The following is a 55,902-nucleotide window of genomic DNA, read 5'->3' as shown; positions in this document are numbered from 1 at the left end:
GGCGATCGGGCGCTTGGCCACGCCACTTTCCATCGCAGCTTTGGCAACGGCCGAAGAGACCACACCAACAAGGCGGGGGTCAAAGGGCTTCGGGATCAGGTAATCCGGCCCGAATGTCAGTTGCTCACCCTTGTAAGCTGCGGCGGCTTCGGCGCTGGTGGTAGCGCGGGCCATTTCCGCGATACCCTCTACACAGGCAATTTGCATCTCGTCATTGATCTCGGTCGCGCCTACATCCAAGGCACCGCGGAAGATGAATGGGAAACACAGAACATTGTTGACCTGATTGGGAAAGTCACTGCGCCCGGTGGCGATGATGGCATCCGGGGCCACCTCGCGCGCGGCTTGTGGCAAGATTTCCGGTGTCGGGTTCGCCAATGCGAAAATGATCGGGCGCTTGGCCATTTTTTCGACCATTTCAGGCTTAAGGACGTTAGGGCCGCTAAGGCCAAGGAACAGGTCGGCGTCACCAATTACATCATCCAGAGTGCGCAGGTCGGATTTCTGGGCGAATTGATCCTTATGCGGGTTCATATCTTCGGCGCGGCCCTCATAGACCAGCCCATGAATGTCACACAGCCAGATGTTCTCGCGCTTTACGCCCAGTTTGACCAGCATGCTAAGGCACGCGATCCCTGCCGCTCCGCCGCCGGTCGAGACAACCTTGATGTCCTCGAATTTCTTCCCTGAAACGTGCAGTGCGTTTCTGGCAGCGGCGCCTACCACGATGGCGGTGCCGTGCTGATCGTCGTGAAAGACCGGAATGTTCATCCGCTCACGGCACAGCTTCTCGACGGTAAAGCAATCGGGTGCCTTGATGTCTTCCAGATTGATGGCGCCAAAGGTCGGTTCCAGTGCGCAAACGATATCGGCCAGCTTTTCAGGGTCGGGCTGATCGACCTCAATATCAAAACAGTCGATCCCGGCGAATTTCTTGAACAGAACGGCCTTGCCTTCCATCACCGGCTTGGATGCCAGCGCGCCGATATTGCCCAACCCCAGAACCGCTGTCCCGTTCGAGACGACCGCCACCAGATTGCCGCGTGCCGTATAGTGTTCGGCCTCAGCCGCGTCAGCCTTAATCTCAAGGCAGGCCTCGGCCACGCCAGGGGAATACGCGCGGGCCAGATCACGGCCGTTTGCCATGGGTTTTGTCGCCTTGATCTCCAACTTTCCGGGCTTTGGATAGGCATGGTAATCAAGCGCGGCCTGCCGCAGGCTGGGTGTGTCGGACATGGCGTCTCAGCTCCGTTTTCAAATTTGATTTAGCCTTAAACTATTTTTTTCTGCTTGGCTACGTTGTGCGACTTAATTCGGCAAACAAGGCCGTTTTGTCGCTGTGGTTGCTTTCCGTGGCAAAAGACTTAAACTCCCGCGACTTTCGAACACACCCCCTTCTGGACCGAGAATAACAGCATGCGCTCTAAAGAAAACGGCGAGGTTGATAAGACTCTATCGCTGAATACCGGCAAGTTTGGAACTGAACATTTTGCGTTTCGCGCAGCCCTTGTTCTGGCCATGTTGGTATTGTGTGCGATTTCAGTGTGGCCGATGCAGGCCGAGGCATTCAACCAGGAAGGCGGTCTGATCGAAACGGGTTCGGCCGCGGCATTGCTGGTGGCTGGTATCGCCGCATTGGTACGGTATCGCGGGATCAGCCGGTTATACATCGGCGTGGTTCTGCTGCTGTTGGCGGAACGAGAGCTTGAGGCTGATATTTATGCCGTAGACAGTGTTCCGTACTTCATTCTGCACGGGATGGATGTTCTTCTGGATATGACGATTGTGCGTGTAACCCTGGCGGTGATCGTGCTGGGCGGGGTCGTCTGGCATGGGGTTCCAAATGGGTGGCGGGCACTAAAAGAACGGGCGCCATTTCTGCTGGTGTTCTTTCTGGCGGGTATGTGTGCCGTCGTGGCGCAGGGTCTGGAAGAGGTCAGCAGCGCCTTGGGTGACCAGATGACGACCATCATGGCAACTCGCCTATTCGTGCTGGAAGAAACGCTGGAGATGTTCTTTTCGATTGGCATTTTGGCCGCCGTTCTGATCGGATGGCCAAAATCCAAACCCGATGGAACATCAGATGAGCAAATCCCAAACTCGGACATGCGCTGAAATCCGCCTGCCCACGCAGGAACTGCGCAACGACATCCCGTTTTATACAAAGGTTCTGGGGATGCGGATGGACATGATCTATCCCGCCGACGATCCGCGCACCGCCGTGTTTTCCGGCCACGGCCTGCGTGTGCGGATCGAAAAAGACGCGCCCGAGTCCCCCGGCACGTTGCGCATCCTGACAGACAACCCGGATGAATTTGCAGGTGGCCAGCGCAATCTGGTGGCCCCCAACGGCACACGGATCGAGATTGATGAGTTGAACCCGCCAATGGTCATGCCGGAAACGGTGCATTCTTTCGTGGTGCGCCGGCTGAAGGATCAGGCCCCGTGGATCATCGGGCGGGCCGGAATGCATTACCGTGATTTGGTGCCAGACCGGTTGGGCGGATCGATCATCGCCAGCCATATCCGCATTCCTGACGGCGGGCCGGTGCCGGACATGGTGCATTTTCACAAGGTCGGTTTTCAGCTGATTTTCTGCATCCACGGATGGGTGGATGTGGTTTATGAGGATCAAGGCAACAAGATGCGCCTGACCGCGGGCGATTGCTTTATCCAGCCGCCTGAAATCCGCCACCGCGTGCTTGAGGCCTCGGACAATGTGCAGGTGATCGAAATTGGTGTCCCCGCAGAACACGTCACCGAAATTGATCATGAAATGGACCTGCCCACGCCCCATTACCGCCCTGACCGGGAATGGCAGGGTCAACGGTTTGTCTTCAATCAGGCCGAAGGGGCCGAATGGGCCCCGTTCCGCCTGCCGGGTTATATCTGCCGCGACACAACGATTGCCGAGAACACCAAAGGCGTTGCCGGGGTGCAGGTCGTGCGCAAGGGGCAGGGTGATCCGGTTTGGGCTGCACACAACACCGATATCCATTTTACCTTTGTCATGGGGGGCGAGGTCACGTTGGAGGGCGAAGGCCGTAATCCCTATCGGCTGGAGCAGGGCGACGCCTTTGTCATCCCACCCGGCATGCGCACACGTCTGTCCGACCCGTCCGAGGATATTGAACTGCTCGAGGTCACCTTGCCCGGTACGTTCAACACAACGCTGGACTAAGAGGATTTTGGCCCAGGAATCTGCTGTCCGGGGCTTCAACTCCCCGGTCGGTTTCATTTAGGGTATGACTTTCTGACCAGATGATCAAAAATTGGGGAATCGCCATGACTTTGAAAGATGCAGCACTGTCTGTCCGGGAAAAAGCCTATGCGCCCTATTCCAATTTCAAGGTTGGCGCAGCGATCCGAGCAGCGTCGGGCCAGGTATTTGCAGGCTGTAACGTCGAAAACGTAGCCTATCCCGAAGGCACCTGCGCCGAGGCTGGTGCCATCGCTGCTATGGTCGCGGCAGGCGAACAGGAATTGACCGAAGTCTACGTGGTTGCCTCCTCGCCGCAGCCGGTACCGCCCTGTGGGGGGTGCCGACAGAAACTGGCCGAGTTCGGCAAGCGTGACGTCAAGGTGACCTTGGCCAGCGTCGATGGCGCCGAACTGGAAACCACCATCGGTGACCTTCTGCCGGGTGCCTTTGACGCCTCGCACATGGCGGATGTCTGAGGCTATGGACGCCCGTTCGATCATTGCCAAGTTGCGCCGTGAACAAGTGCCCAGCGCGGAGGAACTGACCTGGTTCGCGCAGGGCCTTGCCGACGGTGGTGTTAGCGACGCCCAGGCCGGGGCCTTTGCCATGGCCGTCTGCATGGGTGGGCTGGGCGCGCAGGGCCGCGCCGATCTGACGGTGGCGATGCGGGACAGCGGAGACGTTCTAAGTTGGGATTTCGATGGCCCGGTAATCGACAAACACTCGACCGGAGGGGTCGGCGACAGCGTCAGTTTGGTGCTGGCCCCAGCGCTGGCCGAATTGGGGGCTTTTGTCCCGATGATCTCAGGCCGTGGGTTGGGTCATACCGGCGGTACGCTGGACAAGCTTGAGGCCATTCCGGGCGTCAGTACCCAGATCGGGCAGGATCGTCTGACCCAGATCCTGCGCGATACCGGTGCGGCCATTGTCGGCGCGACCGGGCAGATCGCGCCTGCGGACAAGCGGCTTTATGCGATCCGCGACGTAACGGCGACGGTGGAAAGCCTGGACCTGATCACCGCGTCGATCTTGTCCAAGAAACTGGCGGCGAGCCCCGAAGCTTTGGTGCTGGACGTCAAGGTGGGCAGCGGCGCGTTCATGAAAACGCTGGAAGACGCCCTCAAGCTGGCAAAGGCCCTGACGGAAACTGCAAATGCAGCAGGGTGCCGGACGTCGGCGGTGATTACGGACATGCACCAACCTTTGGCTCCGGCGCTGGGCAATGCGTTGGAAGTGGCCGAGGTGATGAATGTTCTGACCCACGACCATTACGCTCCATTGGCTGAAATTTCGGCGGAACTGGGCGGCGTTTTGCTGGCCGATGCCGGTATGTTCGCAACCGCCGATGAGGGGCGCGACAAGATCACCGGTGTGATCCGCGATGGCCGTGCGGCGGAACGGTTCGGCCGTATGATGGCCGCCGTGGGTGGGCCGCTACAGTTTGTAGACAACTGGTCACGCTACCTGCCCGAAGCAAGCGTGATCCTTGAAGTTCCGGCACCGGATGCGGGCTATATTGCGGCAATCGACGGTGAGGCGCTGGGCCTCGCCGTGGTCGCCTTGGGTGGTGGGCGGCAGGTCGAAGACGACATCATCGACCCCGCGGTTGGCCTGTCGGGCATTGTTCGTCTGGGGGACAAGGTCGACAAAGGCACCCCCTTGGCCGTGATCCACGCAGCCCGCGAAGACGCGGCACGACAGGCGGCCGACACGGTCCTGCGGGCCATCACGATAGGCAAAGACACAGCCATGACCCCAACGCTTGTGCATGAAAGGATCAGGCCGTGACCCGTGCCTTTCTGGTGGTGATGGACTCGGTGGGCATCGGCGGCGCGCCGGATGCGGACCGCTTTTTTAACGGAGAAACCCCCGATACCGGGGCCAACACGCTGGCCCATATAACTCAGGCCTGTGCTGACGGACGGGCAGAAGACGGTCGCACAGGGCCATTGCACCTGCCCAATCTGGATGCGCTGGGCTTGGGGGCCGCGACACGCCTGGCCTCGGGCGCAGAAACGCCCAGATTGCAGGTCACTCCCGCAGGTCTATGGGGCTGCGCGCGCGAGCATTCACCGGGCAAGGATACGCCTTCGGGTCATTGGGAGCTGGCCGGGTTGCCGGTGCCGTGGGATTGGCACTATTTCCCGGATACAACGCCGTCATTCCCACCTGATTTAGCGCGTGCCGCCGCCGTGGCCGCCGGAACCGGCGGCATTCTAGGTGATTGTCATGCATCTGGCACGGCGATTATCGCCGAACTGGGGGCCGAGCATATGCGGACCGGTTGGCCGATCTGCTACACCTCGGCCGACAGCGTGTTTCAAATCGCGGCGCACGAGGAAAGCTTTGGCCTCGACCGTTTGCTGGAGATGTGCAAGGCGCTGGCACCCCGTCTGCACGAAATGAAAGTTGGGCGCGTTATCGCGCGACCCTTCGTCGGATCGCCAGAAGACGGGTTCACCCGCACCACTAACCGCAAGGATTTCGCCATCCTACCACCCGCGCCGGTTCTGACCAACTGGGCACAAGATGCCGGTCGGCGCGTGCATGCGGTGGGTAAGATAGGTGACATTTTCTCGATGCAGGGGATCGACACTTTACGTAAGGGCTCGGATGCCGAATTGATGGGGCATTTGTCCGATCTGGTTGATGACGCCGAAGAGGGCAGCCTGACCTTCGCCAATTTCGTCGAGTTCGACAGCCTTTACGGCCACCGTCGCGACATCAGCGGCTATGCCCGCGCGCTTGAATGGTTCGATCGTGAAATCGGCTTGATCCTGCAAAAGCTGCGTCCCGGAGATCTGATGCTGCTGACCGCTGATCACGGTAACGATCCCAGTTGGATCGGCACGGACCACACGCGCGAACAAGTGCCTGTTCTGATCGCAGGGCAAGGTGCAGGCCGGATTGGTGCGATCAATTTCGCCGACATCGCCGCCAGCATCGCACACCACCTGAATATTCCGGCACAGGGGCCGGGGAAGAGTTTTCTATGACCGTCGCAGACTTGCCAAAGATCGAGCTACACCTGCATCACGAAGGCGCGGCCCCGCCCGCCTTTATCCGCCAGTTGGCGCATGAAAAGCGCATTGACCTGAGCGGAATTTTCAAGCCGGATGGTAGCTATGACTACCGCGATTTCGCCCATTTTCTCAGCGTCTATGAGGCCGCTTGCGAAGTATTGAAAACGCCCGAGGATTTCCGCCGTCTCACCCTCGCGATCCTCGAAGAAAGTGCGGCGAATGGTGTAGTGTATTCCGAAACCTTCCTAAGTCCTGATTTCTGCGGTGGCGGGGATTTGGATGCTTGGCGCGATTACCTGAGTGCTATTCAGGATGCGGCGGACGAGGCTGAGCGCAAGTTCGACATCACCTTGCGTGGCGTCGTCACCTGTGTCCGCCATTTTGGGCCGGAGCAGGCCAAGATCAGCGCCCATTGCGCTGCAGAAACCGCCGGAGATTGGATTACGGGTTTCGGCATGGGCGGTAATGAGTCTATTGGCACGCAGAGCGATTACAAATGGGCCTTTGATTGCGCGCGCGAGGCCGGGTTGCGCCTGACCACCCACGCCGGAGAGTTCGGCGGCCCCAAAAGCGTGCGCGATGCGATCCGCGATCTGGGGGTGGAACGGATCGGTCACGGTGTCCGTGCCATCGAAGACCCGGACCTGATCCGCGAGTTGGTCGACCGTGAGGTTACGCTCGAGGTTTGCCCAGGGTCAAATGTGGTTCTGGGCCTGTTTCCCAATTTCGACGTCCACCCGATTGCGAAACTGCGCGATGCAGGCGTCAAAGTCACCGTTTCCACCGATGACCCGCCGTTTTTCCATACCACCATGCGGCGCGAATATGAGATGCTGGGCAAAGCCTTCGGTTGGGAGGCCGAGGACTTTGCCGCCCTGAACGACACGGCCCTTGCGGCTGCCTTTTGCGATGATGACACCCGCGCGCGGGTCAAGAAAAGACTGGAGAGATCATGAGCGAACACCTGACCGTCGTTGACCACCCGCTGGTGCAGCACAAACTGACGCTCATGCGGGACAAGGGCACGTCCACTGCCGTGTTCCGCCAATTGCTGCGTGAGATCACATTGCTGCTGGCCTATGAGGTCACGCGCGAGCTGAAGCTGACTACCCGCCACATCGAAACCCCGATGGAGGAGATGGACGCCCCCATTCTGGCCGGCAAGAAACTGGCGCTGGTGTCGATCCTGCGCGCCGGGAACGGGATGCTGGACGGGGTGTTGGAATTGATACCCTCGGCCCGCGTTGGGTTTGTTGGTCTCTACCGGGATGAGGAAACGCTGAAACCGGTACAGTACTACTTCAAAGCCCCCGAAGGGCTGAAGGACCGTCTGGTCATCGCCGTTGACCCGATGCTGGCTACCGGCAACAGCTCGGCCGCAGCGATTGATTTGCTGAAAGAGGCCGGGGCCACCGATATCCGGTTCCTGTGCCTGCTGGCCGCACCCGAAGGCGTGGAGCGCATGAAAGAAGCCCACCCGGATGTCAAAATCGTCACCGCGGCATTGGATCGGGAATTGAATTCAAAAGGCTATATCATGCCTGGTCTCGGCGATGCGGGTGACCGGATGTTTGGCACCAAGTAAGCTATTCGCCGCAGATATTTTGCAGCCGGACCCAATCGCGGTCCGGCAGTACCTGTTGCAAGGGGCGGCCCGCCATCGGGTCGGCCTCGATCAGGCCCAGAACCGTCTCACCCGTGACATCCACGGCATAGGCGTATGGTGTCGACGGTAGCGCGGCCTGGGCGAACACTTCTAACAGATCATCCTCGGGCAGAGACGGGCGCGGTTCGGACAGAACCTGTTCGGTGTAAGCGTCGATATTCGCCGGCGTCAGCTCTCCGGTCGTCAACAAACGGAAAGCCGTTGTGGCGCCGGTGCGGTCCAGCAGATCATCCAACGGGTCCTGCGCCTGCGTGCGGGTACGTTCGGCGATGACGTAGCCAGCTGCGACCGATGGGTCCTCGTGATCTTCGACCAGCGCCCGGTTCAGCAAAACGATCCCTCCCGGCAGACTAAGGCTTGTCTGCACGCCTGCGGGCAGAATGACGATTTTCCGAACGCCGGTGCGCGCGGCCAACTGATCAAGCGCTGCCTGCGCATCTTCGGACGTACAGGCCCGCCCCGAGACCCGCTCGATCCGCTGCAGGATGGTATTCCCGATATCCGCGCGTTTGATGTCAGGCACAACCGAGACGACATGGTTTTGCAGCGCAGCCGGCATCCACAGCAGCAACAGCGCGGCAACGGCGGCCACCACACCCGCAACACTGAGCCAACGCAACCGGCCGGGATGCGGTCGCGCCCGGTCGATGGCGCGCTGCAGGCGGTCGATGGCCTCGATCATCGTGGTCTCAGTTTCCTCCAGCTCCAGCGTTTCGTCCGGGTCACCGTCGGGGTTGAACAGGGCCGGAAAATCGCCGGGATTCTGGCGCACCAACGCGGCCAGGGACCAATGAGTCAGCGCCTGTTCGTTGAAGTCCGAGATCGTCAGCGTGGCCTCACCAATCGACACCACCACCTCGCGCCGCTGCACATCGGGCGAGGGACGCCACAGACCGGTCGCTTCGATCCGCTGGTACTGTTTAAGTGCTGTCTTCAAGGTGAGGAATGCTCGTACTTATTTTGTTTCAGCTTAGCATGGTAAAATCCAAAGGCGCAAACCTGTTGCGCGCCGATTTGTAATTGTGCTGTATATCGCGACGCGCGGCAGATCAGAGTGTCACGCACCACTTTGCTACTGGGGCGCAAAATGCAGGCAGATACTCAGACCTCACCGATATTGGCCTCGGTCCTGATGGTCAGCGCCATGGCGATCCTTGGGGTCATCGACAACGTGGTGATCTTATTGGCCGAAACGATCGGCCTGTGGCAGTTCCACCTGATCCGCGCCCTGATGATGCTGCCTCTGATCGTCGTCCTGTCTTTGTTGGGAATGGGCAGCTTGCGCCCGCGGCGGTTGGGGCCAGTTATTCTGCGCAGTGTGCTGATTACACTGGCTTTGCTGTTCTATTTTGCCTCACTGGCGCTGATGCCGATTGCGCAGGCACTGGCGGGCCTGTTCACATCCCCGATTTTTGTGATGTTGATCTCGGCACTGGCAATGGGGCAGAGGATCGGCCCCTGGCGCATTCTGGCAGTTGTAATCGGGTTCTCGGGGACCTTGTGCGTATTGCAACTCAACCCTTATGAGTTTGACGCCAAGACGCTGCTACCAGTGGCAGGAGGGTTATTTTATGCCCTCAGTTCCCTCGTCACACGCAGCCACTGCGCACAGGAAAGCACAGTCGCCCTGTTGGCGGCCATGATTATCACGCTTGGGCTTGCTGGGGCGATTGGGTTGGCTGTGTTCTCGTTCGTGCCACATTCCTTCCCCGACGGGTTCGTGACGCGCGGTATGGTCTGGCAGATGCAACCCGCGTTGATCTGGGTCGTCATACAGGCGGTCGGCTCAACCATTGCAGTCTTCATGTTGATCAAATCCTATCAGATCGGTGAGACCTCTTATGTAGCTGTGTTCGAATATTCGGTGATGATTTTCGGCCCGCTATTCGCCTGGGTGGCACTGAGTCAGACGATTGGTGTCATGCAAATTTTGGGGATTGGCTTGATCGCGGCAGCGGGTGCGTTGCTGGGCTGGCGCTCAAAGCGCGCGGCCGCGCTGGGAGAGGCGGCGTGATCATCTCGCGCGGGCGCGGCTATGTGTTCGTTCATATTCCCAAAACCGGCGGCACGTCTTTGGCGCAGGCGCTGGAAGCACGGGCGATGAAGGATGACATCCTGATTGGGGATACTCCCAAAGCTGTGAGGCGCCGCAATCGGGCCAAGGCGCTGAAGGGCAGGGGACGGTTATGGAAACATTCGACCCTGAGCGATATTGACGGAGTTCTGTCGGTCCCTGAATTGCAGGCTCTGACCACTTTCACCATGGTGCGCAACCCGTGGGATCGGATCGTCAGCTATTTTCACTGGCTGCGCGCGCAAGGCTTTGACCACCCGGCGGTTTCGCTGGCAAAGGCTCTTACTTTTGACCAGTTTGTCTTGCACCCCGATACGACGCAGTCATTCCGGCGGAACCCGGCGCGGCACTATATGACCCGTGCGGATGGAGTCGAACAATGCCGGTTCTACATTCGGCTGGAATACTTCGATCAGGACGCGGCCCCATTGTTCGACCATTTGGGTTTTCACCTAAGCTTACCCAGGCTCAATCGATCCGAGCGATTGGAAGATTACCGCGAGTATTATTCGGATCAGACCGCCAATGCTGTGGCCGAGGCCTGTGCTGAAGACATCGCTAGATTCGGCTATGCATTTGATGCAATTGGCCGCGCATAGTTTCCAATTCGAGCCCAATTTTGTTAATTTTCGCGGTGTTGTTTGGGTGTAGGTCGTATATCGACCCCGAAATGGCCCAAATCTGGCCGTAATATGTCAAAAATAAGTCATCCTACTTAATCCTGTGTTAATCATCGAACGTAGTTGTAGTGAGTAAAGAGTGGGTTCGGTTCTTGTTGAAAGTAGAGAGTGTCATTGATTTTGCAGAGCGTTCTGAGTACCAGGGCACCGCTGAACCGCAGGCCGCGTTGAACGCACGCCGGGGCGGTCTGGTACATGGAACCAAGGTTGCAACCAAAGGTGGATGGAAGCTGGTAGAAGAGCTTCAGGTTGGCGACCTCATTCGTACATTGGACAATGGTTTCAAGGCGATAAATCGCATTGCGACGGATTGCATTACGGTGCCGCCCGATGAAACCAATGCTGATAGCATGCCGGTGCGCATACCTTCACATGCGGCCTATAGTGGTCGGCCGGTCTGGCTGATGCCGGAACAGGGCGTGGCGTTGGATAACACCAAGCTGGACCATGATCCGATCGCGCTGCCGGTCAGCCTGCCTGTTGTTTCGGCAAGGTTGCTGAGCGGCATGTTTCGCATCACTTCGAATGTGCCTGCGTCCTGTTTCGATATCAGCACCCTGTTCTTCGATCAGGATGAGGTGATCTATATCGAGGGCGGCTTCCGGGCCTTCTGCCCCTCGGGGCGTTTTGGATCACGTAATGTCCCTGGTAGGGCGTCATATAAGGTTGTCTCGGCCGAGGCCGCTGCGGATTTGATCTATCTGACCGGAAGACGCCGGGATATTGCCGTTCTGGCCAATTCACTGGGCTCGCTGCCTGCACCGATCTTTGATCACCCGATTGTACCGACCAGACCGGCCAGAGGCGCACGTCGTCCTGGGCGCCCGGGACGGCCCGTCATGATGATCTGACTGGGAAGCTGTATCTGAGACTGCAAAGTAACGCTGGCGCATGGGGGCATGCGCCAGCGTTTTTCTTTAGGCGGCTTTTGCTTCGGGGTTGAAGCGGCCGTAGAAGGATTGGCCTTTCTCAGCCATCTCACGCAGCAGCGGTGGGCAGGCGAAACGTTCGCCATAGGCCTCGGCCAACTGATCACAGCGCTCGGCCGCGTACGGCGTGCCGATGATGTCCAACCAACTGAGCGGACCACCCGACCAAGGCGCAAAGCCCCAACCAAGGATCGCGCCCACGTCACCTTCGCGAATGTCTTCCAGAACACCTTCTTCCAGCGCGCGGACCGCTTCCAGAACCTGTGCAAACATCAGACGTTCCTGCACTTCGATCAGGTCAGGCTGATCCTCGGCATGCGGGTATTTCTCTTGCAAGCCTTTCCAGTATTCGACGCGCTTACCCTTGTCGTCATAGTCGAAGAAGCCTGCATTTGCCTTGCGACCCAGACGACCCTGTTCTTCCATCCAGAAGATCAGATCGTCCGAGGGGCTTTCCGGGTAGGCATCGCCCATCGCCGCCTTGGTCGCGCGGGCAATCTTGGCCCCCAGGTCGATCGAGGTCTCATCGGTCAGCTGGATTGGCCCCACCGGGAAGCCCAACTGACGTGCGGCATTGTCGATCAGCACAGGGTTTACACCCTCAGCGATCATCCGAACCCCTTCGTTGATGTAGGGAATGATGCACCGGTTGGCATAGAAGAAGCGCGCATCGTTGACCACGATCGGCGTCTTCTTGATCTGACGTACATAATCCAGCGCCTTGGCCACCGCGCGATCCCCGGTTTCCTTGCCTTTGATGATTTCGACCAGGAACATCTTCTCGACCGGTGAGAAGAAGTGAATACCGATGAACTGTTCAGGCCGCGAGGATGCTTTGGCCAGATCAGTGATCGGAAGGGTCGATGTGTTCGAGGCAAAGATGCAATCCTCGGGGATGATCGCCTCGACCCTCTGGGTCATCTCGGCCTTCACGCCCGGGTCTTCGAAGACAGCTTCGATGATCAGATCGCAGCCCTTCAGGTGATCAAGATCCGGGGTCGCGGTGATGCGATCCAGCATGGCCTCTTTCTTTTCAGCCGTGACCTTGCCGCGCTTCATACCCTTGTCCAGATAGCTCTCGGTATAGGCCTTGCCCTTGTCAGCGGCTTCCTGATCGCGGTCGACCAGAACCACTTCCATGCCAGCCTGAGCGCTGACCAGTGCGATACCAGCCCCCATCATACCCGCGCCCAGAACACCGACCTTTTTGACGCGCTGATCCGGCACATCTTTGGGACGCACCGCGCCTTTTTCCAGCGCTTCCTTGTTCAGGAACAGCGACCGGATCATGGCCGATGAAGACGGGTTCATCAGGATCGAAGTGAACCACCGCGCCTCGATCCGCAGGGCGGTGTCAAAATCGACCAGTGCACCTTCGTAGATCGAACTCAGCAATGCTTTGGCTGCCGGGAAAGCACCCTGAGTCTTGCCGTTCACCATGGCATTGGCACCGACGAAGGTCATGAACCCGGCAGGGTGATAGGGCGCACCGCCGGGCATCTTGTAACCCTTGGCATCCCACGGCTTTACCAGATCGGCGTCTTTTGCGTTCAGAACCCACTCTTTCGCGGCAGCTACCGGATCGTCAGCCACGGCGTCGATCAACTGCGCGCCCTTGGCTTTGGCCGGGTCCATCATCTTGCCTTCCAGCAGGACAGGGGCCGACGCCATCGCGCCAACCATGCGGCTAAAGCGCGTGGTGCCGCCGCCGCCGGGGAAGATGCCCAGCAGAATCTCGGGCAGGCCGATCTTGGCCTTGGGGTTGCTGGTCATAACGCGGTGGTGACAGGCCAGCGCGATTTCGGTCCCGATCCCGGCGCAGGTGCCGTTGATGGCGCAGACTACGGGTTTGCCGCCCTTTTTCGTCTTGGGGTCCATGCCCGCCAGTTCCAGCTTGCGCAGGATGTGGTGGCCGCCCATGACAAAGTCGAACAAGGCTTGCGCCGGTTCATCGCCTGCTTCCTCACGGATGGTGGCCAACGTGCTCAGGTCCATGCCGCCAGCAAATGAGCCTTCCTTGCCGCTTGTGATAACGACGCCTTTGACCTCATCATCTTCCAGAGCCTGATCGACCAGTGCGCTGACCAGTTCGAATGCCTCGCGGGTCATGACGTTCATGGATTTGCCCTGAGCGTCCCAGGTAATGAAGGCAACGCCGTCCGCGTCTTTGGTCAGGGTGAAATCAGTCATTGTCATCTCCAATCTGGTCAGCCGTCAGCGGGCTGCCATCCTTGCGGGTGAAGGCGAATCCGTTCACGTCATCCTTCACCATCATGTCTAAATCGCTGTAATAGCCGGTCTCGGTCGGGGTCCGTGTGCCCACCACCAGAAAGGTCGCGGGCGCATCGGTTTTGTTCACAAGGTGATGGCCGTTGGCCTCACCTGCTGGCCAAGCGGCGCAGTCGCCGGGCTGCATCTCATGCTCGCCATTGTCATCTATCAGCACGCAGGTGCCGCTGAGCATGATGGCAAACTCGTCCTGCTTCATGTGGTAGTGACGCAGCGAAGACATGCCCTGCGGTTCCAGCCGCACGATATTGACCCCGTATTGGGTCAGCCCGCCTGCGTCGCCCACACGCTGAACGAAACGACCGGCGGTCGCCTTGGCCAGCTTGCCGGGATAGGCCGAGCCCCCCTTGAACGGGATCTGTGAGAGGTCCAGCTTGGGCATCAGACCCGCTCGATAATGGTTGCCGCACCCATGCCGGACGCAATGCAGAGCGTGGCCAGACCGGTTTCCTTGTCCTGACGCTCAAGCTCATCCAGCAGCGTGCCGATGATCATTGCACCGGTCGCACCCAGCGGGTGACCCATCGCGATTGAGCCGCCGTTTGGATTGACCAGAGCAGGGTCAACGTCAAATGCCTGCTGGAACCTCAACACGACTGAAGCGAAGGCTTCGTTCACTTCGAACAGGTCCAGATCGCTAATCTTCATGCCATTGTCGGCCAAAATCTTCTCGGTCACCGGAACCGGGCCGGTCAGCATGATGGTCGGATCGGTACCGATCTTGGCAGTTGCCTTGATGCGCGCGCGCGGTTTCAGGCCGTATTTCTCACCGAATTCCTTGTTGCCGATCAGCACGGCTGCAGCCCCATCCACAATGCCCGAGCTGTTGCCCGCGTGGTGGATATGATTGATCCGCTCAAGATGCGGGTATTTGATCATCGCGACCTTGTCGAAGCCCGGCATCTGCTCACCCATCATCGCGAACGAGGGGTTCAGCGCGCCAAGGCTCTGCATGTCGGTGCCAGGGCGCATGTATTCGTCGCGGTCCAGAATGGTCAGGCCGTTCTGGTCCTTGATGGTGATGACCGATTTCTCGAACCGGTTGTCTTCCCATGCCTCTGCCGCACGTCTCTGCGATTCCACCGCCAGCGCGTCGGCGTCGTCACGGCTGAAACCATACTCGGTCGCGATGATATCGGCCGAGATACCCTGCGGCACGAAATAGGTATCCATCGCCAACGTTGGATCAACGGCAATCGCGGCACCATCGCTGCCCATTGCCACACGGCCCATCATTTCTACGCCGCCTGCGATATAGGCTTGGCCGGCGCCGCCTTTGACCTGGTTTGCCGCCAAATTTACGGCTTCCATCCCCGAGGCACAGAAACGGTTGATCGCCAAGCCGGGAATCGATTGATCCAGATCGGAGGCCAGCACGGCCGATCGCGCTAAACAGCCGCCCTGTTCCATCACCTGCGTGACGTTGCCCCAGATCACGTCCTCGACGGCGTGACCTTCCAGGTTGTTACGCTCTTTCATCGCGTTCAGGGTCAGGGCGGACAGGCGCACTGAGGTTACCTCGTGCAGGCTGCCATCCTTGCGGCCTTTGCCGCGCGGGGTGCGCAGGGCATCATAAATGTAAGCTTCGGTCATGGGTCTTCTCCTCAAGCTCGATCCGACGGGTTGCCGGGCATCAGGTCATAGGGGTGTTTCCAACCGGGCTGCTCGCTAAGGCGCGTCAGCCAGGCATCGATATGGGGCCAATCGGCGCGGTCAAAGCCGAATGGTTCGGGGTAATAGAGATAGCCGCAACAGCTGATATCGGCGTTGGTCACGCCATCACCGACGATCCAGTCTCGGCCGTCCAAATGGTCGTTCAGGATTTGATAGGCCGCTTTCAACCGCCCTTGGTTAAAGGCGATGACATCCGGGTTGCGGTGTTGTTCAGGCAAGAAGTTGATCAGAAAGCGGGTCAGCCCGGCCATCGAACTGAGCTTGTGATTGTCCCACAGAACCCAACGGAAAATCTCGTAATTCTCGTCGCGATCCTTGCCGCCGAACTTGCCAGATTTCTCGGTCACATAGGCCTGAATGGCACCGGATTGCGTGGTGCGGAAATCGCCATCGATCAGAACGGGTGCTTCGCCCATCTCGTTGACGTCGGCACGGTATTCGGATGTGCGGGTCTGGCCGTTGAAGAAATCGACAAAGACAGGCTCCCAGTCCAGTCCCGACATCTCAAGCGCCAGCGCGGCCTTGTAGGAATTTCCGCTTTCGCCGAAACAGTGCAGTTTGATAGTCATGCGATCACCCCTCCCGTGGTGTGCGTGGTCAGGTTGGATTCGAGTATTTTTGAAAAGATGAAGACTTCGCGTTCACTGTTTATCAACCTTGTTCCTTTGATATGGCCGAGCGGTACAGGCTGGAGAGCCGATGACCGTAAAAGGTGAAGTCGTCCCTGTCCTGAAGGTGAGTGCGCCCGGTGGCAGGGACGCATCACATTTTCATCTTTTCAAAAATACTCCCGCCGGAGGCGCCCAACCTCGAGTTGAGCGCGAGCAAATATCTGTTGCGCCTTGATCATCGCTTGCGCGCCTCAAGCTCAGAATTGAATTCGCGCAGCCTTCGGGTCAGCTTGTCCTCATTGATCACACTGTTGAAATTCTCGAACAGAAAGGATAACGCCTCACCTTCGTCCAACCCGGCCTCGCGCGCAAAGCCGCGCAGTTTGCGATAGCTGTCCTCGGTCATAGCGACCGGAAAGCGGCGGGTCAGGCGAAAACGTTTTGGCATTGTCTCTCTTTCGAAAGTCCGGCCTCGGGGGTAGGACCCCAAGGCCGGGTAATGTTCAGAAGTTGGCGGCCTCCAGCGCCATGACCGTTTCCGCGCCGGTCTGGATGCGCGCCAGATGCATACCCGTGGCGGGCAGGCGGCGCGCCATGTAGAATCGACCGGTGTTGAGCTTGGTCTCGTAGAACTCTTTGTCCGACGCACCACCATCCAGCGCGTCCTGCGCCGCCTTGGCCATCTGCGCCCACATCAGGCCCAGGCAGACATGGCCGAACATGTGCATGAAGTCGTACGAACCTGACAAAGCGTTATTGGGGTTCTTCATCCCTTCCTGCATAAAATACATGCCGGCAGCTTGCAGATCCTTGGACGCGGCCTTCAGCGGTTCGATGAACGCCTTATCATATGCCTCATCCTTGCCGCCGTTTTCCTTGCAGAAGGATTTGACCATCTCGAAAAACGCCATGACGTGCTTGCCGCCGTCCTGCGCCAGCTTACGACCGACCAGGTCCAGCGCCTGAACGCCATTGGCACCTTCGTAGATCATCGCGATGCGGGCGTCGCGGGTGTATTGCGACATACCCCATTCTTCGATGTATCCGTGGCCGCCATAGACCTGCTGCGCCTGAACGGTCATGTCGTAGCCTTCATCCGTCAGGAAGCCCTTGATAACCGGCGTCAGCAGCGAGATCAGCCCGTCCGCGTCCTTGTCACCTGAACGGTGCGCCTTGTCGATCATCGTCGCGCCCCACAGGATGAACGCGCGGGCCCCTTCGGTGAAGCTTTTCTGATCCATCAGATTGCGGCGGATATCGGGATGAACGATCAGCGGATCGGCGGGACCGTCCGGGTTCTTCACCCCGGTGACATCACGACCCTGCAGGCGGTCCTTGGCGTATTCCAAGGCGTTCTGGAACGCAGCCTCGGCCTGAGACAGACCCTGCATGCCGACACCCAAACGCGCCTCGTTCATCATGGTGAACATGGCGCGCATGCCCTTGTGTTCTTCGCCCAGCAACCAGCCGGTGGCCTCGTCATAGTTCATGACGCAGGTCGAGTTGCCGTGGATGCCCATCTTCTCTTCGATCTTGCCGACCGAGACGCCGTTGCGCTCACCCAGTGACCCGTCTTCGTTCACGATGAACTTGGGCACGATGAACAGCGACACGCCCTTGATACCCTCGGGACCGCCGGGAATCTTGGCCAGCACCAGATGGATGATGTTGTCGGCCATGTCGTGATCGCCGGCCGAGATAAAGATTTTCTGGCCGGAAATCTTATAGCTGCCATCGCCCTGCGGTTCCGCTTTGGTGCGCATCAGGCCCAGATCGGTGCCGCAATGCGGTTCGGTCAGGTTCATGGTGCCGGTCCATTCGCAGCTGACCATGTTGGGCAGGTACTTGTTCTTCTGCTCGTCCGATCCATGCGCCAGAATGGCCGAGGCCGCGCCATGGGTCAGGCCCTGATACATTGTAAAGGCCTGGTTTGCGCCCGAGAACATCTCGCCCACAGCCGTGCCGATGACGTAGGGCATGTTCTGACCGCCATACTCTTCGGGCATGTCGAGGCCGGTCCAGCCGCCTTCTTTCATCTGCTCGAACGCGTCCTTGAAGCCTGTGGGCGTGTACACGATGCCATTTTCCAACCGGCACCCTTCAGTGTCACCCACCACATTCAGCGGGTGCAATACGTTGGTCGCGACCTTGCCGGCCTCTTCCAGAACGGCGCCGGTGAATTCGGCTTCCAGCTCACTATAACCCGGAATATCCGAGTCTGAGATTTTCAGAACATCGTGTAGAATGAACTGAGTGTCTTTTGTAGGCGCGTTATAGACGGGCATTTGAAGCTCCCTTAAATTCAGATGTCCGGGGATTGGGCCGCCAGGGTTACTCGGCGGCTTTGTTCTCGTTCTTCATCGAGGCGATGACTTTTTCGCCCCAGCGCAGCTGTTCTTTCAGATCGTCAATGGCTTGAGTCAGTTCTTCGCGGCGGGCTTCCATATCCGCCAGACGTTCCCGCGCGATTTCAAACGTACGGGTCATCTGGGTCATTTGCTGGTCGCCCACATGGTACAGGTCCAGCAGCTGCCGGATCTCTTCCAGGCTAAAGCCAAAGCGCTTGCCGCGCAGGATCAGTTTAAGGCGCGCCCGGTCACGTTTGGTGAACAGACGTTTCTGGCCCTCGCGGATCGGAAACAAAAGTTCCTTGGCCTCGTAAAATCGCAAAGTGCGCGGCGTGACATCATATGTCTCGCACATTTCACGGATGGTCATCAGATCTTCGGTCATGGTTTCAGCACTCTTGTCACTGGCGTCTATCAAAGTCAGTTGCGCAGTTGATACGCACGTTACAACACGTAGATGACGTTCACGTAATGCAAACGCTACGTCACTATGAAAGTTGACGTAGCATCCTCTCGCGTCAAGGTACGGATAACGCCCAATTGAAAACGTTACGTAACGGAATTTAGCTGTGGGGCGGGGGCTGACGCCTAACGGTCAGACAGTAATTCTGACGCAGCGCTGCGCTTGCAGAATGTTCTAAAGGTTAAAAATGGCCAGTTGATCCTGTCGAAGATCAACCCAGAGATTTAGCGGTCTGGTTGCGCAGGCGTTGGAGTTCTTCCATCGCCTCGTCCAGTTGCTGACGCTGTTTTTGCAGTTCAGGCATCTGCCGGTCGGCCAGTTTAATAAACTCGGCCATTTGCGCCTGATCCCCCTGATCTTCATAGATCAGCAGCCACTGGCGAATCTCTTCCAGCGAGAATCCAAACAGGCGCCCACGCATGATCAGTTTCATCCGCGCGCATTCCCGCGGCCCATAATAACGCGAGCGGCCTTCGCGTTCGGGCTGCAGCAGTTCGATATATTCGTAATAACGCAAAGTGCGCTTGGTTACGTCGAACTCTTCGCACATCTCGTTTAATGACAAACGGTTGTCAGTCATTTGTTGTCTCCTCAGCAGCAAACTAGGGCGTCGTGGCGGCAAGCGCAACAGGCGGTCTTGCTCTTTTGCAAAGCGCAGGCTCATAAAGGACGGAATCCAAAGGACACGCATACATGGTCGACAAAGTAGAGATTGCCCGCCAGTTCATTGAGGCGATTCCGCATGCCAACGCACTTGGTCTGAAATTGACGACCATCAGCGATGGCGAGGCTGAAATTTCAATGCCGTATAATGCGGATCTGGTCGGGGACCCCAGAACCGGCGTTATCCATGGCGGCGCTGTGTTTGCCGCCCTGGACACATGCTGTGGGGCGGCCGTTATGTCCCATCCGTCCGCTCCGGGCGGGACGGCCACAATTGACCTGAGAATTGACTATATGCGCGCGGCGACGCCGGGGCAGAGCATTACGGCGCGTGCGACCTGCTATCACATTACGCGCAATGTTGCTTTTGTTCGGGCGACCGCGATGGACGACGATCAAGAACGCCCGGTCGCAACAGCGGCAGGCGCCTTTACGGTGGAGGGATTGTAATGGCGCGTCCCCGACCCGAACCCATGCAGGTGGTCAAGCAACGTCGCGACGCGGCCCTGAAGGCGATTGTCGACGGAGTTCCTTACATCCGCTTTCTCAATATCACCTTCGACCGACGCGGCGATGAGCTGACTGGGGTGCTGAACTTTGACGACAAGCTGATCGGAAATCCATTGCTGCCCGCGCTGCATGGCGGGGTTACAGCCGCATTTCTTGAGGTGACGGCCGTCATCACGCTGAGTTGGGAACACTTCCTTCCCCGCATCGAAAGCGGTGAGATCGACGCCGAAGATTTGTTCAAAGCCGATGCGGTGAGATTTCCAAAAACCGTTGATTTCACGGTTGACTACTTACGCTCTGGCTTGCCGCGGGATGCTTATGCGCGCGCCTTTGTCAGTCGGTCCGGCAGGCGCTATGCCTCGGTCCGGGTCGAGGCCTGGCAGGACAATCACGCACGACCCATCGCGCAGGCCACGGGGCATTTCCTGATGCCGCAGCCGAAAGCGGAAAGAGAGTAACCCGTGACGCAGCACGCCTCGACACCCCTGACACATACGCGGGTGTTGAAAATCGCCGTTCCGATTGTGCTGTCGAATGCCACGGTTCCGATACTTGGCGCTGTGGATACCGGAGTAGTCGGTCAGATGGGGTTGGCTGCGCCCATCGGGGCCGTCGGTATGGGCGCGGTTATCCTGTCCGCGATCTATTGGATATTTGGCTTTCTGCGCATGGGCACGACCGGTCTGGCGGCGCAGGCGCGCGGGGCAGGGGATACGGCGGAAACCGGTGCGCTATTGATGCGCGGGCTGCTGTTGGGCGGCGCGGCGGGGCTGTTCTTTATTCTCACGCAAGTCGGGCTGTTCTGGGGGGCGTTTGCCCTGTCACCCGCCAGCCCCGAGGTTGAGGCGCTGACGCAGGATTACCTGCAAATCCGCATTTGGGGTGCCCCGGCAACCATCGCGCTTTTTGCCGTTACGGGTTGGCTGATCGCAATAGAGCAGACACGGGGCGTGTTCCTCCTGCAGGTCTGGATGAACGGGTTGAACATCTTGCTGGACTTGTGGTTCGTGCTTGGGTTGGGCTGGGGCGTCGAAGGTGTGGCCATTGCTACCCTGATCGCGGAATGGACCGGGCTGGCGCTGGGCCTGTATCTGTGCCGAGAAGCGTTCACAGGGAATCAATGGCGCGACTGGCCACGTATTTTCGACACAGCGCGATTGCGCCGCATGATGCAGGTGAATGCTGACATTATGATCCGATCTGTTCTGCTGACGGGCGCGTTCACGACATTTCTGTTCGTTGGGTCCGATCTGGGAGACGTTAACCTGGCTGCCAATCAGGTCTTGCTGCAATTTCTTGAAATCACCGCATTTGCCTTGGACGGCTTCGCCTTTTCCGCCGAGGCTCTGGTCGGCAGTGCCGTGGGCGCGCGGAACCGGTCTCAGGTCCGGCGGGCGTCAATCATGGCGTCTCAATGGGGCGTAGGTGGGGCGTTCCTGCTGGGGGCTGTGTTCTATTTGGCTGGGCCTGCGCTGATCGATCTGATGTCAACTTCGGCCGAGGTGCGCGCGGCGGCGCGAGACTATCTGATCTGGGCCGCGCTGGCCCCGGCAATCGGGGTGGCAAGCTGGATGTTCGACGGCATCTATATTGGGGCCACCTGGACGCGTGCGATGCGCAACGCGATGGTTCAATCAGTTGCGATCTATGTGGCGGCCCTGTTCCTACTGGTGCCGGCCTTTGGTAACCACGGCTTGTGGGCCGCGCTGATGGTTCTGAACATCGCGCGCGGCGTCACTATGGGTTGGCGCTATCCCAGGCTGGAGGCACAGGTGGCCTAAATCAGCGTCAGTAGGTTTTCGGGTGGGCGTCCGATGGCAGCCTTGTCACCTGCGATTGCCAGAGGGCGCTCGATCAAGATGGGGTTCTCTGCCATTGCGGCGATCAATTCATTAGCAGGGGTTGCTTTGGTCAGACCCAGTTCTTTGAACTGTTTCTCACCCGTGCGCATCATGTCTATGGCGTTGACGCCGAGTTTGCCCAGCACCGTACGTAGCTCATCGGTCGAGGGTGCGTCTTCCAGGTATTTCCGAACCTCGACCTGCGCGCCATTCTCTTCCAGCAGAGCCAGCCCGGCGCGGGATTTCGAACAGCGCGGGTTGTGCCAATATGAAATCAAAGCCAATCCTTTCGTTTACTTCCAACTGCTTGCGCGACGTTGTTGAATCCATCTTGTTCCAGCAATTTATCGAGACCTTGCGCGATATCTGCGGCCAGAGAAATACCGCCATACACCAACGCGGTATAAAGTTGCACGGCGGATGCCCCGGCGCAGATCTTGGCATACGCCTGTTCCGCGCTGCTGATACCGCCCACGCCAATCAGCGGGATTTTGCCCTCGGTCAGCTGGCTCAGCTGTGCCAGAACACGGGTCGATTTTTCGAATAAGGGCGCGCCGGACAGGCCGCCGGTTTGACTCTTAAGCCCACTGCGCAGCCCATCGCGGGACAGTGTAGTGTTGGTTGCAATCACCGCGTCAACGCCTGTTTCCTGCGCCACATCGGCGATGTCCTGCAATTCGGCCTCGGTCAGGTCAGGGGCAATTTTTAGGAAAATGGGTAAAGGTCGGGACAGACCGTTGCGGGTTTCGATCACGCTGCCCAGCAATGCGCCAAGCGCGGCCTTGCCCTGCAGGTCCCGCAGTTTCTCGGTGTTGGGGGATGAGACATTGACCGTGGCGAAATCCAGATGCTCGGCGCAATGGGCCAACACTTTGGCAAAATCGCCGGGGCGGTCGTCACTGTCCTTGTTCGCGCCCAGGTTCAGCCCGATGATCGCATTCTTGGGGCGGTCGGCCAGACGGCGCGCCATGATCTCCATGCCTTCGTTGTTGAAGCCAAAGCGGTTGATGGCGGCCTTATCCTCGGTCAGGCGGAACAAGCGAGGTTTGGGGTTGCCGGGCTGCGGGCGTGGTGTAACAGCGCCCACTTCGATAAAGCCAAAGCCTGTGCGTGAGAGGGGGGTCAAAACCTCTCCATTCTTGTCAAACCCCGCAGCCAGACCCACCGGGTTGGGCAGGTCCAGTCCAGCTACGTGAGTTTTCAGCCGCGGCGATGTGACCGGCCCGGGCATCGGGGCAAGCCCGGCCTTCAACGCCTTGATCGACATGCCATGGGCGGCTTCTGGGTCCATCTTGTGCAGGACCGCCAGCCCCAGTTTCTCGGTCAGTTTCATCCGAAAGTCTCTCCACCTTTGGCCGGGGCGCAGCGGATCAGGCGCGAAGTTGCAACCGCAGCCTGCCTGTGAATAACCGCAGCCTGATAATCCGGGTCGGTCACCATTTCCAAAAACGCATCTGCAGTCGGATAGCGGGCGATAAATACCTCATCCCAGTCTTCGTCCTGCGGGCCGATCAGAGTGGTCTGAAACGCGCCGCGCCACAGGATCGACGCCCCAAGGCGCGCGATAATCGGGGCGGTTTCCGCGCCGTAATTTCGATAAGCCTGCGCGCCGGTCAGCCCGGCATCCGCCAGTTCGTGGCCCGTCGGGTATTCGGCCATGTTGCGAAACTTGATCAGATTCAGCATCTCGATCGGATGATCACGGTCCAGCGCCTTGAACGCTTCAAACTGGGTGCGGTCAGGGTCGACGAAAGACCTCATTCCATCCCCTCGGGGAATTGGTGGGCTTGCCCGTCAAAGGGCAGGGGCCGCGACCAGACGACATCTGTCATGCGGATCTGCCGGTAAAGATGCGGGAACAAGGCGCCACCGCGCGAGACCTCCCATTTCAGATCATCGTCCATGGCATCGGCATCGCAGGCCAACAAGATCAAACCTTCGACACCGGCAAAGTGTTTGGCTGCGGTCTCAGCCGCCTGTTGGGCGGTCGAGAAATGGACATATCCATCAGACACATCAATCGGTGCGCCATCCGAGGCACCCTGATCCTGCAGTGCGGCCCATTCCTCGGCCCTGAATATCTTGTAAATCAGCATGAGGTGGTGATGCCCCGCGTGACGGGCAGAATCAAGACGGATTTCCCCCTTTGACTCTTCTTGTTGGCGGGCGCACCATCACGCCAAACAAAAAACAAGGAGTATGAAGATGTTCACCCGCTTTTTGGCGTCTGCTGCAGTTCTGGGCCTAACCGCAGGTATGGCCGCAGCCGATTATAAATTGACGATTCTGCATACCAACGATTTCCACGCGCGTTTTGAGCCGATCAACAAATACGACAGCGCTTGTGATGAGGAAGACCAAGCAGAAGGCAAGTGTTTCGGCGGTTCGGCCCGGTTGGTTACTGCGGTGAATGACGCGCGCGCGCGGGCCGAAAACTCGATCCTGGTCGATGGTGGGGATCAGTTTCAGGGTTCGTTGTTCTATACCTATTACAAGGGCAAGGTCGCAGCCGAGTTCATGAACAAGCTGGGGTATGACGCGATGACCGTGGGCAACCACGAATTCGACGATGGCCCCGAAGTGCTGCGCGGCTTCATCGACTCGGTGGAATTTCCGGTTTTGATGTCGAACGCGGATATTGCCGACGAAGAGTTGCTGATCGACAAGATCAAGAAATCGACTGTCATCGAAGTGGGCGGGGAAAAGATCGGCCTGATTGGCCTGACACCGGAAGACACGCATGATCTTGCCTCTCCTGGTCCAAATATCAGCTTTTCTGATCCGGCCCCCGCAGTGCAGGCCGAAGTGGACAAGTTGACCGGCGAAGGCGTTAATAAAATCATCGTTCTCAGCCATTCCGGCTATGGTGTTGATCAACGCGTAGCGCAGGAAACTAGCGGGGTGGACGTAATTGTCGGCGGTCATTCGAACACTTACCTATCGAACGTGTCCGACAAGGCAGCGGGTCCGTACCCGACCGTGGTCAACGGTGTCCAGATCGTGCAGGCCTATGCTTATGGCAAGTTTCTGGGTGAGTTGAACGTAACCTTCGACGATGACGGCAATGTGCTTGAGGCGATGGGCGAGCCGTTGATCATGGACAACTCCGTTACCGAGGATCAGTCCGCGTTGGACCGTATCGCCGAACTGGCCGTGCCGCTGGACGAAATCCGCAACAAGGTGGTGGCGAATGCAGCAGACGCCATCGAGGGGGACCGTTCTGTCTGTCGTGTGCAGGAATGTGAGATGGGCAACCTGGTCGCCGACGCGATGTTAGCGCGTGTGGCCGATCAGGGTGTACAGATTGCGATTGCCAACTCTGGCGGGCTGCGGGCCTCAATCGACCCGGGCGAAGTAACCATGGGCGAGGTGCTGACGGTGCTACCCTTCCAGAACACCCTGTCTACCTTCGAGATCAGTGGTCAGGGGGTGATCGACGCGCTGGAGAACGGCGTAAGCCAGGTCGAAGATGTAAAGGGCCGCTTTCCGCAGGTTGCGGGTCTGACATTCATCTGGGATCCAATGGTTGCGCCGAACGAAGGGCGCGTGTCCGAGGTCATGGTCGCCGAGGGTGATGGTTTTGCGCCAATTGACCCGGCAGCGACGTATCTGGTTGTGACCAACAATTATGTCCGCAACGGCGGCGACGGGTACAACATGTTCGAAGGCGACGACAAGAATGCCTATGACTTTGGTCCGGATCTGGCAGATGTCACGGCTGAGTACTTGGCTGAAAATGCGCCCTATCAGCCTTATCTGGACGGCCGTATCAAGCAGAAGTAACTCTGCGACATAGCAAAGAAAAAGGCCGCATCCCTGATGCGGCCTTTCGTGTTTCGGGCGCACTCAGCCCAAATCGTATTCGGGCCAGAGCGCGGGATCGAACCCGTCAAGCATGGGGCTTAGATGTTCGGACACGCTCTGCCATCCACCAATGGATTTGGTCGATATCTTATTGCGGACCTGATCGATGCTGGCCGTTCTGACCTGCTTGGTGTTTTTCTCAGGGTGCATCATGGTTTCGTTCCATTCGATATCGCAGAACGCAGCAACCTGTTGGCTATAGGTTTTTGGATCGGCCACTAATTTTTCATAAGGAACGGTCAGTATGCGGTCACCGAACACGGTATCCCAATGTGCCATATAGTGGCGGTACATATTCGCCGAATGAGCAATGGCTGTCAGGTTCGACGCATAACGCATCCCACCAGCCGGGAACCGCCGGATCCATTTCGACAACCCCACATCACGGGGGTCACGTAGCATGTTGATGATCTTTGCATTGGGAAAGGCCGCCAACAAGAAACCAACAAGCTGATAGTTGTGTGGCATTTTGTCAACGAACGCGACCGATCCGTCAGGAATCGGTGGCATCAGTTCGCGGAATTGCTGCGCAAATTCAGTGGCTTTTTCAGCGTCAAAACGCTGATTGCCCAATTGGAATTCATGCGACAGGTCAGACGCCAACGTCAACTCACCACACCCGGCGATATCGGGCGCCGAACTTAGCATCATCTCCATCAACGTGGTGCCCGAACGGGGCTGACCCAGAACGAAGATCGGAACCGGCCCATCGCTTGGTCCGGCTGCCCGTAAATCGGTTCCAATGGGGAACAGACCGGTGATCTGGTTCAGCTTTTTCTCTTCCTCAGCGGCGTCGTACGGGTTGCTATCGTGTTGTACCTTGTTGGCTCGCACAAATTGAGGCATGGCGGCATTTAGATCGTCAATTACCGAGATCAGGTGTGCCTTGGCGAACTCCAACTCTTGATAGTCTTCGTCCTTGTTGGCGATTGCGGTCTCGACCGCCTCCATCAGTTTCGGGCCGTCATCCTTGGAGGTTACAAGGGACAACTGCAGCAAAGCGCTCATGTTTTCGGGATCTGTTTCCAGAATACGCTGCAAGATTTCCTTTGACCCGTTTTTGTCACCGCTTTGGTGCAAGTTCACGGCCTTTGCGAAAGCAATCTTTATGTTTTCCGGTTCCAACTCAAAGGCGCGAGAAACATCGCGCGAGTGGTCCTCGACAAATCCAATTTTCGAATAGGCACGGGCCCTTTTGCCCAGAAGGTTCACATCGTCGGGCTCGGCTTGCAGCTTCTTGCTCGCATGTTCAATGACCAGGCGCCAGTTGCTGCCTTTCAGGTGAATCTCATCCAGGACGCGGTTCAGTTCTTTGTTGTTTGGGAACTGTTCCAGCTTTTGTTCAGTATATTCCAGCGCCCTGGGGATCTGTCCGGTCTGCATAAGCGCATTTGCCAGGTTTTCCACGAATTGAGGGTCGTCTGGCTTCATTCGTGACGCTTCGACGAAATGCGGAATAGATTTCTTGTATTGCTTCATTTCGGTCAGCACAAAGCCCGAGATGGCGTGGAAATCAGAATCCTTGGGGAATTTCTTAACGCCCAACTGTGCCTTTTTCAGCGCCTGTTGCAGCTTGCCTGCTTCCAAAGCAGCCACCGCCTTGCCTTTGAGGGTATTCGCTGTTTGATTTTGCATGTGACCCCGTGACACCCTGTGCCTGTATGAAACGATTATTGATGGTTCATTACCCATGTGCGGACGGTTTGCAATAACCCTTCCAAATGACGCAATGGCGCAGCTGTTTTCAGCACGGCCCGCAAACACGTTGCCTGCTGTGCCGAACTTCAATGTTTGCCCGACAAATCAAGTGCATGTGGTGCGCGTTGGCGAAGGTGGTCGCCAGTTGGATTCGCTGCGCTGGGGGTTCCTGCCGCATTGGTACAAGACTGAAACCGCCGGTCCTTTGCTGATCAATGCGCGTGCCGAAACTCTGGCCGAAAAGCCTGCATTTCGCGCCGCCTGCCGCGAACGACGCTGCCTGATCGTGGCAACAGGGTTCTATGAATGGACCAAAACTGAACAGGGAACACGTCTGCCATGGTACATCCACCGCAAAGATGGCGCACCGATTGCATTTGCCGGGGTCTGGCAGGATTGGGGCTTTGAGGGTACGCAGCAGGGCACTTGCGCCATCGTAACAACACCGGCAAATCGCCACCTCAGCGCCGTTCATCATCGGATGCCACTGATCCTTGAGCCTGACGATTGGCCTTTGTGGTTAGGGGAGGCGGGGAAAGGCGCGGCACGTTTGATGCAACCCGGGGCCGAGGGTGTCTTGGAGTTCTACCGCGTTGATCCAGCAGTGAATTCGAACCGGGCGAACGGGCCGGACCTGATTGAACCTGTCCCGGCGTGACTGGGCGCCTTTTCATTTCAAAGTTCGCAGGATAGACCGTTGGCATGGCTCTGAAATTTACTGATCTGCCCGGCCTTTATGCGCATGATTTTGACACTGTGATCGACGTGCGCAGCCCTGCTGAATTTGCCGAAGATCACCTACCCGGCGCCATCAACCTGCCGGTGCTTAACAATGAAGAACGCGCGCAGGTGGGTACGATCTATGTGCAGGAAAGTCCGTTTCTGGCCCGCAAGCTTGGCGCAGCGCTGGTGTTTCGGAACGCGGCAAATCACATCGAACACAGCCTGTCGCACCACGAGGGCGGCTGGAAACCATTGGTCTATTGCTGGCGTGGCGGACAGAGATCAGGGTCGTTCACTTGGATGTTGCAACAGATCGGTTGGCGGGCCGAAGTGGTCGATGGCGGATACCGAACCTATCGCCGATTGGTGAATCGCTACCTCTATGACAATCCATTGCCGCACCGGTTGGTGGCCCTCGATGGATATACGGGCACAGCCAAGACTGACCTGCTGCTGCATTTGAAGGCGCGCGGCGTTCAGGTTCTGGACCTCGAAGACCTAGCCAACCACCGGGGATCTTTGCTAGGTGAAATGCCGGGCGGGCAGCCCAGCCAGAAAGCCTTCGAGTCCGCTCTATCCGCCGCATTGTGCGGCTTGGACCCAGCGCGCCCGGTGGTTGTCGAGGCTGAATCCTCCAAGATCGGGTCACTGATCCTGCCGCCAAGCTTGTGGACTGCGTTGCGGACGGCACCGCGGATTCAGGTGTCCGCTTCCCTTGAGGCGCGGACCGCGTATCTGGTCAAGGCTTACGACGATATCCTCTCGGATACCGAGCGCTTGCGCGATCGCCTGTCTCCGCTACGGTTCCATCGAGGACACGATGTGGTGGATGGCTGGCTAGCGCTGATCGATGCGGGGGATAAACGGGCGCTGACGCGGGCGTTGATGGAACAGCATTATGACCCGGCCTATGCCAAATCCTCCAAAACACGCGCTGCCAAGATTATCGCGCAAATCGACGTGGCGGCGCTGGACGATGCGGGCCTGAACGCCGCAGCCGCTCGGGTTGAAGAAATTCTGGGTCAGCTCTGAAGCCGCAAACCCGGAGTGTCAGTCAGATGCCCGATGATGACCGCCGGATAGCACGCGTGCCTTAGCTGTTCGCACAATTCGTGCGCCTGATCGGATGCGACGGCGGCCAGTAATCCCCCAGCAGTTTGCGGGTCAAACAGCAGGTCGGCCTTGTCCGAGGATGGAATGCCCGGAACGATTGCGCGGTTGTCCTCGAAGATTGTCGACCGGACACCTTGAGCGGCCAATTCCAGCGCGCCAGTCATCAGAGGGATCGTGTCCAGATCCAAGACTGCACCACAATCCGAGGCTTCGCACATGCCCATCAGATGTCCGGCCAGTCCAAATCCGGTTACATCCGTCATCGCATGTGCCCCGGCCAGAATGCGCGATGCTGCGCCTTGCGGCTGAACCATTTGCCGCAAGGCATCGGCCACCCAACTGCCATCAGCTTGCCCCGCCATTTCAGCGGCCATCAATACCCCGCTGCCCAGGGGTTTTGTCAGGATCAATGCATCCCCAGGACGTGCCCCGGACAAAGTGATCGGGTCTTTGTCGCACAGTCCGGTCAGAGTGAAGCCGATGGTCATCTCATCCCCGAGTGAGCTGTGACCGCCCACGATTTCTGCCCTGGCGTCGCGGATGACCTCGGTGGCCGTCGTCATGATCTCGGACAAGGTACGGTGCTGCAATTGCGGGGACATACGCGGCAGGATGATCGTTGCCGTCGCCGCCTGTGGGTTGGCCCCCATGGCCCAGATATCCCCCAGTGCGTGAACAGCGGCGATGCGCGTCATCAGCACTGGGTCATCTGTGAAGCCGCGCAGGTGGTCCGAGGTTATCACTTGGCGCGCTCCGCCGGTTGTCAGCAGGGCGGCGTCGTCCCCGGGCAAGGGGGTGATGTCGTCCCGGTTCGGCTTTGGCAGGCCACTCAGGACTGCTTGCAATGCGCCGCGTCCAACCTTGGCCCCACAGCCGCCGCACATGGGCTTTTCCCCCAGGGCTTCTTGCATGCCCGCTGCATGGTGGCGCGGTAGGGCGGGGCGTGCCATCTGGGGCAGGTTGCGGAATTTATTCATGAAGCTCTGGTCGATATGGTTCTTCCATCGCCACATCACTGGCCCGCTGAACGAGGTTCCAAGACGTTCGGCCAGTGCCGATTTACCACCCAAAGAGATCAGTTTGAGGTAATCTTTCTGCGGCTGATATCGCCGCATCTTCCCGGCCCCCAGAGCGACCCGCAGATTGTTGAACAGGACCGGAGCCTCTCGGACCGCATAGACACCGGCCTTGGGACGAGGGCTATCGGCAAGATGGGCGCAATCTCCGGCGGCAAAGATCGCCGGATCGCTGGATTGCAGATGGGCGTCCACGCGGATGTAGCCGTCATGCAGATCAAGGCCCGTCTGGGTGATCCAGTCATATGGGCGGGCACCGGCAGCCCCGGTTATAAATTCGGCGGGAACCTTGCGGCCATCCTCTAGCAGAACATGATCCTGTTCGATGCATGAAATCGCGGCATGCTCGATCAGCTCAATCCCCAGATCGGCCATCGCCTTACGAATGGTCGTGCCCGCCTTGGTCCCCGTCGCCGCCAAGGCCCGGGCATTGTCGATCAGTGTCACCTGCGCCGTGCGGGTTTTGGCGCGAAGGGCATGAGCCATGGCCATAACCAGTTCTACCCCCGCGACCCCACCGCCGATCACGGCGACTGAGGCGGGGCCGCTGCCATCCAGATACTCCGCCCACCTGGAGGCAAACGGTCCCAGCGGCTTGGCGGGAACTGCATGGTCAGCAAATCCGGGCAGAGCCGGCATGTCCGAGGTGATCCCCACATTGACCGACGCCACATCGAAGGCCACGGGTGGTCGGCCAGGCACGTGTATCTGACGCCGGTCGATGTCGATACCATCAACCGGGCCCAGGATCACGCGCGCACCGGCAAATCGGGCAAGGCGCACCAAATCAATGTCCAGCTCCCAACGCTGGTAATGTCCGGCGACGAAGCCTGGTAGCATACCGGAATAGGGGGCATTGGCACCGGGGTTGATCACCGTCACCCGCGCACCGGGCAAAGGGTTCATGCCCCATTTCCGCAGTACAATCGCGTGGGTATGCCCGCCGCCTATCAGAACCAGATCACGGGTCAGGGGCAGCAGAGGGTGATGCATGGAATTCAGGTCTTTGTGTGGTCTGGTACGTCTTCGACCTGCTCAACCGCGTGAGTGGCCCAAAGCTCATCCTCACCGGCGTCTGGCAGATCATCGGGTTTTTCATGGCGATGAATATGCCATTTGGCAATGAACAGGGCCGTGATCGGTGCGGTCAGGAACAGGAAAAGAGTGATCAGCAACTCGTGCAGGGAAATATGCTGCTCGATTACTGCCGAATGAAAGATCGACGCCAGCAGCACACCACCCACACCTAACGTCGTCGCTTTGGTTGGGGCATGAAGACGCGACATCGGGTCCTTCAACTTTATCATCCCATACGAGCCGACAAAACCGAATATGCCGGATACGATCAGAAAGAAGGCGACTAGAAACTCGATTATGAACATTGGGGCGCCCTCACTCGATGATATTGCCGCGCAGCATAAAGCGCGCATAGGCTACGGTTGAGACAAAACCCAGCATGGCGATGATCATGGCGGCCTCGAAAAAGATCTCGGTCCCCAGAGCCAGCCCGTAAAGAATCATTAGCGCAATTGTGTTAATGACCATCGTGTCCAGCGCCAGAACACGTGTGCCCACACCCTCGGCCGAGATGATACGATACAGGCACAGCATGATGGCCGCCCCGAAACAGGCGAAGGCAAACCAGATCGCAATCTCGATCATTCGAAAATCTCCTTCAGACGGCGCTCATAGCGCTGTTTGATCTGGTCGCGCACCTCATCCACGTTGGGCGCATCCAGGCAGTGAACCAGCAGGTTGTGGCCTTGTGCCGACAGATCGCAACTGACTGTTCCTGGGGTCATGGTGATGGTTCCGGCCAATACAGTGATCGCTTCGGGGGTGCGCAGTTCAAGTGGGATACAGACCCAGTTGGGCTGTCGGTCGGCATCGCGTTTGAACAGGATGATACGGGCCACGGTGATATTGGCCATCACGATATCCCACAGCACCACCAGCATATACTCGATGATCATCGGCCAGTTGCGTAGTTTGGGTCTGTCGGGCCAGTAGGGCTGAGTAATGAAGGGAATGATAATCCCAAGCAGCAATCCGAACACCAGAGAGTTCAGCGAAGGCGAATTCGCCAGAAGCATCCACACCAGCGTTAGCAGGATCGTCAGATGCGGGTGGGGGAAAATTCGATGCAGAAGTCTCATTATTCCTCTCCCCCCAGAACGGCTGAGATGTAGTTTTCGGGTGTGAACAACTGTTCGGCTGTTTTGCCAGCGTAAGTCAGGGCAGGGCCCGCGAACAAGGTCAGCATCACAAGCCCCATGACCATGCCAAAAATGGCGGTGAAGGCCAGTCCGGGGTTTGGTTCGGGTGCGGGCAGGGCTGGTGCTTCCTCGTCATCTTCCACCTCGGGCGCCGGGTTGTGTTGTGCGTCATGGCTTTTCCAGAAGATCAGCGTGCCTGCGCGCGCCAACCCGACGATCGTGACGAACGACCCGATCAGGATCACGGCCCAGATTGCGTTTGCATCCGGTGCGTCGCGCGCCGTATCCAGCACTAGGAGCTTGCCGATGAAACCCGACAGTGGGGGCATTCCCGCCATCGCGATTGCCCCAACAAAGAACAGGGCCGAGACCAGCCCGCTTTGCGCCATCGGGGCCGTTGGCGCGATGGCCCCGCCCCGGCGTTCCATCACTAGGTCAGCCACCAAGAACATGAGCGCCGTGGCAAGGGTCGAATGAAAGATGTAGTACAGCGCGGCAGTTGTGGCCGTTTCGGTAAACAGTGAAATTGCGATCAACAATGTGCCCATTGATGCGATGGCACAAAAGGCCGTCATCCGTGCGATGTGCTGCGAGCCCAGAATACCAATGGCACCCACGGCCAGCGTCAGAAGCGCGGCAGGTTGCAGCCAGTCGCCCAGCAATCCTTGCGTTACAGCCACATCGGGCCCAAAGACCAGCGTATCGACGCGCAGGATTGAATAGGCACCCACCTTGGTCATGATCGCAAACAGTGCGGCGACGGGCAAAGGTGCATTGGCGTAACTGGCAGGCAACCAGAAATGCAGTGGCAAGACGGCCGCCTTGATACAAAAGACCAACAGCAACAAAACCGCTCCAACCCGCAATAGGGCGGTATCCTCGGGCGGAATTTCGGCGACTCGAACAGCCAGATCGGCCATGTTAAGCGTTCCGGTCACGGCATAAAGCGTGCCGAGCGCAAACAGGAACAAGGTCGAGCCCAACAGGTTATAGGCCACATATTGCACCCCGGCCTTCAGCCGGACCGACCCGCCCCCATGCGTCATCAAGCCGTAGGAAGCGATCAGCAACACCTCGAAGAAAACGAACAGGTTGAAGGCATCGCCCGTCAGGAAGGCACCACAGACGCCCATGAGCTGAAAGTGGAACAGCGCGTGAAAGTGTTTGCCCCTGTCGTCCCACCCGGACGCAATAGCGTATAGCACAATGGGCAAGGCGAGCAGGGCGGTCAGCAAGACCATCATCGCAGACAGGCGGTCTAGCACCAGCACGATGCCGAAGGGCGCAGGCCAATCGCCCAGCTCATAGACCAGAATATCGCCACCTGCGGCCTGCGCGGTGATGGTCAGGGCAATCCCTAGCAACGCCACTACACCGGCGACCGAGAAGATGCGCTGCAGGTCCAGGTGATATCGCAGGACCATGATGATGAACGGGGCCAGGATCGCGGGCAGGACGATCGGCGCTACGATCCAGTGGTTCATGCGTCTTCTCCCGCGCCGTCGACGCTGTCTTGTGCGGTCATGTCGATATGGTCATCTTTCGACGACAAGTAAGCAGAAAGCGCGATCATAACGATCACCGCAGTCATCCCGAAAGAAATCACGATGGCCGTCAGCACCAGCGCTTGTGGCAACGGGTCGGTATAAGGAACCTCTTCGTATTTGTTCAGAACCGCAGGCGCATTCAGCGCCAGACGCCCGGTGGCGAACAGGAACACGTTCACCGCGTAGGTGATCAGCGACAGCCCCAGAATGACAGGGAATGTGCGGCGGCGCAGGATCAGGAAAATCCCGGCGGCGGTCATGATGCCTACGGCTGAGGCTACGAGCGCTTCCATCAGGCCTGCTCCTTCTTATCTTCGTCTTTCGAGTCGTCCCGTAGCGGGTTGATATCCATCGGGAACTCTTGCGCCATGCCCGGCTGCCACGCGAACCGCGACAGGCTGTCCAGCGCCAGCATCACCGCACCCAGCACGGCCAGAAACACGCCGGTGTCAAACAGGATGGCGGTGGCCCATTCGAACTCTTCCAGGGGTGGCCAATGGAGATAGCCGAAGTCACTGGTCAGGAACGGGCGTTCGTTGAACCATGCTCCAATCCCGGTGGCGGCAGCGATCAGAACACCCCAGCCGATGGTGCCGTGATAGTAGAACCGTTGCCGTTCGATGGCCCATGTGTAGCCACTCGCCATGTATTGCATCAGGAAGGCAATCGCGACGATCAGACCGGCGATGAACCCGCCCCCCGGCTGGTTGTGACCGCGGAAAAAGATGTAGGCACCAACCATCAGGGCAATTGGCATCATCACGCGGGTGGCCACAACCATCATCAGCGGATGTGAATCCCCCGATTGCGGCCAGTGCGGCTTACGATTCAACAGATAGCTGCGGACATTGGTGCCCAGAACGGCCTCGGTCAGGGCAAAGATGATCAGGGCGGCGATGCCCAGAACGATGATCTCGCCAAAGGTATCAAAGCCCCGGAAGTCCACCAGGATCACGTTGACCACGTTGGTACCGCCACCGCCTTTGTACGAGTTGGCCAAGTGGAACTCGGAAATCGTAGGAAAGGCAAAATCCCGCAGCATCAGCGCATAGATCAGCGCGCCGGTGCCAAGGCCGGCCACCACTGAAATCGCAGCATCCCGCCAGCGTCGCGCCGCGCTGCTGTCCCACGGTGTATCCGTGGGCAGGAAGTTCAGCGACAGGAGCAACAGGATCATCGTCACCACCTCGACCGAGATCTGGGTCAACGCCAGATCCGGGGCCGAAAGATAGTTGAACGCCATCGAAACGATCAGGCCTACGACGCCGATCAGCACCAGCGACAGCAGGCGGTTGCGGTGGAACCACATGATCGCCAGCGTCGCGCCCACCAGGCAAGTCCAGCCGATGAATGGAATGATCTGAATGGGCAGGGGCTCGCGCGTTATGGGTCCGATCGTACCGGTTGTATAGGCGTAGTAGCCAAGCCCGACGGTGAACGCGACAAGGATGATGGCATAGCGGCTAATCACTCCGTTATGCAGCGTGTCGGTGATCCAGCGGCTGAGCGTGGTAAACGCGCCGATGACAGCCTCGAAGATGACCTTCGCTTCGGGGCGGGGCAGGGCGTTCCACAGCTGTTCGCCCCGACGGTGTAGCGCCAGCAGGAACAGACCGCCTAATGTGGCTACGGCCGACATGTAAAGCGCGGGCGTAAAGCCATGCCAGAGCTTCAGTGAGTAGTAGGGCAGCTTCTCTCCACCGATTACGGCGCTGGATACAACCGCGACCAGAGGCCCAACGAGCGCGGCCGAATACAGCCCGATCAGCACAACCAGCACCACCAGGAAGGCTGGAGCCAGCCACATACCGATAGGCGGATCATGCGGGTGGTGCGGATAATCGTTGCGCTGCGGGCCAAGGAAGACATGCCCGACAAAGCGGAAGGAATAGGCAGCCGAGAACAGTGCCGCCAGCAACGCCAGACCCGGTACCAGATAGTGCGAGTGCAGCCAGGTGGTGTGGACTGTCTCCTCAAGCATCATTTCTTTGGACAGGAAGCCATTCAGCGGAGGCAGACCGGCCATGGACAGCGCGGCAATCGTTCCGATGGTAAATGTGATCGGCATCAACTGACGCAACCCGCCCAGACGTTTGATGTCTCGGGTTCCGGTTTCGTGGTCCACGATCCCGGCGGTCATGAACAGAGCACATTTGAAGGTGGCGTGATTGATAATGTGGAATATCGCCGCCACAACTGCAATCTTGGTGCCAAAGCCCAGCAGCATCGTCACCAAACCCAGATGCGACACGGTCGAAAACGCCAGCAGTGCCTTAAGATCGTCTTTGAACAAGGCAATGCAGGCCCCGATCAACATGGTCACCAGACCTGTGGTCGCCACGATATAGAACCACGCATCCGTCCCCGCCAGAACCGGCCACATCCGGGCCATCAGGAACAGTCCGGCCTTCACCATTGTGGCTGAGTGCAGATAGGCAGAAACCGGCGTCGGTGCCGCCATCGCATGTGGCAGCCAGAAATGGAACGGAAACTGCGCCGACTTGGTAAAACAGCCCAACAGGATCAGGACCAGCGCGGGCATGTAATACGGTGAGGCTTGGATCAGCTCTTTGTTTTGCAGGATGACGCTTAGGTCATATGAGCCCACGATATTGCCCAGAATCAGCATCCCCGCGATCATCGCCAGTCCGCCGCCACCGGTGACGGCAAGCGCCATCCGTGCGCCCTGTCGGCCCTCGGGCAGGTGTTTCCAATAGCCGATCAGTAGGAATGAACTTAGTGATGTAAGTTCCCAGAAAATAAGTAAAAGAAGGATGTTGTCGGACAGGACGATCCCAACCATCGCGCCCTGAAACAACAAAAGGTAGGTATAGAACTGCCCCATTGGATCTTCGCGTGATAGGTAAAACCGCGCATAGAGGATGATCAGCAATCCGATCCCCAGGATCAGCAGGGCAAACAGAAACCCAAGACCGTCCAGCATGAAATTCGCGTTCAGTCCCAGTGCCGGTATCCAGTCGAACCGCGCCGTAACGACATCTCCGCGCATGACCGACGGGATGTGAATCAACAGCCCCATAAGCGCCAGAAAGGTGGTCAGCCCGGCGGCTGATGCTGCTGCGTTTCGTCCTGCCCGGATCAGAAGGGCTGGGAAAACAGCTCCGAGGAAGGGAAGGGCCGCGATGAGGAATAGGGACAAGTGCGATACTCCGATCTGGGCGGTCAAATGTAGTACTGGTTTTTAAGGATAATTTTCTAACTGTCCAGCTATTGCAAGTTTTACCCGCAGTCCTAGCGCCATCGATTGGGGTGCGAAACAATGACGCGATCTTGATCTGCCGGTTGAAATTCAACGCGGATTCGAAATTCGGGCTGTGATAAGCACATCCCATCGGGGCAGGAGGGAGCTGCGTGGCAGACAAAACAAACCGAACACGCCGATGGGTTCTGTTGGGCGGTGGCGCCGCCATCGTTGCTGGCTTTGCTGTTCGGGAATATCGCTTGATCCCGCAAGATTATGCGGGTGACAGGCTGAGTGTTCAGGACGCGCATCAGCAAGCGGTGTCTGGGGATGTGTTGTTGGTCGACATTCGCACGCCGCGGGAATGGCAGACCACGGGCGTTGGCCAGGGGGCGCATCCGTTGGATATGCGCCGCGATGATTTTGAACAGGCGCTGGCACAGCTGACCGGCGGTGATCGGAACGCGCCTGTTGCATTGATTTGCGCGCGTGGGGTCAGGTCGGCTCGACTGAGCAACAGATTGACCGAGGCAGGGTTCACAAACATCATTGATGTGCCTGAGGGAATGCTGGGGTCCGCCGCGGGGCCGGGATGGGTACGGGCAGGTTTGCCGGTTGAACACAATACAGGAGAGACAGGATGATCCGGGCATTCACCTTTGCAGCGGGTTTGACATTCGCCGGGCAGGCGGGGTTGGCGGCCTGTGCCGATCAGGAAAGCGTGTGTGAGACGGCCTCGGGTGGGTACCACATCGAATTGCCCGAGGCGGATAACCCACCGTTGGTTGTCTTTCTGCATGGCTATGGGGGTTCGGCAACCGGTACTTTGAAAAACCGCAGCATGGTCGAGCCTTTGCTGGCGCGCGGTTATGCAGTCATGGCCCCCGAGGGGTCAGAACGAAATGGTCGCCAAAGCTGGAACTTCTTTCCCGGTTGGGAAGGGCGGGATGAAACCGCCTTTCTGACCGAGGCCGTGCAAGATGCCTCGGACCGTTTCGGTGTGGATGCGGATCGGGTGGTTCTCGGCGGTTTCTCGGCCGGGGCGTTCATGGTTTATTACCTCGCCTGCGCGGCACCCGATACGTTTTCGGCCTATGTACCGGTGTCTGGCGGTTTCTGGCGACCGCATCCCGAAAGCTGCGAAGGCCCGGTACGGATGTTCCACACCCACGGCTGGACCGACAATGTGGTGCCGTTAGAAGGACGCATTCTGGGCGGTGGCCGGTTCCATCAAGGCGATATCTTTGCCGGGCTGGAAATCTGGCGGGTTGCCAATGAATGCGTCGATACCAAGCCCACCGGTTTTTCAACTACCGGTCAGTTCATGCGACGCAGATGGAGCGGGTGTGCCGAAGGCGGCATGCTGGAATTCGCGCTGTTTCCCGGTGGCCACTCAGTGCCCAAGGGTTGGGCGGACATGATGGTGGACTGGTACGAAGGCCTGCCGGGCGGCTAATCACTCGGCAGGGGTCATGACCGTCTTACCCTCGATCAGGCGCTTCAGTTCGTTCCGATGACGCCGGGCGGATCGCGTGATGGCGGGCTCGTGAAAATCCTCTTTCATCCCGACCATGCGCCGCGCGGTACCAGCCGACACACCGCTGAGTGCGGACAGGGGGATCGCCAGCGCAAGGCTGACGGCAATCGGGGCTAGCCAGATCGACACCAGACCGGACAGGATACCCACACTCAATGCGATGCCGCTGATGGTTTCCAGCATGTGGCACAGGACCAGCGTTTGCAGGCTATAGCTGCCACCATCCCGCGCCTGCGGGGACCAACCTTTTTGCAGACCAAGCGCCGTCCGGAATACTGCGATCATCTGTTGCACCATCAGGATCGGAGCGTAAAGGATCGACAGGATGACCTCGGCCAGAAACGACGTCAGGAATTTGGAACCGCCGCCGAAATCCGCATAGCGCACTCCGCTGAGGGGCAGCGCCAGAACGCCCAGCACCTTGGGGGCCAGCAACATCGCATACATTACCAGAATAATCAGCACATGGCGGGTTTCCGACATCTCGGGCCATTGCGGGAACAGCGGGTTGTCGGGGCTGAAGTAATGCAAGACCGAGGCATCCTCGCCCTGACCGATCAGCGCCCACATCACCAGCAAGGCGAACCACAGCGGCGACATTAGATAGCCCACCGCCCCGTGGAACATGTGGAACCGCGACACTGCCCGGAACCCGGCAGACCCCAGCAGCTTCAGGTGCTGCAGGTTGCCCTGGCACCAGCGACGGTCGCGCAGCGCATGGTCGATCAGTGTGGGCGGTGTTTCCTCGTACGAGCCGCGGATGCGCGGCAGGAACCGCACGCCCCAACCGGCGCGACGCATCAGACCGGCCTCGACGAAATCGTGGCTCATGATCAGTTTTTCCTGACCATTCAGGCTGAGCAGTTTCGGTAGACCAGCGCAATTGGCGAAGGCCTTGGTGCGGATAATCGCGTTGTGACCCCAATAGTTGCCCTCTTGCCCACACCAGCGCGCCAGACCTTCGGCGAATGCAATGCCATACACGCCGTTGGCAAACTGCTGCATTCGGGCAAAGACCGATTGCGAGCCGATCAGTTGCGGATAGCTTTGGATCAGGCCCGCGCCAGAATCGCGCGCCAGTGAATCCGTCAGGCGCAGGATGGCACGGCCCGTCATCAGACTGTCGGCATCCAGCACCAACATCGCATCCCAATCCGCGCCCCAGCGGCTGACCCAATCGGCGATGTTACCGACCTTGCGGTCCGTGTTTTCTTCGCGACGGCGGTAATACAGTTCCAGACCCGGGGCCAGCGTCGTTCGCAGCGCCTCGATACTGGCCTGTTCCTGTGCTGCGATCTCGGGGTCGCGGGTGTCGGACAGGATGAACATGGCATAGTGGTGTTGACCACCTCGCGCCTGCAAATCCTCGAGCATCGTGCGGGCATTGCCCAGCACGTTCCACGGCACCTCGTTATAAACCGGCATCAACAGCGCCACGCGCAAGGGCTGTGGACGGCCCTCGCGTTTGGGCTGTTCCTGCCGCGACAGGGAAACCATGCCTAGCATCACGGTGCAGACCGTGAAGGAAATCCAGAAGAAGTTGAACGAGATCAGCGACAGTAGGATGGCTTCGATCAGGTTGATCCCTTCGGCCCCAAACCAGTCGCTCATTACCCACAGCAGGCCTAAAGTCGCGGCCATCGCAGGCGAAAACGCCAAGGCGCGCCAGAACCCGACTGAGGGGCGCTGACCCTCGGGCACTTGCGCGTCACGGAAGCCCGCGCTGAAATCTTGCGCGGGCATGGCCAGCGGTGCCTCGGGCGGCATGATATGCAAGTCTTCGGTCATACGGTCCAACGGTAGAGCCAGACCTCAGAGGCAGGCTGTTTGTCTTTCAGCAACTGCGCGCGCAGTTCCACGTGGTTCCTGTCACCCGGCTGGAAGGAAAAGGCCAGTCGCAGCCCGCCGGTATCGGGGTTGCTTTGCAGCACGCCCTCGGACGTTTCGGCGTGGGGTGAGTTGACGAAGATCGTCATCGCCTCGGGGTCTTCGAACAGCTCAGAGGGTTCAAAGTCGATGACGGCCAGGCGCCCTTCGCCAAAGGTGTTTTCACCCATGGCGGTGTTGATCACGCGCGGCATCGGCGTGCGCTGCGGCTCGTCCCCCCAGATCAGACGGTAGGACAGGTCGACCTGGCTGCCCGCTGCGTATGGCTCCATCGGACGCCAATAGGCGACGATGTTGTCATAGATCTCCTGATCTGCCGGAATCTCAACCAGCGTTACAGTACCTTTGCCCCAGTCGCCCTTCGGTTCGACCCAAAGGCCGGGGCGTTTGTGGTAATTCGCCTCAAGATCCGCGTAGTCCGAGAACTCGCGTTTCCGCTGCATCAGGCCGAACCCGCGCGGGTTCATGTCAACGAAGGACGAAATCTGCAGACGCGTCGGGTTTGCCAACGGTCGCCACAAAACTTCTCCGGCACCGTTGCGGATCAGCAGACCGTCGCTGTCGTGGACGGCGGGGCGGAAATCGTCGAACCGGCTGTGATTAGTCTGGTCGAACAAGAACATCGAAGTGCCCGGCGCGATTCCGACATGTGTTAGCTCTTCGCGCGGGAACAGGGTGGCCTCGATATCCATGACGCAGTCTGCGCCTGCGGTGACGTTGAACCGAAAGGCACCTGTCACGCTGGGGCTGTCCATCAGCGCGTGAACCACCATGTCACGCTGGCCAGGTTTTGGGCGCTCCAGCCAGAAGCGGATGAATTCGGGGAATTCCTCACCATCCGGATCGCCGGTTTTCAGTGCCAGACCACGGGCGGAGAGGCCGTAAACCTCGTGCAGGCCGATGGCGCGGAAATAGCTGGCACCCTGCCAGACGCAGAACTCGTCGGTTTTGCCGGGGCGATGCATCTCGGTGCGTAGGCGCAAACCGGAAAAGCCCAGCGTGTCGTCGATCGGAAGTTCAGGCACATCCTCGGATTTGTCGAACATGCTCAGATCAAACGCGACCGGCGTTGCGAAACCATCCTCGACCGTCGACACCTTGACGGTGCGCGGGAAGTATAAGCCGGGTGTGAAGAAATCGACGTTAAAGGGCGTCTCGGTTTCAAACCACAGCGCCCGGTCCAGGCGGAACCGGATCGAGCGGTATTGCTGATAGGTCAGGTCCTGCCATTCCTGGGGCACCATTTCGCGTTCCGCATAGGGGCGGCTGGCAAGATCCCGGGCCATCGCGATGACGTCATTGCGGTCAAAGGGGGTTTCCCCGCCGGTGGCAAATGTGGCAGGCGCAAAGGCAAGCGCCGAAGTCGAGGCCAGAAATGCACGACGTGTAAAATTCATTTCTTTGACTTCCAAGGTTGTGATTTGAACCAAGCGGCCATGTATGCCACCCCGATGATCATCGCAAAGCCAATCATGTTAGCGATGAACACACTGGCAACATCCCGCCCACTCAGGTCCAGTCCGACGCCGATAAGCCGTGCTGCTGCCATGGAAAAAACGAATACCGCCAGCGATTGCTGCCCGACTTTGGTGATCACGGTCAGCAGGAATTGCCAAATTTTGGCCGCCGCGCCGTGACCGGTGGCGATCAGGCGATGGCCGTGTTCTCCCGCAACGACCCAGCCCAGATAGGCCAGCGACAGGAAGTGCAGATACCGGAACAGGCCAAAATCGGTCTTGTCGCGGAACTCTTTCGTAACGGGCCAGACCTTGCGGATTTCATCCGCCAGATCAGGGGCAACTGCGTTGAGCCAGGTGAACACTTTCCATGAGCCAAACGGCATCGAGAAGATCAGGAACAGCGCCGCTGCCCAGATCAGCGTTTTCGAGACCGGGGGGGCGGGAATCCAGCCGCGCATGAAAGCAAAGCCGGTGAAGAACAGCAGCTGCCAACCAAAGGGGTTGAAGAACCACTGTCGATCCGACCACGGCTCGGCCGGCAAGTCCAGAACGTCGGTCTGCGCCACGAGCCACAGCGTTACTGAGGCCAAGGCAACCGCCCAGAACCCAATCCGTGACAGGCCCATGACCAGCGGCATCATCGCCAGAACTACCAGATACATCGGCAGGATGTCGAAGTAATTGGGCACGTAGGTCAGGGTGAACAGCCCGACGATCTGCGGTGCAGGATCGTTAAAGAAATGCTGCAGATTCAGCGAAGAGATATAGTTTTTCTCGAACAATCCGCTTTCATTCAGCGCGGCCATGGACATGGCGACAAAGAAGAACAATGCGATATGTGCCCAGTAGACCTGCCAGATGCGGAACGCCACGCGGGCGGTGCCCAACCACCAGCCCTTGCGCAGGAACGCCCCGCCGAAGGCGATGGCCGAGGCCATGCCGGAACAGAACACGAAAATTTCGGTCGCATCGGAAAAGCCGAACCGCGCGGGGATCCATTTGGCCCAGGGGTCATTGGGGATATGTGCGATCAGGATGATGAACATCGCGATGCCGCGGTAAAAATCAAGGCGCGGATCACGCACACGGGCAGGGGCGGCCGCCGAGGCGGCCACAGGCGCAAAATCAGAAGCGGGCGATGCAGTCGCCATACGTGTTCTGTCCTTCTTGGTCTTTGTTTTTGTTATTCAGCCGGGACGCTTTGTGCGTCTCCGTTGTCGCGGGCCGCGTCGATCAATGCGCGGCGCGCAAGTGCGTAATTGTCCTCGCCTCCGGCCCGTTTGGCGCGGCGATCGTCCAAGATGCGCTCGACAGCATCCAGACGGCCCGCGCGCAGGCCCGAATCAATGGTGATGCGCTCGAATACATCACGTTGGGCGTGGCTGCCACCTACCAGTTGCATGCCATTGCGCGCGCTCGACAAAAAGTCGAATGCGGCGGCGTACTGCCCCTCACCAAAAGCCTCAAGCCCTTTGGAGGCTGCAATACCCGGGTCGGACATGCGGACCGGAGTATCGCCTTGATTACGTTGCGCGTCATTTTGGATGCGCTGCAACATTTTGCTGGTCGCTTCGTTGCGGTTATCACCAGTCAATGCCAGCAGATAGTGAAGGTCGGCGAAGACCACGCAACCATCCTCGGTCCGGGCCGCGCTGAGATCGGCCAGCTCTTCCCAGCGATTGCCTACGTCGACGCCTTCCAGCTCTAGGCGCGACAGCAGTGAGGTCGCGTTCGAGATATCGCGGTAATCGTCCGTTTTGTCCTGGCGAACGTGGGTATCGTACAGCTCCATCACCTGGTCGACCTGACCCAGGTCCAGATGCATCAGTGCCTTGTGCCACCAGACGTGATAGCGGAAGTTGTTGCAATGGGTCCAAGCGTCCTCGCGTCCGGCCAACCAGTCCAGCCCCAATTGCGCATTGCCCTGCATCTCGTGCACGTGGGCCACCGCATGCAGACCCCAGGCATCATCCGAAACCATCCAAAGGGCTTGGCGTCCGGCAATCTCGGCCTTTTGGTATTCGCCCGTTTCCTCCAACGCGAAAGCGTGACAGCCCAGAAGATAGCCACGTCCTGGGTGATCCGGTTCATAAGCGGCCAAGACCCGCTCGATTGACCGGCGCATACCGGTCGGGTCACCCAGAACGAACCGGGTTGCGTGGCTGAGTTTCATCGCCAGAGTATCCTGCGGATGGGAGCGCAGAATCTGCTCAAATTTTTTAATCGCCTGCGAGGGCAGATCTTCCAGATACAGGCCAAGCGCCTCGACATACATGCGCTCACGTTCAGAGATCGGTTGCCGTTCCATCGCGGCTTTGGCCTCTGACAGGGCCTCGACCGCGACCGCCGTCATCTCACGTCGGCCCAGCAGAACCATGAACAGCCCCTTGATGGCGTGACCCAGGGCAAAGTCGGGCTCAAGCTCCAGCACCTTGCCCAGATGTTGCGGAGTAATGGCCGCATGCGCCATGAACCCAAGCAGAACACCGTTCCACGCCTCGACGCTTGCCGAATGGCTGAGGGTGTTCATCTGTCCGAAAACATCCTGTTTCATGCGATTGGTCCGATCCAATTTTAATTTTCTACACTATTCGATGTAGCAGAGACTCTGACGGCGTCGTATCAGTATCGCCTCTGCTCTCGAATTGGTGAAAAGCCGTGTGTGTAAAACGTGAAAAAAACCGCCGATTCAACGGCATGTTTCAGCAACATGCCGCCGAAACGGACACAGTGTTTCAATCTTCGAATGGATTTTTGGCGTTCAAAACGGCCTGAGTGTCCGCCCCGAATTCGGGCGGGGCAGCGCGATAGGTGACCGGAGTGCGTGACAATTTCAGCGGATTTCCGATCAGCTGCACCGGCCCTGGTGCTGCCTGCATGGCGATCTGCATTTGTCGAGCCGCGACCTGATCCGAGGCAAAAACCTGATCTAAAGTCCGCACCGGGCCGACGGGTACTTTGCGGTCTTCCAGCTCGGCGATGACGGTGGCAGTGTCATGGGCTTGAACCGCCGGGCGCAGAACTGCGTTCAAAGCGTCGCGATTTTCCAGGCGCGCCGGGTTGGTCGCAAAGCGCGGATCATCGGCCAGCTCGGGCCGCCCGATAAAGCCGCAGAAACGGCGAAACTGTCCGTCATTGCCCACGGCCAGAATCACATGGCCATCCGAGGTTTCGTAAACGTCATAAGGCACAATGTTGGGATGCCCGTTGCCCCGCCGTTGCGGAATATTGCCCGAGGTCAGGTAATTGACGCCCTCGTTGATCAACCAGGCAACTTGTGAGTCGACCAATGCCAGGTCGATCTGCTGGCCTTCGCCGGTTTGATCCCGGTGGCGCAGAGCGGCTAGAATGCCAACGCAGGCATACATTCCGCACATCACATCAGCGATGCCAACACCCACCTTCATCGGTGCGCCTTCGGGGTCGCCGGTCAGCGACATGATCCCGCCATAACCTTGCGCCATCAGATCATAGCCGGGCTTGGACGCATTCGGCCCGGTCTGGCCATAGCCCGAGATCGAGCAATAGACGAGGCTCGGGAACTCCGGCGATAGCGTGGCGTAATCCAGCCCGTATTTCGCCAGCCCGCCGGGTTTGAAATTCTCGATCAGGATATCGGCATGCGATGCCAGCCGTTTGATTTCGGCCTGGCCTTCGGGCGTAGTGATGTCGATGGCGACGGATTTCTTGTTGCGGTTGGCCGACATGAAATACGCACTCAGGTCCGAGCGGTTGCCCTGAGCGTCTTCAACGTAAGGAGGGCCCCATTGCCGGGTATCATCGCCGCCACTGGCCGGGTTTTCGATCTTGATGACGTTGGCGCCCAAATCGCCCAGCAGCTGCGTACAGGTTGGCCCAGCCAGAATGCGGCTGAGATCCAGCACCTTGACGCCTTTCAGCGGCCCCTCAGATCCGGCCATCATATCCTCCACGCTCGATTTCTGCAGCGATGACGGTAAAGTGGTCGGCTTTGACCGCCTGCTCCAGCGCCGACCGCAGTTCTGCGCGGTTGCGGACGGTATGTCCATAGCCACCAAAGGCTTGCCCCATGGCGGCAAAGTCGTGGCGGTCGAAATCCACGCCCATATTGCCCATCTGACGCTGGCGCTGTTTCAACTCGATCAGCGCAAGACTGGCGTCGACAAAGACCAGAAAAACCGGATTGCAGCCCATCTCGGCTGCGGTCGACAGCTCTCCGGCAACCATCAGAAAACCAGCATCGCCCGAGAAACTGATGACCGGGCGGTCAGGCTCAGCCAGTTTCAGGCCAATGGCCATCGGTACGGCGCAGCCCATGGTACACAGGGCCGAGGATTGGATCAGCCCGCGTTCTTCGTGGCACTCCCACATCTGGCTCAGCAGGATGCGATGCGCGCCGCTGTCGGCGGTGGCCAGCGTATCAGCGGGCAGGGCGGCGCGAGATTCGGCGATCACGGCCGCCGGGCCCCAGTCATCATCCGCGGGGAAGGCCTGCGCTAGCGCGGCCTTAACTTGCGCGGGTTCACCACCCGGCCACGTCGCTCGGGCGGGGTTCCCCTTGGCGATGGCTTCTAGCGTCGCGCCCGTGTGGGCGACCAGATTCAACCCGGCTTGATGCATGTAATGATCGTTGACGACGGCCGAGATATCGATGACGCGCTTTTCCTCGGGGTCCCAGATCTCGCGCCAGCCAGGGCGCATTTCGATCGGGTCATACCCCAGACACAACACCAGATCGGATTGTTTGACCAACGGCACCAGATGCTTGTCGGCCAAGGGCGACAAACCTGCGCCGCCCAGGCACAATGGATGATCCTCGGGCACGACGCCCTTAGCTTTGTAGGTGGTCACGAAGGGGATGTTGAAATGTTCCAGAAACGCCTGCACCACATTGCGCGAGTCGTCATAAAGCACGTCCAGACCCACGATCGCGATGGGGCGTTCGGCCTCGGTCACCCAGCGGCGGGCTTTCTCAACACAGTTCCCTTCGGGCGCGACCGCAGCGGGTTTGACCAGACGGCGGCGTTTGCTCCCGGATACGCGCGTGTCCGCGACCGAGATCGGCACGTCGATATGAACCGGACCGGGGCGGGGCTGTGTGGCCAGCGAAACCGCTCTGTCAGCAACCACGTCTGCGCCCTGGGCCGTCAGCGTGAACGTGCCCTTGGTGATCGAGCGGTAAACCTGCGCGTGATCCATCACCTGATGAGTATAGGTCAGTGCCTCATCCGCATCGACACAGCCGGTCAGAACGATCATCGGCACCCGGTCTTGCAGCGCGTTGGCAACAACGTTGATCCCATTCATCGCGCCGGGGCCCAGAGTGGCCACCAGAATGGCAGGTGCGCCATCACGGTGGTGGACAGCCTCTGCCATGAAGCCGGCCGCGTTTTCGTGTTTGGTCAGGTGAAAGGTGATCCCAACCTGTTCCAGAGCATCCACCAGCGTCAGAACCTCTCCGCCTGGCATGCCAAAAGCGTGGCGGCATCCGGCCTCGTATAGTCTTTGGGCCAAAAGGTCAGCCGCGCGGGGGGAGAGGTCCTGCATTCGTTATGCTCCGAAGTTTTCGTTGCTCAGCAGATTGCGGAGGACGTAGCCAGACGCAAGCAGGTTCACGTCAGTGTGACTATTTGGCTGCGGATTCCGCCACTGACTGAAACTTTGTGTCAAGTTCTTGGGCAATATCGCGCAAAGGCTCTCCGCCGTCGTACACATAGGGGGCAAAGACAAAGCTGGGCGTTTTGTAGGACAGGGTGGCGGTGCCGTCGTCGTTTTCGGTCACGTAAAAACGAATCGGCGCTTCGATCATTGCACTGACAGAGGTTTCCAGAACGCGCACGGCATAGTCGTTGTTGAAGGCACCGATCACCAGATTGCCGGGTATAGTGATGCCACGGGCCGCAGCCGCCTTGGTCGGACCAGCCTGCGTGACCACGATCAACCCGTTTTCCTTCACCGCAGCCTTCGTATCCGCGACCAGTTCTTCATAGCTTTTGACGGTTGGATACACTGCCCAACCCGACAATGGTTCCTCGGCCCGGACAGGCAGGGCGAGAAGACAGAGCAAACCCAAAAGCGTGCGCATGACGGTGCCTCGTTCAATGTGACTGTCTGAGTGATGCCAGAAATCCGAGTTCCGCGCACGCACATTTCCGTGCGTATTCAGGATTGCGCCGACGTCTAGAAAGCCGCAGAAACATGCAAACCATCAAACACGAGGCCACACGTGGACCCGATACGCCTATTGATTTGCAGCAGTTGTGCGGGAACGCGTGACCGAGTGGCCGAGAGGCAGGCCGTGGATGACGCGCTGGTGCGTGCAGGGCTGAATGGCCGGGTCGTCATCTCGGATCACGCCTGTTTCAGTGGCTGCGCTGAGCCGACCGCATTGGCATTGCAGGCCGCAGGACGGGCGTCTTACGTGTTTTCGGGGGTCGATATCGTTACCGATGCCGAAGACATCGTCGCGACCTGCAAAGCCTATTTGGACAGTCCCGCAGGTTGGATCGAAGACGCCCGACCCTGCGGGCGACTTCGGATGTGTTTGCGCGCGCGGATACCGGCGCTTTAATCGACCTGAACGGTCACGGCAGCGCTGACCGGTACGTTGTCGACCGTCAGTGCGCTGTGGCTGTTTGCGTTCAGCGAAACCGAAACCTCGACCTCTCCCTTCGGAAGGTCGGGGATGTGTATCCAGTTGCCGTAGAGCCGGGCCAGTTTCTCGCCATTGATGTAAACATGCGCGTGGCCTTCGCCGTCTACGTCGGCTGTTGACGCGTTTTCTGGGGCAAACCGGAAATTCTGCGGCATGACGTGCAGGTTCCACCCGGCCATCGGGTCCTGGGTCAGCGCGATTGCAACGCTGGGGGCGTCCGCCCCTGCGGGCAGGTTTACCGTGGTCGAATGGTCATGGGCCATCGCTTCGGCATGCGCGCCGCCGTGATGGGACGGATCGCCATGATCGTGGCCGTCAAACGTGACGCCATTGGCTGCCGCCAGCACAAAACCAGCACCACCACCGAACACAAGGCCGATTGCAAAAAGGGCAAGTGAGCGTGCCATTTTTTCTTTCCTTTAGGGCAAAAAGAAACGCGCCGGGCAGAACCCGGCGCGTCATTATATGAGAGGATCAGGCCGCTGCTTCGACGCGTTTGCCTTCGCTTTGCCAGAAATACCCGGCAAAGGCACCGACCAGAACCCAGGCCACCAGACCGATGCCAAAGGCGCGAGCGGCAAACAGAGCGCCGATCTCGGTCGGGACGGGGCCGGTGAACACATCCGGTTCGGGCGCACCGATCAGATGGGGTGCCAGCAACAGGGCTGCTGCGATCACATAGCTGATCAGGTTGCCGCCAAACGCAATCAACCACAGCGCAACAAGCGCGGCACCAACAGTGGCAAACCACCAGACCTGTCGGGCATAGACGTCAGCCGCCGCTACACCAGGCACCTCTGGTGCCAGGGTAAAGCCAGGCGCTAGATGAAAGGCGATGAACCCAGCCAGACCCCACAGCACGCCGGTGCGGCCATCAATCGTGTGGCCCTGGCCTTCGGCCACGGACATCAGGGCAACCATCAGCAGCGCGTAACCGGTATAGGTCAGCATGGTGAAAATGACGCTCAGCGCGTCGCGGGTCAGTTCCGAAAACATGCCCGGCAATTCGGGATGCGCCGAAACGGCCTCGGCCCCGAAGTGCACCAACTCACCGGATTCGTACAGCTCTGCGTGCAGCAAAACAGGTTGTACAAAGACCAACTGCAGCAAGGCGGCTATCAGCCCCGCTGCAGCACCAGCGAACAACGCGCTGGTCAGTATACGACTGAACATGGACTTAGTGGCAGGGGAAGCCGGTCGCGTGGCGCACGTCGTGTGCTGCGTCATGCAGCGCCGCGGCCTGTACGTGACCGGTCAGGGTGATGATACCCAGACCCAGTACCACCGCGAACATGACCGGAAGGATACCAGCGCGCGAGGCGGATGCTGTTTGCGTTTGTGTTGCCATCTTTTATTCTCCTTTGCCGCCGCACCCGACGGCCGGTGTTTCAATTGTCGCCTGGCAGGTCTCCTGGCTTGCGGGTCGATGCCTCTGTTCGCCTTCCCCCTGAGAACAGGAGTGGCTGGTTGAACAGGGGCTCTCCGCTTACAGTCGCGGGGGCGGCTGTGGATTTGGCTGCCATGGCAGTCGCACCACATTCCCTCTTAGCATCCGGATGTCTCCGGCAGGACCAGACGCGTTCATTTAGCCTCTATGGTGCCGCTGGTGCAATCGTCATTTGCGACCTTTTAGGTCAGATCACGCGCTTTTTCAGCAAATAGATATCCATGATCCAGCCATGATCGGCACGTGCCTTGGCGCGGGTGTCCAGAATCTCCTGCGCCACATCGGTCAAAGCGCCTTTGATCAGGATTTCCTCTTTCATGCCGACATAGGCACCCCACCAGATGTCATAATCGGCCATGTCCAGGGTTTGAAACGAACACTCGCCATCCAGCATTACTGCTACTTTCGAGGCATTTGCCGGCCAGCCTTCATCCCTGATCCGCCGTCCCGTGGTCACAACATAAGGCGCGCCCAGATCATTGATCGGGATGGCGTGGGCGGCCGTCAATGCCTGCAGCGCGGTGATGCCTGGGATCACCCGTGTCGTGAGCTCAGGGTCCAGCCGCGACGCGATTCGCAACGAGCTGTCATAAAGCGACGGGTCGCCCCAGATCAGCAGCGCCACTTGTCGCGCATTCGGGTGGGCCGCAATCGCCTCGTGCCAGCGCACTGCAATGGCATCATGCCATTCGTCGACCCCGCGCAGATAACCATCATCGGCCCGACGCTTGGGAATGTCGAAATAGGCGATCTGCGGCGGAGTGTCAGTCACAGCTGCAATGATCTCTTCGCGCAACCCGGCCAGATCAGCCTTGTTCTCGCCCTTGTGCGGGATCAGGATCAGGTCTGCATCGCGGATGGCATTTGCCCCTTGCAAGGTCACGTGATCCGGGTTGCCAGTGCCAATTCCGATTAGAGACAACTCAAACATTGTCGAACTCTGCCAACGGGCCATACAGGATCAGCGCCGGGGCTGTGCCGATCTCGGCCTCCAGCTTTTGCGACAGCGCGCCAATTGTTGCACGGTGCAGGCTCTGGTCGGGAGTCGATACGGATTCGGCTATCAGGGCTGGTGTTTCCAGCGGCAGGCCATGCTCATGCAGCGCATTTACCAACAGGGGAAAGGTCCGTTTGCCCATGAACACCACAGTCGTTGCATCCGGATCGGCCAGCGCGGGCAGGTTCAGATCTTCGGGCAGTTTACCACTGACATCGTGGCCAGTGACAAATTGCACCCGCCGCGCAGTCAGGCGTCGTGTCAGGGGTATTCCTGCTGCCGCCGCCGCCGCAACCGCCGAGGGGATGCCAGGGATGATTTCATATTCGATCCCGGCCGCACGCAGGGCAACCAGTTCTTCCTCCAGTCTGCCGAACAACCCGCCATCACCAGATTTCAATCGCACCACGCGAGCACCGGTCTTGGCGTAATCCACCAACAGGCGGCTTACGTGATCCTGCTTGGGTGAGGGTCGCCCGGCCCGTTTGCCCACGCCCACCAGATCTGCATCGTCATGCGCATGACTTAGGATCGGGCCGCTGCTGAGGTCATCAAACAGCACCGCATCTGCTTTTTGCATCCGGTCGACTGCTTTCAGGGTCAAAAGATCAGGATCGCCGGGGCCGGAACCTATGAAGGATACGAAACCGCTCATGCCGAGGCCTCGGCGATCAGGTGAAAGAACGTACCGGTGACGTTCCCGCGCACCGAACCTGTTTGCGGCCCTTCAGCACCTTCAGCATCAAACACCCGCGCCAGCGGTGCGTCCGGCTGTTCTACGATCGAAGAATAATGGAATTCATGCCCCCGCAGAGCCGTGTCGGCTGCAAAACCGGGCATCGGGGCCAGCAATTCTGCGCGCCGATACCCCAGATTGAACTTGCGCTTTTCATACGAGGTCACCAGCCGCAGCAGGCCTGCCATCTGATGTCGCTCGCCCTCTTTGTCGATCAAGGCCTGACCCAGCGCCATGTATCCACCGCATTCTCCATGCACGGGTTTGGATTCAGCGTGTTTGCGCAGTCCGGTCTGGAACGTGTCGGCGGCAGCCAGTGTGCCCGCATGCAATTCCGGATAGCCACCGGGCAGCCAGACCAGATCGGCATCGGCAGCAGGTGCCTCGTTCGCCAGAGGTGAAAACGGCAGAATTTCTGCACCCGCCGCGCGCCAACCTTCCAGCAAATGCGGATAGGTAAAGGAAAACGCGGCATCGCGGGCCAGCGCAATCCGTTGCGCCGGAGGGCGCGGTAGCGCGGCTGACGATGGCCCATTGGGGCCTGAGGAAGCCGCCACCTTGAACGCCTCAAGATCCACATGTTCGCGCAGAAACGCGGCATAGCCGACAATTGCGCTTTCCAGATCAGGATGCTCGACCGCCTGTATCAGGCCCAGATGGCGTTCCGGCAGGGTCAGATCACCGCGCCGGGGCAAAACGCCCAGAACCGGCAGACCGGCGCGCTCCATACCCAGACGGGTCAGACGCTCGTGCCGGGGGCTTGCGCAACGGTTCAGGATCACACCGGCAAACGGCAGGTCGGGGTTGTACATCCGAAACCCCAGTGCAGTTGCCGCCGCTGATTGCGCCTGACCGCCCACATCCAGCACCAGCACCACAGGCCAGCCCATGCGCTGGGCGGTTTCGGCGCTGGACCCGTGCCCCAGCTCGCCCGGCTTGGCGACGCCGTCAAACAGCCCCATCGATCCCTCGGCGACCACGATATCCGCACCCTCAGCCTGCGCCGAAATCGCACTCAGCAACGGGTCACCCATAGCCCAACTGTCCAAATTGAACGAGGAGCGCCCGGCAGCAGCATTATGAAAGGCAGGGTCGATATAGTCCGGGCCGCTTTTGAACGGTTGCACGGTCAGCCCATCCTCGGCCAAGGCCCGCAACAGGCCCAGCATGACCGTCGTCTTACCTGTTCCCGAGGACGGGGCAGAAATCAGAAGACCCGGGGGGTTAGTCATCACCGTGGCTCCAGCTTGACCACGGGCTATCGGCGCTTTGGGGGCGATAGCGACGGTCGTAATCCTTTGAATACAGGCAGCTTTCATCGAACCCTTCGCCTGCCAGCGCCGGGCCCACCATGATCAATGCGGTGCGCGAGATGCTTTCATCCAGCGCCTCTTTCAAGGTGTCCAGCGTGGCGCGGATGATCCTCTCATCCGGCCAACTGGCGCGATACACCACGGCCACCGGGCAGTCCGCGCCATAGGCGGGGGTCAGATCGGCAATCACCTTGTCCAGATTGCCGATCGACAGGTGAATGGCCAAAGTCGCACCAGTGCGGGCAAAATTCTCCAGCGTCTCACCTTCGGGCATCGAGGATGCACGGCCCGGCGTCCGGGTCAGCACCACGGATTGTGCCAGTCCAGGCAGGGTCAGCTCGGTTCCCAGTGAAGCCGCCGCAGCAGCAAAGGACGGCACGCCCGGCGTCACGCTGACCGGGATGCCCATCTCTTTCAGCCGTCTGATTTGTTCACCCATCGCTGACCAGACCGACAGGTCGCCGGAATGCAGGCGCGCCACATCCTGACCAGCCTGATGTGCGGTCTCGATCTCGGCCATGATCTGATCCAGATCCATCGACGCGGTGTTTATGATCTTTGCGTCCTCGGGACAGTGACCAAGGATTTCCTCGGGCACCAGCGACCCGGCGTAAAGGCATACCGGGCAAGACGCGATGATATCACGTCCGCGCAGAGTCAGCAGGTCGGCAGCGCCCGGTCCGGCGCCAATGAAATGAACAGTCATGTTTGTCCTCCGATGGCTATGGCGCAGGTGGCCAGCCGGTCGTCTGAGATTTGTCTGGGTGAGGTCAGTCGAGCGCCGGATCCGGCAGCGGCAAGGGCGGATGCTTCGGCCACGCTGCCGGTGCCATACGTGGCGCGGCTGCGGTTCGAGCAGGTGAGCGTGCGCTGCCCTGCCAGATCGGCAGGGGCGACGAAATGCAAGGGCAGTGCGATGGCCGAGGCGAATTCGATCAACGCAGGATGTCCGTCTTTGTCCGCCACCGTGGCCAGCGCATCCACGCGCTGCCCGTCGCTGGCCCGGTCAAAGGCCGCGCGCAGGCTGTCCAACGTGGCCGTAGATGAGAATCCCAATCCCGCGACGATCATAGGGTGACGCTCCACTGCACCACCGGATAAGCGGACTTCCAGCCGCGCCGGGGGCCAAGTGCCGAGGCTTGTGCCAGTTCGATCCGCAACAGCTCGCCGCCCAGTTTGTCTTGCCATTGCGCGAGCAAAGCTTCGCTTTCCAACGTCACCGCGTTGGCGACCAGCCTTGTGCCTTTGGGTAGGGCGGCTTGCAGCCATTCCATCAGTTCGGTGCTGAGACCACCGCCGATGAAAACCACGTCCGGCAAGGTCAGACCACCCAGTGAGCCCGGAGCAGTGCCGTGCACAACATTCAATCGGTCCTGGCCCAGCGTATCAGCGTTGCGCCGAATGCGTTCGGCGCGATCTGCGCGGGGTTCGATGGTTGTGGCCGTCAGGGTCGGGTCACACATCAGCCATTCGATGCTGATCGAACCCGTGCCGCCGCCGATATCCCAAAGGTGTTCGCCCCGCTGCGGCGCCAGTGCCGACAGAGTTAACGCCCGCACGGGGCGCTTGGTGATTTGGCCATCGGTTTCAAAAATCTCGTCCGGCTTGCCCGACGCCTTTGGAAAGGCGCGGCCTTCGCCTGCAACCTCAAGCCCGACGCAGACCGGGTGGTCGAATCCGCCCAGCAGCGCTTCGGTCAGCGATACACTGCGCGCCCGTTCTCGAGGGCCGCCCAGAGCCTCCATCACATGCAGGCGGGTGTCGGGAAATCCAGTTTGGGTTAGGTAGGTCGCCAGTTCCGCCACCGCCTTGCCGTCCCGCAACAGCAGGATGGCGCGTACCCCCGGTGCCAGATCAGGACGCAACCGGGTCAGCGGGGCTGCGTGCAGGCCGAAGGTCAGCGTGGTCTCTAGCGGCCAGCCCAATCGCGCAGCGGCCAGTGAAAAGGTCGATTGGCCGGGCAGGGCAGTCCATTCGCCAGCCTCGAAATTGCGCGCGATAACTGAACCTGCACCAAACCAGAAGGGATCGCCCGAGGCGAGAACCACAGTCGGACGGCCCCGAAAGCCGGCCAGCATCGGAAGGCCATCGGAGAAAGGCACAGGCCACTCAACCCTCTGCGCGCCGGTTTCTGGAATCAGCGACAGGTGCCGCGGCGGGCCCATGACGATTTCGGCGCGTTCCAGCACTTGACGGCTTGCCGGTGGCAGGCCATCCAGTCCATCTTCGCCCAAGCCCAGAACGGTCAGCCACGGAGCTTTAAGCATGACACACCTCCTGATCCTTGGCGGTACGACCGAGGCCAACGCGCTGGCTAAGGCCGTGACCGAGCAGGGCGTTCCGGCAACCTATTCCTATGCCGGACGGGTCGATAACCCCCGCCCGCAACCCTTGCCTGTGCGTGTCGGTGGATTTGGCGGCGCGCAGGGGTTGGCGCAGTACCTTTGGGATCACGCGATCACCCACGTGATCGATGCCA

General features: G+C 59.2%; 58 protein-coding genes and 1 riboswitch (2 of these 59 cut by a window edge). Of the genes, 20 read left to right on the top strand and 38 right to left on the bottom strand.

Annotation, left to right across the window (positions count from 1 at the left end; all coding sequences use genetic code 11):
* Positions 1–1,236, bottom strand: the 5' portion of a protein-coding gene (locus tag ACR3EP_RS08305; RefSeq protein ID WP_170349321.1) for an NADP-dependent malic enzyme. 1,038 nt of this gene lie to the left of the window's left edge; only the first 1,236 of its 2,274 coding nucleotides appear in the window; the start codon lies at positions 1,234–1,236; its stop codon lies beyond the left edge, outside the window.
* A gap of 180 nt (positions 1,237–1,416) precedes the next feature.
* On the opposite strand from ACR3EP_RS08305, the gene ACR3EP_RS08300 reads away from it, so the two are divergent.
* The 7 genes from ACR3EP_RS08300 to upp all read left to right on the top strand — a co-directional run bounded on the left by ACR3EP_RS08300 (position 1,417) and on the right by upp (position 7,810).
* Entirely contained in the window at positions 1,417–2,115 is a 699-nt protein-coding gene (locus tag ACR3EP_RS08300; RefSeq protein WP_170396462.1) for a hypothetical protein, read from the top strand.
* A complete protein-coding gene (locus ACR3EP_RS08295; RefSeq protein WP_480637268.1) occupies positions 2,084–3,181 on the top strand; it encodes a cupin domain-containing protein in 1,098 nt (365 codons plus the stop codon). The genes ACR3EP_RS08300 and ACR3EP_RS08295 overlap by 32 nt, the downstream gene beginning before the upstream one ends.
* A 104-nt stretch (positions 3,182–3,285) precedes the next feature.
* Complete coding sequence (locus ACR3EP_RS08290) at positions 3,286–3,678, top strand: cytidine deaminase (RefSeq protein ID WP_170349317.1); 393 nt, start codon at positions 3,286–3,288, stop codon at positions 3,676–3,678.
* A 4-nt stretch (positions 3,679–3,682) separates the two neighbouring features.
* Positions 3,683–4,990: a thymidine phosphorylase gene (locus ACR3EP_RS08285; protein WP_480639007.1), complete on the top strand. Its 1,308-nt coding sequence runs from the start codon at positions 3,683–3,685 to the stop codon at positions 4,988–4,990.
* Positions 4,987–6,198, top strand: coding sequence for a phosphopentomutase (locus ACR3EP_RS08280; protein ID WP_480637266.1), 1,212 nt, complete (start codon positions 4,987–4,989; stop codon positions 6,196–6,198). Before ACR3EP_RS08285 ends, ACR3EP_RS08280 begins: the two co-directional genes overlap by 4 nt.
* Positions 6,195–7,181, top strand: a complete 987-nt coding sequence (locus tag ACR3EP_RS08275; RefSeq protein WP_480637264.1) for an adenosine deaminase — start codon at positions 6,195–6,197, stop codon at positions 7,179–7,181. Before ACR3EP_RS08280 ends, ACR3EP_RS08275 begins: the two co-directional genes overlap by 4 nt.
* Complete coding sequence (gene upp / locus ACR3EP_RS08270; protein ID WP_170349314.1) at positions 7,178–7,810, top strand: uracil phosphoribosyltransferase; 633 nt, start codon at positions 7,178–7,180, stop codon at positions 7,808–7,810. Before ACR3EP_RS08275 ends, upp begins: the two co-directional genes overlap by 4 nt.
* Position 7,811: 1 nt before the next feature.
* Here the strand turns inward: upp and ACR3EP_RS08265 are convergent, their stop codons facing one another.
* A complete protein-coding gene (locus ACR3EP_RS08265) occupies positions 7,812–8,828 on the bottom strand; it encodes a hypothetical protein (protein ID WP_170396449.1) in 1,017 nt (338 codons plus the stop codon).
* Between the two features lie 117 nt (positions 8,829–8,945).
* Between ACR3EP_RS08265 and ACR3EP_RS08260 the strand changes: the two genes are divergently transcribed.
* From ACR3EP_RS08260 to ACR3EP_RS08250, 3 genes are all read left to right on the top strand, one after another.
* Positions 8,946–9,905 carry a DMT family transporter gene (locus ACR3EP_RS08260; RefSeq protein ID WP_480637262.1) on the top strand — a complete coding sequence of 320 codons (960 nt, stop codon included), beginning with the start codon at positions 8,946–8,948 and terminating at the stop codon, positions 9,903–9,905.
* Positions 9,902–10,564, top strand: coding sequence for a sulfotransferase family 2 domain-containing protein (locus tag ACR3EP_RS08255; RefSeq protein WP_480637261.1), 663 nt, complete (start codon positions 9,902–9,904; stop codon positions 10,562–10,564). The genes ACR3EP_RS08260 and ACR3EP_RS08255 overlap by 4 nt, the downstream gene beginning before the upstream one ends.
* 149 nt (positions 10,565–10,713) lie before the next feature.
* Complete coding sequence (locus ACR3EP_RS08250; protein ID WP_480637259.1) at positions 10,714–11,496, top strand: Hint domain-containing protein; 783 nt, start codon at positions 10,714–10,716, stop codon at positions 11,494–11,496.
* A 66-nt stretch (positions 11,497–11,562) separates the two neighbouring features.
* Here ACR3EP_RS08250 and ACR3EP_RS08245 read toward each other — a convergent pair whose 3' ends face one another.
* The 8 genes from ACR3EP_RS08245 to ACR3EP_RS08210 form a co-directional block, all read right to left on the bottom strand.
* On the bottom strand, positions 11,563–13,764 hold the full coding sequence (locus ACR3EP_RS08245; RefSeq protein ID WP_480637258.1) for a 3-hydroxyacyl-CoA dehydrogenase NAD-binding domain-containing protein: 2,202 nt from the start codon (positions 13,762–13,764) through the stop codon (positions 11,563–11,565).
* Complete coding sequence (locus ACR3EP_RS08240; RefSeq protein ID WP_480637256.1) at positions 13,757–14,245, bottom strand: cupin domain-containing protein; 489 nt, start codon at positions 14,243–14,245, stop codon at positions 13,757–13,759. Before ACR3EP_RS08240 ends, ACR3EP_RS08245 begins: the two co-directional genes overlap by 8 nt.
* Positions 14,245–15,456: an acetyl-CoA C-acetyltransferase gene (locus tag ACR3EP_RS08235; protein WP_480637254.1), complete on the bottom strand. Its 1,212-nt coding sequence runs from the start codon at positions 15,454–15,456 to the stop codon at positions 14,245–14,247. Before ACR3EP_RS08235 ends, ACR3EP_RS08240 begins: the two co-directional genes overlap by 1 nt.
* Before the next feature lie 11 nt (positions 15,457–15,467).
* Positions 15,468–16,106 (bottom strand): glutathione S-transferase family protein, encoded by a 639-nt coding sequence (locus ACR3EP_RS08230; protein ID WP_170349303.1) that lies wholly within the window; start codon positions 16,104–16,106, stop codon positions 15,468–15,470.
* A 277-nt stretch (positions 16,107–16,383) separates the two neighbouring features.
* Entirely contained in the window at positions 16,384–16,596 is a 213-nt protein-coding gene (locus ACR3EP_RS08225) for a hypothetical protein (RefSeq protein ID WP_170349301.1), read from the bottom strand.
* A gap of 55 nt (positions 16,597–16,651) precedes the next feature.
* Positions 16,652–18,433, bottom strand: a complete 1,782-nt coding sequence (locus ACR3EP_RS08220) for an acyl-CoA dehydrogenase C-terminal domain-containing protein (RefSeq protein WP_170376032.1) — start codon at positions 18,431–18,433, stop codon at positions 16,652–16,654.
* A 46-nt stretch (positions 18,434–18,479) separates the two neighbouring features.
* Positions 18,480–18,881 carry a MerR family transcriptional regulator gene (locus tag ACR3EP_RS08215; RefSeq protein ID WP_170349298.1) on the bottom strand — a complete coding sequence of 134 codons (402 nt, stop codon included), beginning with the start codon at positions 18,879–18,881 and terminating at the stop codon, positions 18,480–18,482.
* Positions 18,882–19,170: 289 nt separating this feature from the next.
* A complete protein-coding gene (locus ACR3EP_RS08210; RefSeq protein ID WP_480637252.1) occupies positions 19,171–19,539 on the bottom strand; it encodes a MerR family transcriptional regulator in 369 nt (122 codons plus the stop codon).
* A 113-nt stretch (positions 19,540–19,652) separates the two neighbouring features.
* Between ACR3EP_RS08210 and ACR3EP_RS08205 the strand changes: the two genes are divergently transcribed.
* From ACR3EP_RS08205 to ACR3EP_RS08195, 3 genes are read left to right on the top strand one after another with little or no spacing between them, the layout of a single operon-like run.
* Positions 19,653–20,072 (top strand): PaaI family thioesterase, encoded by a 420-nt coding sequence (locus ACR3EP_RS08205; RefSeq protein ID WP_480637250.1) that lies wholly within the window; start codon positions 19,653–19,655, stop codon positions 20,070–20,072.
* Entirely contained in the window at positions 20,072–20,590 is a 519-nt protein-coding gene (locus tag ACR3EP_RS08200; RefSeq protein ID WP_480637248.1) for a PaaI family thioesterase, read from the top strand. Before ACR3EP_RS08205 ends, ACR3EP_RS08200 begins: the two co-directional genes overlap by 1 nt.
* A 3-nt stretch (positions 20,591–20,593) precedes the next feature.
* Positions 20,594–21,913: an MATE family efflux transporter gene (locus tag ACR3EP_RS08195; protein ID WP_480637247.1), complete on the top strand. Its 1,320-nt coding sequence runs from the start codon at positions 20,594–20,596 to the stop codon at positions 21,911–21,913.
* Here the strand turns inward: ACR3EP_RS08195 and arsC are convergent.
* From arsC to ACR3EP_RS08175, 4 genes are read right to left on the bottom strand one after another with little or no spacing between them, the layout of a single operon-like run.
* On the bottom strand, positions 21,910–22,251 hold the full coding sequence (gene arsC / locus ACR3EP_RS08190; RefSeq protein WP_480639006.1) for an arsenate reductase (glutaredoxin): 342 nt from the start codon (positions 22,249–22,251) through the stop codon (positions 21,910–21,912). The two genes, ACR3EP_RS08195 and arsC, sit on opposite strands and share 4 nt — an antisense overlap.
* Positions 22,248–23,306 carry a quinone-dependent dihydroorotate dehydrogenase gene (locus ACR3EP_RS08185; protein WP_480637245.1) on the bottom strand — a complete coding sequence of 353 codons (1,059 nt, stop codon included), beginning with the start codon at positions 23,304–23,306 and terminating at the stop codon, positions 22,248–22,250. Before ACR3EP_RS08185 ends, arsC begins: the two co-directional genes overlap by 4 nt.
* On the bottom strand, positions 23,303–23,734 hold the full coding sequence (locus ACR3EP_RS08180; protein ID WP_480637243.1) for a DUF1330 domain-containing protein: 432 nt from the start codon (positions 23,732–23,734) through the stop codon (positions 23,303–23,305). The genes ACR3EP_RS08185 and ACR3EP_RS08180 overlap by 4 nt, the downstream gene beginning before the upstream one ends.
* Entirely contained in the window at positions 23,731–24,069 is a 339-nt protein-coding gene (locus ACR3EP_RS08175; protein ID WP_480637241.1) for a DUF952 domain-containing protein, read from the bottom strand. The genes ACR3EP_RS08180 and ACR3EP_RS08175 overlap by 4 nt, the downstream gene beginning before the upstream one ends.
* A 109-nt stretch (positions 24,070–24,178) precedes the next feature.
* On the opposite strand from ACR3EP_RS08175, the gene ACR3EP_RS08170 reads away from it, so the two are divergent.
* A complete protein-coding gene (locus ACR3EP_RS08170) occupies positions 24,179–25,756 on the top strand; it encodes a bifunctional metallophosphatase/5'-nucleotidase (RefSeq protein ID WP_480637239.1) in 1,578 nt (525 codons plus the stop codon).
* A 63-nt stretch (positions 25,757–25,819) separates the two neighbouring features.
* Here ACR3EP_RS08170 and ACR3EP_RS08165 read toward each other — a convergent pair whose 3' ends face one another.
* On the bottom strand, positions 25,820–27,472 hold the full coding sequence (locus tag ACR3EP_RS08165) for a tetratricopeptide repeat-containing sulfotransferase family protein (RefSeq protein WP_480637237.1): 1,653 nt from the start codon (positions 27,470–27,472) through the stop codon (positions 25,820–25,822).
* Positions 27,473–27,527: 55 nt separating this feature from the next.
* On the opposite strand from ACR3EP_RS08165, the gene ACR3EP_RS08160 reads away from it, so the two are divergent.
* Both ACR3EP_RS08160 and mnmH read left to right on the top strand, forming a co-directional pair.
* Positions 27,528–28,193: an SOS response-associated peptidase gene (locus ACR3EP_RS08160; protein WP_170349278.1), complete on the top strand. Its 666-nt coding sequence runs from the start codon at positions 27,528–27,530 to the stop codon at positions 28,191–28,193.
* Between the two features lie 44 nt (positions 28,194–28,237).
* Entirely contained in the window at positions 28,238–29,290 is a 1,053-nt protein-coding gene (mnmH, locus tag ACR3EP_RS08155; protein ID WP_480637236.1) for a tRNA 2-selenouridine(34) synthase MnmH, read from the top strand.
* On the opposite strand, the gene selD is transcribed toward mnmH, so the two are convergent.
* Genes selD through ACR3EP_RS08120 form a run of 7 tightly spaced genes read right to left on the bottom strand, consistent with a single transcriptional unit; the run spans position 29,281 to position 37,370 of the window.
* Complete coding sequence (gene selD / locus ACR3EP_RS08150; protein ID WP_480637234.1) at positions 29,281–31,440, bottom strand: selenide, water dikinase SelD; 2,160 nt, start codon at positions 31,438–31,440, stop codon at positions 29,281–29,283. The genes mnmH and selD overlap by 10 nt on opposite strands.
* 5 nt (positions 31,441–31,445) lie before the next feature.
* Positions 31,446–31,829: a Na+/H+ antiporter subunit G gene (locus ACR3EP_RS08145; protein ID WP_170349275.1), complete on the bottom strand. Its 384-nt coding sequence runs from the start codon at positions 31,827–31,829 to the stop codon at positions 31,446–31,448.
* A gap of 10 nt (positions 31,830–31,839) precedes the next feature.
* Positions 31,840–32,109 (bottom strand): K+/H+ antiporter subunit F, encoded by a 270-nt coding sequence (locus tag ACR3EP_RS08140; protein ID WP_058282485.1) that lies wholly within the window; start codon positions 32,107–32,109, stop codon positions 31,840–31,842.
* Positions 32,106–32,603: a Na+/H+ antiporter subunit E gene (locus ACR3EP_RS08135; RefSeq protein ID WP_170349274.1), complete on the bottom strand. Its 498-nt coding sequence runs from the start codon at positions 32,601–32,603 to the stop codon at positions 32,106–32,108. The genes ACR3EP_RS08140 and ACR3EP_RS08135 overlap by 4 nt, the downstream gene beginning before the upstream one ends.
* Entirely contained in the window at positions 32,603–34,147 is a 1,545-nt protein-coding gene (locus ACR3EP_RS08130) for a monovalent cation/H+ antiporter subunit D (RefSeq protein ID WP_170549680.1), read from the bottom strand. The genes ACR3EP_RS08135 and ACR3EP_RS08130 overlap by 1 nt, the downstream gene beginning before the upstream one ends.
* On the bottom strand, positions 34,144–34,503 hold the full coding sequence (locus tag ACR3EP_RS08125; RefSeq protein WP_170517312.1) for a Na+/H+ antiporter subunit C: 360 nt from the start codon (positions 34,501–34,503) through the stop codon (positions 34,144–34,146). Before ACR3EP_RS08125 ends, ACR3EP_RS08130 begins: the two co-directional genes overlap by 4 nt.
* Positions 34,503–37,370 carry a monovalent cation/H+ antiporter subunit A gene (locus tag ACR3EP_RS08120; protein ID WP_480637231.1) on the bottom strand — a complete coding sequence of 956 codons (2,868 nt, stop codon included), beginning with the start codon at positions 37,368–37,370 and terminating at the stop codon, positions 34,503–34,505. Before ACR3EP_RS08120 ends, ACR3EP_RS08125 begins: the two co-directional genes overlap by 1 nt.
* 212 nt (positions 37,371–37,582) lie before the next feature.
* Between ACR3EP_RS08120 and ACR3EP_RS08115 the strand changes: the two genes are divergently transcribed.
* Both ACR3EP_RS08115 and ACR3EP_RS08110 read left to right on the top strand, forming a co-directional pair.
* Complete coding sequence (locus ACR3EP_RS08115; RefSeq protein WP_480637229.1) at positions 37,583–38,056, top strand: rhodanese-like domain-containing protein; 474 nt, start codon at positions 37,583–37,585, stop codon at positions 38,054–38,056.
* The gene (locus ACR3EP_RS08110; RefSeq protein ID WP_480637227.1) at positions 38,053–38,868 is read left to right on the top strand and encodes a CE1 family esterase; all 816 of its coding nucleotides are present in this window, start codon (positions 38,053–38,055) and stop codon (positions 38,866–38,868) included. The genes ACR3EP_RS08115 and ACR3EP_RS08110 overlap by 4 nt, the downstream gene beginning before the upstream one ends.
* Here the strand turns inward: ACR3EP_RS08110 and mdoH are convergent, their stop codons facing one another.
* From mdoH to ACR3EP_RS08075, 7 genes are all read right to left on the bottom strand, one after another.
* Positions 38,869–40,737, bottom strand: a complete 1,869-nt coding sequence (mdoH, locus tag ACR3EP_RS08105; RefSeq protein ID WP_480637225.1) for a glucans biosynthesis glucosyltransferase MdoH — start codon at positions 40,735–40,737, stop codon at positions 38,869–38,871.
* Positions 40,734–42,233: an OpgD/OpgG family glucan biosynthesis protein gene (locus ACR3EP_RS08100; protein ID WP_480637224.1), complete on the bottom strand. Its 1,500-nt coding sequence runs from the start codon at positions 42,231–42,233 to the stop codon at positions 40,734–40,736. Before ACR3EP_RS08100 ends, mdoH begins: the two co-directional genes overlap by 4 nt.
* Positions 42,230–43,447, bottom strand: coding sequence for an OpgC family protein (locus ACR3EP_RS08095; RefSeq protein WP_480637223.1), 1,218 nt, complete (start codon positions 43,445–43,447; stop codon positions 42,230–42,232). The genes ACR3EP_RS08100 and ACR3EP_RS08095 overlap by 4 nt, the downstream gene beginning before the upstream one ends.
* 32 nt (positions 43,448–43,479) lie before the next feature.
* Positions 43,480–44,850 carry a tetratricopeptide repeat protein gene (locus ACR3EP_RS08090; RefSeq protein WP_480637221.1) on the bottom strand — a complete coding sequence of 457 codons (1,371 nt, stop codon included), beginning with the start codon at positions 44,848–44,850 and terminating at the stop codon, positions 43,480–43,482.
* A gap of 181 nt (positions 44,851–45,031) precedes the next feature.
* Positions 45,032–46,216 (bottom strand): CaiB/BaiF CoA transferase family protein, encoded by a 1,185-nt coding sequence (locus tag ACR3EP_RS08085; RefSeq protein WP_480637219.1) that lies wholly within the window; start codon positions 46,214–46,216, stop codon positions 45,032–45,034.
* On the bottom strand, positions 46,203–47,822 hold the full coding sequence (locus ACR3EP_RS08080) for a thiamine pyrophosphate-binding protein (RefSeq protein ID WP_480637217.1): 1,620 nt from the start codon (positions 47,820–47,822) through the stop codon (positions 46,203–46,205). Before ACR3EP_RS08080 ends, ACR3EP_RS08085 begins: the two co-directional genes overlap by 14 nt.
* A gap of 79 nt (positions 47,823–47,901) precedes the next feature.
* Entirely contained in the window at positions 47,902–48,360 is a 459-nt protein-coding gene (locus ACR3EP_RS08075; protein ID WP_480637216.1) for a DUF302 domain-containing protein, read from the bottom strand.
* Positions 48,361–48,501: 141 nt separating this feature from the next.
* On the opposite strand from ACR3EP_RS08075, the gene ACR3EP_RS08070 reads away from it, so the two are divergent.
* Positions 48,502–48,846 carry a DUF1636 family protein gene (locus ACR3EP_RS08070; RefSeq protein WP_170349261.1) on the top strand — a complete coding sequence of 115 codons (345 nt, stop codon included), beginning with the start codon at positions 48,502–48,504 and terminating at the stop codon, positions 48,844–48,846.
* Here ACR3EP_RS08070 and ACR3EP_RS08065 read toward each other — a convergent pair.
* The 9 genes from ACR3EP_RS08065 to cbiE all read right to left on the bottom strand — a co-directional run bounded on the left by ACR3EP_RS08065 (position 48,843) and on the right by cbiE (position 55,690).
* Positions 48,843–49,337, bottom strand: coding sequence for a hypothetical protein (locus ACR3EP_RS08065; protein WP_170359223.1), 495 nt, complete (start codon positions 49,335–49,337; stop codon positions 48,843–48,845). The two genes, ACR3EP_RS08070 and ACR3EP_RS08065, sit on opposite strands and share 4 nt — an antisense overlap.
* Before the next feature lie 67 nt (positions 49,338–49,404).
* Positions 49,405–50,103 carry a CbtA family protein gene (locus ACR3EP_RS08060; protein WP_170359221.1) on the bottom strand — a complete coding sequence of 233 codons (699 nt, stop codon included), beginning with the start codon at positions 50,101–50,103 and terminating at the stop codon, positions 49,405–49,407.
* Between the two features lie 4 nt (positions 50,104–50,107).
* Complete coding sequence (locus ACR3EP_RS08055; protein ID WP_170349258.1) at positions 50,108–50,278, bottom strand: CbtB domain-containing protein; 171 nt, start codon at positions 50,276–50,278, stop codon at positions 50,108–50,110.
* 36 nt (positions 50,279–50,314) lie between these two features.
* Positions 50,315–50,521: riboswitch (cobalamin riboswitch) on the bottom strand.
* 43 nt (positions 50,522–50,564) lie between these two features.
* Positions 50,565–51,308, bottom strand: a complete 744-nt coding sequence (gene cobF / locus ACR3EP_RS08050) for a precorrin-6A synthase (deacetylating) (RefSeq protein ID WP_480637213.1) — start codon at positions 51,306–51,308, stop codon at positions 50,565–50,567.
* Positions 51,301–52,029 (bottom strand): uroporphyrinogen-III C-methyltransferase, encoded by a 729-nt coding sequence (gene cobA / locus ACR3EP_RS08045; RefSeq protein ID WP_480637211.1) that lies wholly within the window; start codon positions 52,027–52,029, stop codon positions 51,301–51,303. Before cobA ends, cobF begins: the two co-directional genes overlap by 8 nt.
* Entirely contained in the window at positions 52,026–53,342 is a 1,317-nt protein-coding gene (locus ACR3EP_RS08040; protein ID WP_480637209.1) for a cobyrinic acid a,c-diamide synthase CobB, read from the bottom strand. The genes cobA and ACR3EP_RS08040 overlap by 4 nt, the downstream gene beginning before the upstream one ends.
* Complete coding sequence (gene cobM, locus ACR3EP_RS08035; RefSeq protein WP_170349254.1) at positions 53,335–54,129, bottom strand: precorrin-4 C(11)-methyltransferase; 795 nt, start codon at positions 54,127–54,129, stop codon at positions 53,335–53,337. Before cobM ends, ACR3EP_RS08040 begins: the two co-directional genes overlap by 8 nt.
* Positions 54,126–54,494 (bottom strand): cobalamin biosynthesis protein, encoded by a 369-nt coding sequence (locus ACR3EP_RS08030; RefSeq protein WP_170349253.1) that lies wholly within the window; start codon positions 54,492–54,494, stop codon positions 54,126–54,128. Before ACR3EP_RS08030 ends, cobM begins: the two co-directional genes overlap by 4 nt.
* The gene (gene cbiE / locus ACR3EP_RS08025; RefSeq protein ID WP_480637207.1) at positions 54,491–55,690 is read right to left on the bottom strand and encodes a precorrin-6y C5,15-methyltransferase (decarboxylating) subunit CbiE; all 1,200 of its coding nucleotides are present in this window, start codon (positions 55,688–55,690) and stop codon (positions 54,491–54,493) included. The genes ACR3EP_RS08030 and cbiE overlap by 4 nt, the downstream gene beginning before the upstream one ends.
* Here cbiE and ACR3EP_RS08020 point away from each other — a divergent pair.
* On the top strand, positions 55,689–55,902 hold the beginning of the coding sequence (locus ACR3EP_RS08020; RefSeq protein WP_480637205.1) for a cobalt-precorrin-6A reductase. 536 nt of this gene lie beyond the right edge of the window; only the first 214 of its 750 coding nucleotides appear in the window; the start codon lies at positions 55,689–55,691; the stop codon falls past the right edge of the window. The two genes, cbiE and ACR3EP_RS08020, sit on opposite strands and share 2 nt — an antisense overlap.

This window comes from Ruegeria sp. BB10 (assembly GCF_056535725.1).
Note: the sequence above shows the minus strand (reverse complement) of the source record. Positions and strands in the feature narration are given on the sequence as shown.

Bases quoted from the DNA above. Each gene is read 5' to 3' on its own strand.
- ACR3EP_RS08300 (WP_170396462.1), top strand. From the start codon at position 1,417: ATGCGCTCTAAAGAAAACGGCGAGGTTGATAAGACTCTATCGCTGAAT.
- ACR3EP_RS08295 (WP_480637268.1), top strand. From the start codon at position 2,084: ATGAGCAAATCCCAAACTCGGACATGCGCTGAAATCCGCCTGCCCACG.
- ACR3EP_RS08290 (WP_170349317.1), top strand. From the start codon at position 3,286: ATGACTTTGAAAGATGCAGCACTGTCTGTCCGGGAAAAAGCCTATGCG.
- ACR3EP_RS08285 (WP_480639007.1), top strand. From the start codon at position 3,683: ATGGACGCCCGTTCGATCATTGCCAAGTTGCGCCGTGAACAAGTGCCC.
- ACR3EP_RS08275 (WP_480637264.1), top strand. From the start codon at position 6,195: ATGACCGTCGCAGACTTGCCAAAGATCGAGCTACACCTGCATCACGAA.
- upp (WP_170349314.1), top strand. From the start codon at position 7,178: ATGAGCGAACACCTGACCGTCGTTGACCACCCGCTGGTGCAGCACAAA.
- ACR3EP_RS08245 (WP_480637258.1), bottom strand. From the start codon at position 13,764: ATGACTGATTTCACCCTGACCAAAGACGCGGACGGCGTTGCCTTCATT.
- ACR3EP_RS08240 (WP_480637256.1), bottom strand. From the start codon at position 14,245: ATGCCCAAGCTGGACCTCTCACAGATCCCGTTCAAGGGGGGCTCGGCC.
- ACR3EP_RS08235 (WP_480637254.1), bottom strand. From the start codon at position 15,456: ATGACCGAAGCTTACATTTATGATGCCCTGCGCACCCCGCGCGGCAAA.
- ACR3EP_RS08230 (WP_170349303.1), bottom strand. From the start codon at position 16,106: ATGACTATCAAACTGCACTGTTTCGGCGAAAGCGGAAATTCCTACAAG.
- ACR3EP_RS08225 (WP_170349301.1), bottom strand. From the start codon at position 16,596: ATGCCAAAACGTTTTCGCCTGACCCGCCGCTTTCCGGTCGCTATGACC.
- ACR3EP_RS08220 (WP_170376032.1), bottom strand. From the start codon at position 18,433: ATGCCCGTCTATAACGCGCCTACAAAAGACACTCAGTTCATTCTACAC.
- ACR3EP_RS08215 (WP_170349298.1), bottom strand. From the start codon at position 18,881: ATGACCGAAGATCTGATGACCATCCGTGAAATGTGCGAGACATATGAT.
- ACR3EP_RS08210 (WP_480637252.1), bottom strand. From the start codon at position 19,539: ATGACTGACAACCGTTTGTCATTAAACGAGATGTGCGAAGAGTTCGAC.
- ACR3EP_RS08205 (WP_480637250.1), top strand. From the start codon at position 19,653: ATGGTCGACAAAGTAGAGATTGCCCGCCAGTTCATTGAGGCGATTCCG.
- ACR3EP_RS08200 (WP_480637248.1), top strand. From the start codon at position 20,072: ATGGCGCGTCCCCGACCCGAACCCATGCAGGTGGTCAAGCAACGTCGC.
- ACR3EP_RS08185 (WP_480637245.1), bottom strand. From the start codon at position 23,306: ATGAAACTGACCGAGAAACTGGGGCTGGCGGTCCTGCACAAGATGGAC.
- ACR3EP_RS08180 (WP_480637243.1), bottom strand. From the start codon at position 23,734: ATGAGGTCTTTCGTCGACCCTGACCGCACCCAGTTTGAAGCGTTCAAG.
- ACR3EP_RS08175 (WP_480637241.1), bottom strand. From the start codon at position 24,069: ATGCTGATTTACAAGATATTCAGGGCCGAGGAATGGGCCGCACTGCAG.
- ACR3EP_RS08170 (WP_480637239.1), top strand. From the start codon at position 24,179: ATGTTCACCCGCTTTTTGGCGTCTGCTGCAGTTCTGGGCCTAACCGCA.
- ACR3EP_RS08165 (WP_480637237.1), bottom strand. From the start codon at position 27,472: ATGCAAAATCAAACAGCGAATACCCTCAAAGGCAAGGCGGTGGCTGCT.
- ACR3EP_RS08160 (WP_170349278.1), top strand. From the start codon at position 27,528: ATGTGCGGACGGTTTGCAATAACCCTTCCAAATGACGCAATGGCGCAG.
- mnmH (WP_480637236.1), top strand. From the start codon at position 28,238: ATGGCTCTGAAATTTACTGATCTGCCCGGCCTTTATGCGCATGATTTT.
- selD (WP_480637234.1), bottom strand. From the start codon at position 31,440: ATGCATCACCCTCTGCTGCCCCTGACCCGTGATCTGGTTCTGATAGGC.
- ACR3EP_RS08145 (WP_170349275.1), bottom strand. From the start codon at position 31,829: ATGTTCATAATCGAGTTTCTAGTCGCCTTCTTTCTGATCGTATCCGGC.
- ACR3EP_RS08140 (WP_058282485.1), bottom strand. From the start codon at position 32,109: ATGATCGAGATTGCGATCTGGTTTGCCTTCGCCTGTTTCGGGGCGGCC.
- ACR3EP_RS08135 (WP_170349274.1), bottom strand. From the start codon at position 32,603: ATGAGACTTCTGCATCGAATTTTCCCCCACCCGCATCTGACGATCCTG.
- ACR3EP_RS08130 (WP_170549680.1), bottom strand. From the start codon at position 34,147: ATGAACCACTGGATCGTAGCGCCGATCGTCCTGCCCGCGATCCTGGCC.
- ACR3EP_RS08125 (WP_170517312.1), bottom strand. From the start codon at position 34,503: ATGGAAGCGCTCGTAGCCTCAGCCGTAGGCATCATGACCGCCGCCGGG.
- ACR3EP_RS08110 (WP_480637227.1), top strand. From the start codon at position 38,053: ATGATCCGGGCATTCACCTTTGCAGCGGGTTTGACATTCGCCGGGCAG.
- mdoH (WP_480637225.1), bottom strand. From the start codon at position 40,737: ATGACCGAAGACTTGCATATCATGCCGCCCGAGGCACCGCTGGCCATG.
- ACR3EP_RS08100 (WP_480637224.1), bottom strand. From the start codon at position 42,233: ATGAATTTTACACGTCGTGCATTTCTGGCCTCGACTTCGGCGCTTGCC.
- ACR3EP_RS08095 (WP_480637223.1), bottom strand. From the start codon at position 43,447: ATGGCGACTGCATCGCCCGCTTCTGATTTTGCGCCTGTGGCCGCCTCG.
- ACR3EP_RS08090 (WP_480637221.1), bottom strand. From the start codon at position 44,850: ATGAAACAGGATGTTTTCGGACAGATGAACACCCTCAGCCATTCGGCA.
- ACR3EP_RS08085 (WP_480637219.1), bottom strand. From the start codon at position 46,216: ATGGCCGGATCTGAGGGGCCGCTGAAAGGCGTCAAGGTGCTGGATCTC.
- ACR3EP_RS08080 (WP_480637217.1), bottom strand. From the start codon at position 47,822: ATGCAGGACCTCTCCCCCCGCGCGGCTGACCTTTTGGCCCAAAGACTA.
- ACR3EP_RS08075 (WP_480637216.1), bottom strand. From the start codon at position 48,360: ATGCGCACGCTTTTGGGTTTGCTCTGTCTTCTCGCCCTGCCTGTCCGG.
- ACR3EP_RS08065 (WP_170359223.1), bottom strand. From the start codon at position 49,337: ATGGCACGCTCACTTGCCCTTTTTGCAATCGGCCTTGTGTTCGGTGGT.
- ACR3EP_RS08060 (WP_170359221.1), bottom strand. From the start codon at position 50,103: ATGTTCAGTCGTATACTGACCAGCGCGTTGTTCGCTGGTGCTGCAGCG.
- ACR3EP_RS08055 (WP_170349258.1), bottom strand. From the start codon at position 50,278: ATGGCAACACAAACGCAAACAGCATCCGCCTCGCGCGCTGGTATCCTT.
- cobF (WP_480637213.1), bottom strand. From the start codon at position 51,308: ATGTTTGAGTTGTCTCTAATCGGAATTGGCACTGGCAACCCGGATCAC.
- cobA (WP_480637211.1), bottom strand. From the start codon at position 52,029: ATGAGCGGTTTCGTATCCTTCATAGGTTCCGGCCCCGGCGATCCTGAT.
- ACR3EP_RS08040 (WP_480637209.1), bottom strand. From the start codon at position 53,342: ATGACTAACCCCCCGGGTCTTCTGATTTCTGCCCCGTCCTCGGGAACA.
- cobM (WP_170349254.1), bottom strand. From the start codon at position 54,129: ATGACTGTTCATTTCATTGGCGCCGGACCGGGCGCTGCCGACCTGCTG.
- ACR3EP_RS08030 (WP_170349253.1), bottom strand. From the start codon at position 54,494: ATGATCGTCGCGGGATTGGGATTCTCATCTACGGCCACGTTGGACAGC.
- cbiE (WP_480637207.1), bottom strand. From the start codon at position 55,690: ATGCTTAAAGCTCCGTGGCTGACCGTTCTGGGCTTGGGCGAAGATGGA.